Genomic DNA, 55,718 nt, shown 5'->3' with positions numbered 1-55,718 from the left:
CGGTCGATGGTGTCCAGCCCCGAGGCGCCGTTGATGTCGACCAGCGTCCCGGGACGCCCCAGGCGCATGGCCAGCACCGGCACCAGGGACTGGCCCCCGGCCAGCACCTTGCCGTCGCCGTCGGTGGCGGCGAGCTCTGCGACGGCGTCGTCCAGGGTGGCGGGGCGGACGTAGGCGAACGGGGCTGCCTTCATCGTGCTCAGCGCCCCGTGAAGGTCGGCTTGCGCTTCTCCCCGAAGGCCTTGACGCCCTCGGCGAAGTCCTGCGTCGCCCGCAGCATCGAGTACGCCTTCCGCTCCAGCTCGATGCCGGTGTACAGCGGCCCGTCGATGCCCCGGTCGAGGACCTCCTTGCCGGTGCGCAGGGCCGCCGGGCTGAAGCCGATCAGCTTGCCGACCAGCTTCTCGACGCCCTCGTCGAGCGCGGCCCGGTCCGGGTACAGCTCGGCGACCAGTCCCCAGTCCAGCGCCTGCTGCGCCTTGATCCGGGTGGCGGTGAGGATGTGGTACTTGGCCCGGGACAGGCCGATCAGCCGGGACAGCCGCTGGGTGCCGCCGCTGCCCGGGATCATGCCGAGGTTCATCTCCGGCAGCGCGAACTCGCTGCGCTCGGTGGCCAGCCGGATGTCGCAGGAGAGGGCCAGCTCCAGACCGACACCGAAGCAGTAGCCGTCCACGGCGACGACGACCGGCTTGGCGCTGCGGGCGGGCGCGGTGACGTCCTGCCCGAGGTCGGTCAGGTCGATCGGGTCGACCTCCATGAAGCCGGCGATGTCCCCGCCCGAGGTGAAGTGCTTGCCGTCCGAGCGGACGACCACGGCGCGCACGTTGCTGTCCCGGTCGATCTCGGCGAACCGCTCGGCCATCCTGGCCCGCATCTCCATCGTCACGATCGTGTACCCGCCGTGGGACAGGGTCAGGTAGGCCACCTGGCCGTCGTGTCCGTGGTCGAGCAGGACGTCTCCACCGGTGGTGGGCATACGGAGCTCCTTGGTCGGGTGTCGGGTCAGGCCGGACGGCGGACGCCGTCGAGCAGGTCGTGCAGGACGTTGCCGTGCACGGGCAGCGAGTCGATCCGGAGCCCGTGCGGGGCGAGCGCGTCGGAGACGGCGTTCGCCAGGGCGACCGGGAAGCTCATGGAGCTGCCCTCGCCGCAGCCCTTGGCGCCCAGCGCGGTCAGCGGGGAGGGCGAGACCACGTGGTCGGTGACCAGCGGGAAACCCGCCTCCGCCGTCGTCGGGCAGAGGTAGTCCAGGAAGGTGGCCGCGGTCGGCTGGCCGCCCGCGGAGTAGGTGAACTCCTCGTACATCGCCCCGCCGAGGGCCTGGGTGAGGGCGCCGTACACCTGCCCGTCGACGAAGGTCTGGTTCAGCACGGTGCCGGCGTCGTGGACGCTGGACACCTGCTCGATGCGGATCTCCAGGGTGTCCGGATCGATCCGGAGGGCCACCAGCTCCACCACGAAGCCGTAGCAGAGGCTGGAGTTGATCTTCTCGTCCTTGGTGGCGGTCCGCGCGCTCCGGGGCGTGAACGCCGCCTCCTCGTAGAGGCGGGCCGAGGTGCCCTCGGGCAGTGCCCCCGGGTCCCAGTGCACGACACCGGCCGCATGCCGGAACTGGGCCGACCGGCCGGGGTCGCTCTTCAGCCGCACCGTGCCCTCGGCCAGCTCCAGCTCGTCGGGGTCCACCCCGAGGAGCACGCTCCCGGCCGACCGGATGGTCCGGGCGATGCGGTCGCACCCCTCGATGACCGCACTGGTGACCAGGGGGGCGAACCGGGAGGAGTAGCTGCCGGTGGTGACCGTCCACGGTGTGGTCGCCGTGTCCATGTCGATGACGACCCGGACCTGCTCCTCGGGCACGCCGAGCCGCCGGGCCGCGAGCTGCCGGGCGGTGGAGGCGTGGCCCTGGCCCTGCGGGACGCTGCCCAGCATCACCGTCACGACGCCCTGGATGTCGACGCTGACCCGGACGTGCTCGGTGGAACCCGACTTGTCCCGCCCGGCCTTGCGCTGGTCCGGTGGGACGGCTAGACCGACGTAGCCGATGTTGGTGCCGGAGGGGTCCACCACCGCGGCGATGCCGATGCCGTACAGCTCGCCCCGGGCGCGGGCCTCGGCCTGCCGGCGGCGCAGCTCCGGCAGGTCGGCGTTCCGCACGGCCAGGTCCACCGCCTGCTGGTAGTCCCCCGAGTCGTACACCCCACCGGTCGGCGTCTCGTAGGGGAACGCGTCGGCCGGCACGAGGTTGCGGCACCGCAGGTCGACGACGTCCAGCCCGGTGCGGGCGGCGATGTCGTCCATCAGCCGCTCCAGGCCGAAGTAGAGCTGCTGGCCGCCGAAGCCGCGGATGAGCCCGGTGGGCATCGTGTTGGTGACGACGGCGCGGGCCCGGATCTGCACCGCCGGGATCCGGTACGCACCGGTGATGTTGCCGTAGCACCGGTAGAGGGTGCTGGGTTCCGGCGGGCGCATGTAGGCGCCCACGTTGTCGACCAGGTCGGTGCGCAGCGCCGTGACCGTGCCGTCGGCCCGGACCGCCGCCTCGAACCGCATCATCCGGTCGGCCCCGGACGAGCTGGCCAGCAGGTGCTCGACCCGGTCCTCCGACCAGCGCACCGGCGTCCGGGCGTGCTTGGAGGCCAGCGCCATGAGCACCACGTAGGGGTAGATGCCGGCCTTGATGCCGAAGCTGCCGCCGATGTCGGCCGGCACGTGCAGGCGCACCCGGGAGGTCGGGATGCCGAGCGCGCCGGACATGACGGGGACCATGGTGAAGGGGCCGTGGAAGTTGGCCCACGCCTCGATCGCCGGGCCCGCGGAGTCCTCCGTCCAGTTCGCGATGACCGAGTAGCACTCCATCGGCGCCCCGGAGTACCGCGGGAAGTCGTACTCGCCGACGACCACGTGGTCGGCCTCCGCGAAGGCCCGGTCGACCTCGCCGAAGGTGAACGTGCGGTCGGTGGCGACGTTCGACCCCTGGGCCTCGTGCAGCAGCGGGGCGTCCGCCGCCAGCGCCGGACGGATGCCGATCACCGGGTCGAGCAGCTCGTAGTCGACCTCGACCAGCTCGGCGGCGTCCTCGGCGACGTACCGGTCGGCGGCGACGACGACGGCCACCGGCTCACCCACGTACCGCACCTTGTCCGTGCCGGTGGGGTAGTACGGCATGTCGGTGCTGACCGACAGCGGGAACGGCCGCAACGCGGCCAGCACCTCCTCGGGGCCGATGACCGCGGTCACCCCGGGGTGCCGGCGGGCCCGGCCCAGGTCGACCCGCGTGATCCGGGCGTGCGGGTGCGGGCTGCGGACGACCGCGGCGGTGAGGGTGCCCGGCAGCGGGTCCAGGTCGTCCAGGAAGCCGCCCTGCCCGGTGAGGAGGGGCGCGTCCTCCACGCGGCTGGGCGTCCAGCGCGGCGCGGTGGGACCCCCGGTGTGCTCGCTCGGGGTGGCCGCGTCGCTCGGGGCGGCCTCCTCCGGGACGACGGTCGAGCCGGCGGTGGTCTGGTCAGGCACGGTTGCCTCCGAGTTCCAGCTCGGCCAGGGGTTCGTAGTCCCCGGCGGTCAGGGTGCGGCGCAGGGTCTTGCCGACCGCCGAGCGGGGGATGGCCGCGACGGCGATGGCCCGCTTGGGCCGTTTGAGGGACGGCAGCCCGCTGGCGCCGGGCAGGTGGCGCTCCAGCTCGCGGAGCGCCTCGGCCGGGGCGATGCCGTCGGCCGGCACGACGAAGGCGGTGACCGCGCTGCCCCAGCGCGGGTGCGGCAGGCCGACGACGCAGACGTCGGCGACGGCCGGGCAGCGCACCAGGGCGGCCTCGATCTCGTCCGGGTAGATGTTCTCCCCGCCGGAGTTGATCATGTCGTCGACGCGGCCGGCGACCCACAGGTCGCCCTCCTCGTCGGCGGTGGCGAGGTCGCCGGTGTAGTACCAGCCGTCCCGGATGGACTTGGCGTCGGCGTCCGGGCGCTTCCAGTAGCCGGTGAACGCCTCGGGGCTGTCCATCGACACGATGACCTGGCCCTGCTCGCCGGGCGCGACCACCGCGTCGGGGTGCGCGCCGACCTCCGGCTCGACCAGCCGGACCCGGGAGAAGATGCCGGCGCGCCCCGCGCAGCCGGGCTTGCGGGCGCCCTCCGGACCGATGGTGAAGGTGTAGATCTCGGTGCTGCCGTAGTGGTTGACCAGCGCCTGGGGCCGCAGCCGGTCGACCAGCTCCTCGGCCAGTGCCGGGGTCATCGCCGCGCCGGCGTAGGCCAGCCGGTCGAGGCCGGTTCCGGCGTCGAACCCGTCCTCGCGCAGCAGCGACCAGTAGATGGTCGGCACCAGGTACAGCGCGGTGACGCCCTCGTCGCGGATCAGCTGGACCGACTCGGCGGCGTCGAACCTCGCCTGGGGCACCCAGGTGCCACCGCAGACCACGCTGGCGAGCAGGCTGCGCAGGCCCATGGTGTGGAACATCGGCATCACCCCGAGCACCACCTCACCCTGGCGCAGCTGGGCCTGCACCAGGTGGGCGACGGCGGCGGTGTGCTCGGCGCGGTGCGACCGGGGCACCCCCTTCGGCCGGCCGGTGGTCCCCGAGGTGTAGAGCATCACGCTGGTGTCGCCCTCGGCGGGCCGGGAGCCCAGCGGGCCGTCGGGCAGGCCGTCGGTGCGCAGCTCGGCGACGTCCCGGTGCGGTACGCCGGCCCCGGCCCCGGCGCCCGCGGCGGTCGGCGCCGTCGACGGATCGGTGACCAGGAGCGCCGGCTCGGCGTCGCCGAGGCAGTAGGCGAACTCGTCGACCGACAGCCGGGTGGACAGCGGCACGGAGACCGCCCCGGCCTTCTGCACGGCCAGGTGGAGACTGGCCAGCGGCTCGCCGCCGGCCAGCGACAGGGCGACCCGGTCGCCCGGCCGCACCCCCAGGTCGGTGAGCGCGCGGGCCAGCTGGTTGGTGTGGGCGTCCCACTGGCGGTAGGTCATGGGCCGCGGTCCGCCGACGGCCCGTCGGTCGGGGTGTCGCTCCGCGGTCCATGCCATGGCGGTGGCCAGGTCCACTGGGTGCCTCCGGTCAGATCTACAATGATCTAAGTCAGACCATACATCTTGGATTGTTAGGATGACAACGTGAGCGAGCGGTTGTCCCCCACGTCCTACGTGGTGCTCGGCATGATCGGTCTGCGCGGCCCCTCGACGTCGTACGACCTCAAGCGGGCGATCAACCGCTCCATCGGCTACTTCTGGGTCTTCCCGCACGCCGGGTTGTACTCCGAGCCCCAGCGGCTGGAGGCGATGGGGCTGCTGTCGGCGTCCAGCGAGCGGGACGGACGGCGGCGGCGCACGTACTCGCTCACCGACGAGGGGCTGCGCGAGCTGCGCGCCTGGCTGGCCGCCCCCACCAACGAGCACTTCCAGCTCCGCGACGTCGCCGAGCTGAAGCTGTTCTTCAACGAGCTGGGCGACCCGGCCAACGTCGGCCAGCTGGCCCGCGAGCAGATCGCGCAGCACGAGCAGCGGATCCGTGTCTACGAGGACATGCAGAAGCGGTACGGCGCCGTCGACAGCGTGGCGCCGCGGATGATGACCCTCCGGCTGGGGCTGGAGATGGAGCACGCCGCCCTGCGGTTCTGGACGTCGCTGGCCCGGGACCTGGACGGCGTGGAGTCCCCGCCGTCCAGCTCAGCGGTGCACCCGCAGAGCTGACCGGCGCCCCGGGCGCGGGACCGGCTCACAGCGACAGGTGGATGTGCTTGAGCTCGGTGAACTGCTCCAGGCCCTCCAGCCCGCGGGTGCGACCCAGCCCCGACATCCGCATGCCACCGGAGGGCATCTCCGCGTAGGACCGGTTGTAGCCGTTGACCCACACCGTGCCCGCCTTGAGCTGCCGGGCGATCGCGAACGCCCGGCCGGTGTCCCCGGACCACACCGAGGCCGCCAGGCCGAACGGTGTCCCGTTGGACAGCGCCACCGCGTCGTCCTCCGAGGCGTAGGACTCCAGCATCAGCACCGGCCCGAAGATGTCCTCCTGGACCAGCGGCGAGGTCACCTCGACGTCGGTCACCAGCGCCGGGGTCAGGAAGTGCCCGGGCAGTCCGTCCGGGTGCACCTCCTCGCCACCGGTGACCAGCCGCGCGTCCCGGCGGGCCAGGTCGAGGTAGCCGGTCACCTTCTCGAGGGCGGCGGGGCCGATCAGCGGGCCCAGCGCCGCGGACCGGTCGCGCGGGTCCGCCGGGGCGAGCCGGGTCAGCCCGGCCGCGAGCAGCTCCTGCGCCCGGGACAGCTGGTCCTGGTGGACGAGCACCCGGGTGCAGGCCATGCACATCTGCCCGCTGGTGATCACCGACGCCCGGCCGGCCGCGGTGAGCGCGGCCTCCAGGTCGGCGTCGGGCAGCACCAGCATGGAGGCCTTGCCGCCCAGCTCCAGCAGCGGCCGGGTCATCGTCTCCGCCGCGTCGCGCAGCACGGCCTGGCCGGCCGCGGTGGAGCCGGTGATGGCCACCGCGGCCGTACCCGGGTGGCGGACCAGCGCCGAGCCGACGTCCGCACCGCCGGGGACGACCTGCAGCGCGTCGGCCGGGACACCCGCCCGGTGACCGAGTGCCACCACCCGGTTGGTCACGTGCACCGTCTGCGGGCTCGGCTTGACCACCGCGGTCACCCCCACCGCGAAGGCGGGCGCGAGGTCGCGCAGGAGCAGGAGCACCGGCCAGTTCCACGGGGTGATGAACACCGTCGGGCCGACCGGCTCCCGGACCAGGTGGGCCTCGGTCCCGTCGTGCAGGCTGCCCGCGCGCCCGAGCGGCAGGCGGGCCAGGCCCGAGTTGTACCGCAGCGCGTCGATGCTCCCGGCGATCTCGAGGGCGGCCTCGGCGGCCGGCTTGCCGGTCTCCCGGACCAGGTCGGCCGCCAGGGCGTCGGTCTCGGCGGCGATGAGGTCGGCCCAGGCGTGCAGCACGGCGGCCCGCCGCCGGTGGTCCCGGGGCCACGGGCCGGACATCCCCGCCGCCGCCGCGGCGACCGCCGTCTCGATCTGCGCGGCACCGGCGCTCTCGACGGCGGGCAGTTCCTCGAGGGTGGCCGGGGCGACCGGCCGGAGCCGCTCGGCCGTCGTCACACGAACACCCCGCCGCCGTCGACCACGACGGTCTGCCCGGTGACGAAGCCGGACGTCGGCCCGGCCAGCCACGTCACCGCGCCGACCAGGTCGTCGGGCACCATGGCGCGGGGGATGGCGCGGGCCTTCGCCGCGACCGCCAGGTACTCGCCCGTGTTGAGCTGGCGGCTGGCCTCGTCGTCGACCAGGCCGGGTGCGACGGCGTTGACCGTCGTCCCGTCGCCGCCGAGCTCCCGGGCGGCCGCGCGGGTGAGCCCCTCGACCGCCGCCTTGGACGCGACGTAGTGCGCGAACCCCGGGGCGCCGTTGCGGGACACCACCGAGGCGATGTTCACGATGCGTCCCTGCCCGCCGGCCGCCAGTGCCGGCGCCGCGGCCTTGATGACCTGCCAGGTGCCGACCACGTTGACCCGCAGCACGAGGTCCCAGTCGGCCTCGGTGAGCTCGACGAGCGGGCGCTTGCCGCCCAGCGTGCGGTAGACGGCGGCGTTGTTCACCACGCTGTGCAGGCCGCCGAACTCCTTGGTGGCGGTGTCCACCGCGCGCTGCACGGCGGCGCCGTCGGTGATGTCGCAGGGCACGAAGACCGCGCGGCCGGGGCCGGCGGCCGTGGCGTCGGCGGCCAGCCGGTGCCCGGCGTCCTCGACCGAGGGCAGGTCGGTGGCGACGACGTGCGCGCCGGCGCCGGTGAACGCGGTGAGGTAGGTCGCCCCGATGTCGCCGGTGACACCGGTGAGCAGGACGACGCGGTCGGTGAGTGGTGTGGTCATGGGCGGTGTCCTCTCGAAGGCGGCGTCAGCCGCGGGTCGGGGAGTCGGTGCCGGGGTGGGAGGACTCGACGTCGGTGTCGACCGGCGCCAGGCGGTCGAGGGCGCCGCGCGTCTCCGGGCTGGCGGCCACGGCCACCAGGAACACCACGACCGATCCGACGACGAAGATCGTCAGGCGGCTGGGGATGTCGGAGACGGCCGGGCTGAGCAGGGTCACGAAGGTGGGCAGCAGGCCGCCGAGCATGAACCCGGTGTTCCAGCTGATCGCCGTGCCCCGGGAGCGGATCGCGGTGGGGTACCGCTCGTTGAGGAAGATCATCACCGGGGCGTACGCCGCGTTGGCGAAGAACGCCAGCAGGCAGGACAGCAGCAGGATCTGCACGGTGCCCGACGGCTCCATGTTGGCCAGGACCAGCAGGACCGCCGGCAGGAGCACCACGTTCAGCGCGCCGATGAGCAGCATCGTCCTGCGCCGGCCGAGCCGTTCGCTCAGCTCCCCGGCCCCGGTGGCCGCGACCACGACGACGAGGCTCGCGACGAGCAGCACCCACCCCCGTGGTCCGGCCGGCATCTCCACCACCGAGCCGAGGTAGGTCGGCAGGAAGCCCGACGTCAGGTAGTACTGCGCTCCCGCGCCGGCCGCCACGGCGATGTTGAGGAAGGTGACGGCGCGGTACTTGCCGACGAACAGGTCCTTGAAGCGCATCTTCTCGGTGGGCGCCTTCACCCCGGACGCCTTGGCCTCCGCCTGGGCCTCCAGCCACATCGGCGACTCCTCGACCTTGCGGAGCACGAACAGGCTCAGCAGCGCGCCGATCAGGCCGGTGAAGAACATGACCCGCCAGCCCCAGCCGTTGAAGGAGTCGCCGGGGAAGATCCAGGTGATCACGATGAAGGCGATGCTGGCGAACGCGGCGCCGAGGCCCGCGCCACCGCCACCGATCAGGCCGCTCATCAGGCCGCGGTACCTCGCCGGGACGCTCTCGGTGCCCAGGGTGTGCGTCGTGGCGGTGACCCCGCCGACGAACAGACCCTGGACGATCCGGATGGCGATGAAGATGATCGGTGCGACCACCCCGATCGACGCGTAGCTGGGTACCAGGCCGAGCGCCGCGGTGGACAGCCCGACGCCGGCCAGAACGGTGACCATGATCTTCTTGCGGCCGATGCGGTCGGCCAGCTCACCGAAGAAGGCGGCACCGCCGGGGCGCATGATGATGCTCACCGCGAAGGACGCGAAGACGAGCGCCAGGCTCAGCGTCTCGCTCTCCGCGGGGAAGATCGCGGCGCCGACCGGCCCCGCGACGTAGAGCAGGATGAACAGGTCGAACAGGTCGAAGGCCCACCCCATCACCGACGCGAACGCGGCGGGGAGGGGCGACTTGGCGGGTGGCGGACTGGTCTGCTGCGACATGGGTGTCACCGGGTTCCGTGAGCGGCGGACGGTGGAGGGACGATCAGGGCTGGGCGAGGTCGGGTGGACGGCGGGGCGGGCGAGCCGGTCATCGGGGGACTCCTCGGCGCGGCTCCTGCCAGGTCCGGTCCCGCTCCCCCGTCCAGCGGCGCTCGTACTCGACGTCGAGCCCGAGCAGGTCCAGGGAGCGGTTGACGGTGTCGTCGACGATCTCGGCGACCGTCGTCGGCCGGGTGTAGAAGGCCGGCACCGGCGGCATGACCACGGCACCGGCCTCGGTGACCTGGGCCATCAGCCGCAGGTGGCCGGCGTGCAGCGGCGTCTCGCGGAGCAGCAGCACCAGCCGCCGGCGCTCCTTGAGCGTCACGTCGGCCGCGCGGACGACGAGGTCCTCGTCGTAGCTGTTCGCGATGCCGGACAGCGTCCGCACGCTGCACGGGGCGACGAGCATGCCGGCGACCCGGAACGACCCGCTGGAGATCGCCGCACCGAGGTCGTTGGGCGAGTGCACGACGCTCGCCCGGTCGCGGACGCTCTGCACCGAGAGGTCGGTCTCGTGGCTGAGCGTCGCGATGCCGGACCTGGTCATCACCAGGTGCGTCTCGATCCCGGCCTCGGCCAGCCGATCGAGCGCGCGGACGCCGTACACGGCCCCCGAGGCGCCGGTGATCGCGACGACCACACGGGTGGGCTCAGCCATGGAGCCCGGGCTCCAGCATGCCGAGCAGAGCGCCCAGCCGACCGGGGTCGCGGACGGCCGACCGCATCTCGGCGTACCGCTCACCGGCGGCCGCGGGCCCGACGGTGGCGTCGAGGGCCAGCTTGGCGGTGCTCCCGTCGGGGGCGGCGGAGGGGTCCAGCCCGCCCCCGCGCACCCGCGGCACGACCATGAGGTCCGTGTCGGCCTGGAACCGGGTGGCCACCGCCCAGCCGACCTGCTCGTCGTCGAAGACGTCGACGTCGTCGTCGACGACCACCACCAGCTTGACCGGGGCCAGCGCGGCGAACACCGCCATCGCCGCGTGGAACGCGGCCCCGGGGCCGGCCCGGCGCACCGAGACGACGGCGTGCATCCGGCAGGAGCCGGCCTCGGTCAACCGGACGGCGCGGGCGGGCACCCCCGCGCGCCCCAGGGCGGTCATCAGCCGGGCCTCCCGCGGCAGCCCGCCGACCCAGAAGTGCTCGCGCCCGCCGGACAGGATGGTCTGCACGATCGGCTGCGCGCGGCGGAACCGCCGGCTCAGCTCCAGCACCGGCGCCGGGCCACCCGGCCCGTAGGTGCGCGGGTACTCCCCGAAGGGGCCCTCCTCCGCCCGGCGGCCGGCCCGCAGGTGGCCGAGCAGGACGACCTCCGCGCGGGCGGGCACCGGCGTGGGGTGCCCGGGCAGGCGGACGACCTCCAGGGGGCGGGGGTGCAGTGCGCTCGCCACCCCGAGGTCGTCGATGCCGGCCTCCGCGGGGGCCTGCGATGCCAGCGTCAGCAGCGGGTCGACGCCGATGACCAGGGCCACCGGGAGGTCCTCCCCGCGGGACTCGTGCTCGTCGAAGACCTGGCGCAGCCGGCCGGGGAGCAGCAGGGCCCGCAGCTCGCGCGGGCCGGCGACCTGCAGCCGGTTGATCGACAGGTTGGTGAGGCCGCTGCGGGGGTCCTGGACGCAGAGCAGCGCCGAGGTGACGTACCGGCCGCCGTCGCGCTCGTGCTGGACCGGCAGCGGCAGGTCCGACAGCAGGTCCGGGCCGTCGTCCTCCACCTCGGCCACCGGGGCGTCGGCCGGCGCGACCTCGGTCAGCGGCGCGGGCGAGCCGATCGCCGCAGCCAGCCGGCGCACGACGTCCTGGTCGGCGCAGCGGATCGCCTGCGCGAAGTGCCGGCGCTGCGACACCGTGTTCCCCACCAGGGGGAAGGCCGCGCCGTCGACGTCCTCGAAGAGCACCGCCGAGACGCCGTCGCACCGGGTCAGGACGGCCGCGACCTCCTGGTCGCCGTCGATGGAGCCGCGGAGCCGGCGCAGGTCGCCCTGCTGGTCGAGCAGCGCCAGCCAGCCACGCAGGTCCGGGAGCTCCGGCCACGTCGTGATCGTCGTCACGCTCTCTCCTCAGGGAACCGTGGCGCACAATCGAACGTCCGTCCTGCACCGTCGGATTTGGACGATGTGAACGGTAGGGTGTGCCTCGGATCACGTCAAGAGGCGTCCCCTCGCGCAGCGGCCGAGAGCACGGGAGCTCAGCACGCCCCCTCGGGGCCGTCGTCCCGATAGCGTCCGGGAACCGGGGGCGGGACGGAGGCGAGCAGATGCAGCGCGTCATCGAGGGCACCCGGCCACGCGTGGTCGTCGTCGGCGGCGGGTTCGCCGGTTTCTCGGCGCTGCGCCACCTGCAGCGGCACCTGGCCCCCGACGTCGCCGACCTGGTGCTGGTCAACCCGACCGACTACCTGCTCTACAGCCCGCTGCTGCCGGAGGTCGCGACCGGGGTGGTCGAGGCGCGGCACATCGCCGTCTCGCTGCGCCGGGCACTGCCGCGGGTACGGCTGCTGCTCGGCCGCGTCACGGGTGTCGACCTGGCGGCCCGGACCGTCCAGGTGCAGCCGGTCGCCGGCGCCGGCGAGCCGGCGGGCCTGACCTGGGACCGGCTGGTCCTGGTCCCCGGATCGGTCACCCGGCAGGTGCCGGTGCCCGGCGTCCCCGAGCACGGCCGGGGGCTCAAGACGCTGGTGGAGGCAGTGTTCCTGCGCGACCACCTGCTCCAGCAGCTCGACCTCGCCGACGCCCAGCCGGACACGCCGGACGGGCGCGCCGAGCGCCGTGCCCTGCTCACCGTGGTCGCCGTCGGCGCCGGGTACACCGGCACCGAGGTGGTCGCGCAGACCCAGCGCTGGTTGCGCACCATCGAACGCCGCTGGGACCGCACCCGGGCCGGGGACGTCCGCTGGATCCTGGTCGACGCCGCCTCGGCGGTGCTGCCCGAGCTCGGGCCGGACCTGGGCAGGCGGGCGCTGGACCTGCTCCGCCGCCGCGGGGTGGACGTACGGCTGGGGACGGCGGTCGCCTCCGCCGACGAGACCGCCGTCCGGCTGACCGACGGGACCACGGTGGCCACCCGGACGCTCCTCTGGGGCGTCGGGGTGGTGGCCAGTCCGCTGATCGGTGAGCTCGGGCTACCGACCCGCCGGGGGCGGCTGGTCGTCGACGAGACCCTCGGCGTCCCCGGGCACCCGGACGTGTGGTCGGCCGGCGACGCGGCGGCCGTCCCGGACCTGGCCGCCCGCCGGGCCGGCGGCGAGCCGCCGGACACCCCGCCGACGGCACAGCACGCCCAGCGGCAGGGCACGGTGCTGGGCAGGAACGTCGCGGCCTCCCTGGGGGTCGGCTGCCCGCGGGCCTACCGGCACCGCGACCTCGGCCTGGTCGCCGACCTCGGCGGCTGGGACGCGGTCGCCAAGCCACTGGGGGTGCCGCTGACCGGGCCGCTGGCCAAGGTGGTCACCCGCGGGTACCACCTGTACGCGCTGCCGGCGATGGCCAACAGGGTCCGGGTGGCCACCGACTGGTTGTTCCAGACCGTCCTGCCGCCGGAGTCCACCCAGCTGTCCGTGGTGCGCCTGGAGGACGCCCGGCTGGCCGCCGCGCAGGGCGTCGCCCCGGCGCCCACGAGGTCCGGCGACGAGCCGGCGGTCAGTTCCGGGAGCTGACCCGGTTCCTCCTGCTGACACCGCCGTCCCGGGAGGAGCCCGTGCCACCGGGGTGGTGCCCGGTCACCCGCGGCTGCTCGGGGGGTGCAGCCACGGGTGACCGGAGCCTGCTACAGGCGCTGCGCCAGCCGGTGGTAGGCCGCGCTCCAGCGCAGCTCCTTGGCCAGGCTGCGCCGGGTGGTGTCGGCGTCGATCACCACGAGCTCGGTGTCGAACACCTCGGCGAGGTCGGTGAGCTCCTCGGTGCCGAGCTGGGTGGACAGCACCGTGTGGTGCGGGCCGCCCGCGGTCAGCCAGCCCTCGGTCGCCGTCTCGAAGTCCGGCCGCGGCTCCCAGACGGCCCGGGCGACGGGCAGGTTGGGCAGCGGCTCGGAGGGCTCGACGACGTCGATCTCGTTGGCGACCCAGCGGAACCGGTCACCGAGGTCCGACCAGCCGATGGTCACCCCGGCGCCGGGGGCGGCGTCGAACACCAGCCGGGCGGGGTCCTCACGGCCGCCGATGCCCAGCGGGTGGACCTCCAGGCGCGGCTTCTCCCCGGCGATCGTCGGGCACACCTCGAGCATGTGCGCCCCGAGGATCTTGGGGACGTCGGAGGCCAGGTCGTAGGTGTAGTCCTCCATGAAGGACGTCCCACCCGGCAGCCCGGCCGCGGCCGTCTTGAGCACCCGCAGCAGCGCCGAGGTCTTCCAGTCGCCCTCGCCGCCGAAGCCGTAGCCGTCGGCCATCAGCCGCTGGACGGCGAGACCCGGCAGCTGCCGCAGGCCCCCGAGGTCCTCGAAGTTCGTGGTGAACGCCCCGAAGCCGCCCTCGGTGAGGAACTGCCGCAGCGCCACCTCGATCCGCGCCTGGTAGCGGACGCTGGCGTGCCGGTCCCCGCCGGGGCGGAGGTCGTCGTCCATGTCGTACAGGTCGCCGTACTCGGCGACCACCGCGTCGACGTCGCCGTCGGGCACGGCGGTGACCACCTCGACCAGGTCGTTCACGCCCCAGGTGTTCACCGACATGCCGAAGCGGATCTCCGCCTCGACCTTGTCGCCCTCGGTCACCGCGACGTTGCGCATGTTGTCGCCGAAGCGGGCCAGCCGCAGGCCGCGGGCCTCCGCGGCGCCGGCCGCGGCGCGGGCCCACGAGCCCACCCGCCGGGCGACCCGCGGGTTGCTGACGTGGCCGGCGACGGTGGTGCGCGGGGTCCGCAACCGGGTCAGCATGAAGCCGTACTCGCGGTCGCCGTGGGCGGCCTGGTTCAGGTTCATGAAGTCCATGTCGATCGTCGCCCACGGCAGGGCGGCGTCGGCCTGGGTGTGCAGGTGCAGCAGCGGCTTGCGCAGCGCGTCCAGCCCGCTGATCCACATCTTCGCCGGGGAGAAGGTGTGCATCCAGGTGATGACGCCGAGGCATGCCGGGTCCTCGTTCGCCTCGCCCATGAGCCGGCGGATGGCGCCGGCGTCCTTGAGCACCGGCTTCCAGACGACCCGCACCGGGACGTCGGCCGAGTCGTCGAGCGCGGCGGCGACCCGCTGGGACTGCTCGGCGACCTGCTGGAGGGTCTCCTCGCCGTACAGCCCCTGGCTGCCGGTGAGGAACCAGATCTCGCTGCCTTCGAACGGCACCTGCACGTCCTTCCTCACTGTCCGTAGACGTTCTGGTAGCGCGCGTACAACGAGTCGATGTCCGCCTGCGCGATGGGGAGCGGTTCGCCGAGCTGGCGGGAGAAGTGCACGGTCCGGGCGACGTCCTCGGTCATCACCGCGGCCTTGACCGCGGCCTTCGCCGAGGGGCCGATGGTGAAGACGCCGTGGTTGCGCATCAGCACCGCCGGTGACCGGGAGCCGGTGAGCGTCTCCACGATCCCCCGGCCGATCGAGTCGTCGCCGATCAGCGCGAACGGGCCGACCGGGATCGACCCGCCGAACTCGTCGGCCATCGCGGTCAGGACGCAGGGGATCTCCTCCGCCCGCGCCGCCCAGGCGGTCGCGTACGGGCTGTGCGTGTGCACCTGGCCGTCGACCTGCGGCATGTGCCGGTAGACGTAGGCGTGCGCGTCGGTGTCGCTGGAGGGCCGCTTCACGCCGTCGACGGCGTTGCCGTCGAGGTCGCAGACGGTGACGCCCTCCCAGGTCAGCTCGTCGTACTCGACGCCGCTGCCCTTGATCACGAACAGGTCCTCGCCGGGGACCCGCTCGGAGACGTTGCCGGAGGTCCAGGTGACCAGCTGGTAGCGGGTCAGGTAGGAGTGCAGCGCGGCGACGTGCTCGCGCTGCTCGCGGTGGGTGCCGCCCTCGGTCAGGGTGCTGGTCATGCCGGCTGCTCCTCGGTGTCGGTGGTCTGCGGCCCGGCCGGACGGGAGCCGAGGCCCACGTGCTCCACGGCGGCCCGCTGGACCGGCAGTGCGGCGACGTACCGCTGCATGAACGCGTCGAAGCCCGCGACGTCGCCCGGGTCGGGCTCGACGGTCTGCAGGCTGGTGCCGGTGAAGACCGTGCTGTCCAGGTAGTCCGCCAGGGTCCCCTCCGGTGAGCGCCTGGTGGCGAAGGCGGCCAGGACGGCGATGCCCCACGCGCCCCCCTCCGCGGCGACGTCCCCGACGGAGACCGGGGTGTCGATCGCCGCGGCCAGGAAGCGCTGTGCCACGCCCTCGGTCTTGAACAGGCCGCCGTGCGCGAACATCCGGTCGAGCCGCACGCCCTCGGTCTTCTGCAGGACGTCCATGCCGATCCTGAGCGTGGCCAGGGACGAGAACAGGTGCGTCCGCATGAAGGTGCCGAGGTCCAGCCGGCTGTCCGGGGACCGCAGGAAGAGCGGCCGGCCCTCCTCGAGGTCGGTGATGGGCTCGCCGGAGAGGTAGTTGTAGGCGAGCATCCCGCCGCAGTCGCTCTTTCCACCCAGTGCGGCGGAGAAGAGGGTCTCGAAGACCTGCGCCGGGTCGACCTCGGCACCCAGCGCCCGGGCGAACTCGGTGAACAGCGCGGCCCACGCGTCGAGCTCACTGGCCCCGTTGTTGCAGTGCACCATGGCCACCGGGTCGCCGGCCGGTGTGGTGACCAGGTCCAGCTCGCGGTGCGCCTGGGAGAGCTCCTGCTCGAGCACGACCATGGCGAAGATGCTCGTCCCGGCGGAGACGTTGCCGGTGCGCGGGGCGACCGAGTTGGTGGCGACCATGCCCGTGCCCGCGTCACCCTCCGGGGGGCAGAGCGGGATCCCCGGGCGCAGCTGCCCGGTCGGGTCGAGCAGCCGCGCACCCGCCTCGGTGAGCGCGCCGGCCGGCCGCCCGGCGGGAGCGATGGCGGGCAGCAGGTCGACCAGGCTCAGCTCGACGCCGCCCTCGGCAGCCAGCTGGTCGAACCGGGTCAGCATCGCGGTGGAGTACCCGCCGGTGGCGGCGTCGATCGGGAACATGCCGCTGGCATCGCCGATGCCGAGGACCTTCTCGCCGGTGAGCTGCCAGTGCACGTAGCCGGCCAGGGTCGTCAGGTGGTCCAGCCGACCGACGTGCTCCTCGCGGTCCAGCACGGCCTGGTACAGGTGCGCGACGCTCCACCGGTGCGGGATGTTGACGCCGAACTCGGCGCTGAGCCGCTCGGCCGCTCGCCCCGTGTTCGTGTTGCGCCAGGTGCGGAACGGCGCGAGCAGCTCACCGTCGGCATCGAAGGCGAGGTAGCCGTGCATCATCGCCGACACGCCGAGCGCGCCGACTCCTGCCAGCTCGACCCCGTGACGCCGCCGGACGTCCTCCGCCAGGGCCGCGACGCTCTGCTGCGCCCCTGACCAGACGGCCTCCAGCGAGTACGTCCACAGCCGGTCGACGAGCTGGTTCTCCCAGTCGGAGCTGCCGACGGCGAGCGGCGCGTGGTCCGGGCCGATCAGCACTGCCTTGATCCGGGTGGACCCGAGCTCGATCCCGAGGGCCGTGCGGCCCGAGGCGATCACACTGCCGGCGTCCTTCGTCATGTCCGCAGCCCCTTCCGCGACCGCGGGACGCGGCACGAGGTGAGATGTTAGCGCTAACAGATCGCCCGTCAAGTGCCCGGGACCGGGCCGGTGGATTCCCGGACCACCAGCAGCGGCTGCACCGGCTCGGGTTCCCGGACCGCGCCCTTCAGCCGGCACAGCACGAGCTCGACCCCGCGGCGGCCGAGCTCGGCGAAGTCCTGGCGGACCGTGGTGAGCGGCGGCGTGTAGAAGGCGGCCTCGGGGACGTCGTCGAAGCCGACCACGCTGACCTGCCCGGGCACCGAGATGCCCTCGCCGTGCAGCGCGTTGAGCAGCCCGAGCGCCATCTGGTCGTTGGCCAGGAAGACCGCGGTGACGTCCTCGCCCCGCCGACGCGCCGCGGCGAACCGGCGGCCGACCGCGTGACCGGCCGCTGCCGTCCAGTCCCCCTCGATGGGCTCGGGAACCGACGCGCCGGCGCGGAGGAGCTCCCGGCGCCAGCCGCGGAGCCGACCGCGTGCCTCCAGCGAGTCGACCGGACCCGAGACGTGGTGCACCGTCCGGTGCCCGAGCTCGAGGAGGTGCCGGGTGGCCAGCTCGGCGCCGAGCTCCTGGTCGACCCACACGGTCGGGTGGTCCTCACCCCGGCCGACCTGGACGGCGATCAGCGGCACCGGCGCCACGAACCGCCGCAGCGCGTCGACGGCCTGCCCGTAGGTGGACAGCGCGACGACCGCGTCCACCGACTGCGCCACCAGCCGGTCGACCGCCTCCCGCATCGCGCTCGCGCTGTTCTCGTCGAGGATGGTGACCCCGAGGGAGTAGCCGGCCGAGCGCGCGGCCTGCTCCAGCCCCAGCAGGGTCTGCGCCGGGCCGTACTGGTTGATGTGCGTGGCGACCAGGCCGATCGTCCGCGACGACCCGGTGACCAGGGCGCGGGCGGCGGTGTTGGGCCGGTAGCCCAGCTCGGCGATCGCCCGCAGCACGCGCTCCCGGGTCGCCGCGGCGACGTTGGGGTGGGCGTTCACCACCCGCGAGACGGTCTGGAGCGACACCCCGGCGCGGGCCGCGACGTCCGACAGGCCCAGTGGCCGAGCCCCCTGGGTCAGCACGGTCTCCCCCTTCACAGGGGGCGGCCCCGATGCCGCCCCCTCCCCGCGGACGGCCCCGTTGCCGCCCCCCTCCGGTGGTCCCGCCCCAGCGGTCAGCGGGACGAGCCCGCGCGCCGCTTGTTGTAGACGTCGAAGGCGACGGCGAGCAGCAGCACGAGGCCCTTGACCACCGACTGGATGGACTGGTCGACGCCCATGAGCTGCATGCCGTTGCTCATGACGGCCATGATCAGGCCACCGACCATGGCGCCGACGACGGTGCCGACACCACCGGTGACGGCCGCGCCGCCGATGAAGGCGGCGGCGATGGCGTCCAGCTCGAACATGTTGCCGGCCGCGGGCTGGGCGCCGTTCGACCGGGAGGAGTAGATGATCCCGGCGAGGGCGGAGAGGAAGCCCATGTTGACGAAGATCCAGAAGTTGACGACCTTCACCTTGACGCCGGACAGCGTCGCCGCGGCCAGGTTGCCACCGATCGCGTACACCTGACGGCCGAAGACCGAGCGGGTGGTGATCACGCCGTAGGCGATGATCAGCACGGCCAGGATGATCAGCACGATCGGCAGGCCGCGGGCGTGCGCCAGCTGCCAGGCGAAGTACATGACCACCAGGCCGACCGCGACGATCCGGGCGACGAACAGCGGGAAGGACTCGACCGGCTGCTTGTAGGTGATCCTCGCGACCCGGGTCCGGAACTGGCTGAACGCGTACCCGGCCACCGCGATGCCGCCGATGAGCAGGGTGAACGCGTCGTAGCCCTGGCCGCCGATCAGGCCGTTGAGGAAGCCGCTGGCGACCTTCTGGTACTCGGCCGGGAAGGGCGAGAGCGAGATGTTGTCCAGCACCTGCAGGGTCAGCCCGCGGAACAGCAGCATGCCGGCCAGGGTCACGATGAACGCCGGGATGCCGACGTAGGCGACCCAGAACCCGTGCCATGCACCGACGGCCAGCCCGACGGCGATCGCGGCGAGCATGCCGACCCACCACGGTGCCCCGTTGCGGATGACCAGCACGGCGGAGACGGCGCCGGTCAGCGCCACCACCGAGCCGACCGACAGGTCGATGTGCCCGGCGATGATCACGATGACCATGCCGATGGCCAGGACCAGGATGTAGGAGTACTGCAGGACGATGTTCGTGATGTTGCCGGGGCTCAGCGAGGTGCCGCCGGTCAGGATCGCGAACAGCGCGATGATGGCGACGAACGCCACGTAGATGCCGCTGGTCCGCAGGTTGCGGCTGATCAGCGCCCGGATGTCGCTGGTGCCGCTGTGCAGCGCGGCGGAGGTCGCGGCCTCGCCCGTCGCGGCGGTGTCGGCGCCCGGGTCGGACTTGGGGGGCACGGTCCTGGTCATGCTGCGAGCTCCCTCTCCTTGGTCATGAGCGCCATGAGGCTCTCCTGCGTGGCCTCGCGCACCGGCTGCTGACCGGTGATCCGGCCCGCCGAGAGCGTGTAGATGCGGTCACAGATGCCGAGCAGCTCGGGCAGCTCGGACGAGATGACGACGACGGCCTTCCCGGCCGCCACCAGCCGGTTGATGATCGTGTAGATCTCGTACTTCGCGCCGACGTCGATACCGCGGGTGGGCTCGTCGAGGATCAGCACGTCGGGGTCGGTGAACAGCCACTTGGACAGCACGACCTTCTGCTGGTTGCCGCCCGACAGCTTGCCGACGATCGAGGACACGCTCGGCGCCTTGATGTTCATGCTGCGCCGGCTCTCCTCGGCGACCTTGGTCTCCTCGTTGGAGTTGACCCAGCCCCGCGTGGCCAGCTTGGACAGCGCGGCGGCCGACACGTTGCGCCGGATGTCCTCGATGAGGTTGAGGCCGTACTTCTTGCGGTCCTCGGTGGCGTAGGCGATGCCGTGGTCGATCGCCTCGGCGACGCTGCGGGCCTTGACCTCCCTGCCGTGGACGAAGATCCGGCCGCTGACGTCCCGGCCGTAGGACCGGCCGAAGATGCTCATCGCCAGCTCGGTCCGCCCGGCGCCCATGAGGCCGGCGATCCCGACGACCTCGCCCGCCCGTACGTCGAAGTTCGCGTGGTCGACGACCAGGCGGTCCTGGGTGGGGTGCTTGACCGTCCAGTCCTCGACCCGGAGGACCTCCTCGCCCGGGTGCGACTCGCGCTCGGGGTAGTAGGACTCCAGGTCACGGCCGACCATGCCGCGGATGATGCGGTCGGTGTCGACCGCGGGGTCCGCCATGTCCAGGGTCTCGACCGTCTGGCCGTCCCGGATGATCGTGGTGTGGTCGGCGATCGCGATGATCTCGTTCAGCTTGTGCGAGATGATGATCGAGGTGATGCCGCGCTCCCGCAGCTGCCGGATCAGGCCCAGCAGGTGCTCGGAGTCGGTGTCGTTGAGCGCCGCGGTCGGCTCGTCGAGGATGAGCAGCTTGACGTCCTTGGACAGCGCCTTGGCGATCTCCACCAGCTGCTGCTTGCCCACGCCGAGCTGACCGACCGGCGTCGTCGGGTTCTCGTGGAGACCGACCGACGCCAGCAGCTCGGCCGCGTCGGCGTTGGCCTTGTTCCAGTCGATCAGCCCGCCGCGGCCGCGGCGCTCGTTGCCCAGGAAGATGTTCTCCGCGATGGAGAGGTAGGGCACCAGGGCCAGCTCCTGGTGGATGATCACGATGCCGGCGTGCTCGCTGTCCCGGATGCCCGAGAACCTGCAGACCTGGCCGCCGTAGAGGATCTCGCCCTCGTAGCTGCCGGCCGGGTAGACGCCGGAGAGGACCTTCATCAGCGTCGACTTGCCGGCGCCGTTCTCGCCACAGATGGCGTGCACCTCGCCGCGGTGCACGGCCAGGCTGACCTCCGACAGCGCCTTGACGCCGGGGAAGGTCTTGGTGATGGAGCGCATCTCCAGGATGTGGTCGTCCATGGACACCGTCGTCCTCGTCATTCGCGGGATGGGTGGGAGAAGTGTGCTCCCCGCGGGACCGCGGGGCACGGGATCGCGGCGCTCCCATCGGACGGGACTGTCCGGGACCCACGAGGTGGTCCCGGTGGGGTCCGGCAGCGCACTGCCGGACCCCACCGGGACCGGGGAGAGCGAGGTCAGTCGGACTGGCCCTTGGCGACCTCGTCGGCCGTCCAGTAACCCGTGTCGATCAGCTCCGCCTGGATGTTGTCCTGGTAGACGGTGACGACGGGCAGCAGGTAGGACGGGACGACCTTGACACCGTTGTCGTAGGTCTCGGTGTCGTTGGCCTCAGGCTCGTTGCCCTCGAGGTACGCCGTGGCCGCGGTGACGGCCTGCTCGGCGAGCAGCCGGGTGTCCTTGAAGACGGTGCTGCTCTGGACACCGTCGGCGATCAGCTTGACCGAGGCGATCTCGGCGTCCTGACCGGTGACGATCGGCATGGGGTTCGGCTGGGCGTCGATCGTCGGGCCGTAGCCGGCGTTCTGCAGGGCGGTGATGATGCCGCGCGACAGACCGTCGTACGGCGAGAGGACGCCGTTGACCTTCGAGCCGTCGTTGTAGCTGGAGGTCAGCAGGTCCTCCATGCGCTTCTGCGCGGTCTCCTGCTGCCACCGCAGCGTGGCGGCCTGCTCGATGTCGGTCTGGCCCGACTTCACCACGAGGACGCCGCTGTCGATGTGGGGCTGGATGGTGTCCATCGCGCCCTGCCAGAAGAAGTGCGCGTTGTTGTCGTCCAGCGACCCGGCGAACAGCTCGACGTTGAACGGGCCGGTGGCGGTGCCCTGCGACCCGTCGGGGTTGAGGACCCCGAGGCCGGTCAGCAGCGCGGTGCCCTGCGCGACGCCGACCTTGTAGTTGTCGAAGCTGACGTAGAAGTCGACGTTCTCGGTGTCGCGGATGAGGCGGTCGTAGCTGATGACCGGGATGTTGGCGTCGGCCGCGGCCTGCAGCTGGCTGCTCAGCGCGGTGCCGTCGATGGCGGCGACGACGAGCAGGTCGGCGCCCTCGGTGATCATCTGGTCGATCTGCTGCGACTGGGTCGGGATGTCGTCGTTGGCGTACTGCAGGTCCACCTGGTAACCGGCGGCCTCCAGCTGCTCCTTGACGTTGTTGCCGTCGGCGATCCAGCGCTCCGACGTCTGGGTCGGCATGGCCACGCCGATGGTGAGGTCCTCGGGAGCGGCGTCCGCGGCGTCGGACCCACCGCTGCCCGCGCCGCCTCCGCCGCAGCCCACCAGCCCGACCGCCAGCGCCGCACCCAGGGCGGTCATCCTGAGCTTGCTGCTCACTGAACATCTCCTCCTCGAGACATCTGCCGCCCGATGGCGCAGGCCCGCGATCGATGCGGGCGGCACAGTGTGAACGTTAACAAGGTGATCGCGTCAACCCCCGCCGGGCAAGTTCACCGTCACGGTCCTGTAACGGCCCGTTCATCGCGGCGAACGGGGCCGGTCGCCGCCGCGCGGCGCTGCGGAGCGTGGCCGGCGGCTGCGCGGAGCGCAGTCCCGCGGACGCCGGCGCCTGCCGCGGGGGACCGGTGGATCGTGGCGCGGGTCACTGGCACGATGCCGCCATGCGCGGGCTGATGCAGGACGTCCCCCTGACGATCGACACCATCTTCCGGCACGCCGAGCACCACCACGGCGACGTCCCGATCGTCACCAACAGCCCCCGCGGGAAGACGCGCTCGACCTACGCCGAGTGGGCCGACCGCACCCGGCGGCTCGGCGGCGTCCTGGACGCCCTCGGGATCAGCGCGGACGGCCGGGTGGGCACGTTCGGCTGGAACAGCCAGCGCCACCTGGAGCTGTACTTCGCCGCGCCCTGCACGGGCCGCGTGCTGCACACGCTCAACGTGCGGCTCTTCCCGGAGCAGCTCACCTACATCGCAGACCACGCCGAGGACGAGGTCGTCTTCGTCGACCGCACGGTGCTGCCGCTGCTGTGGCCGCTGGTCGACACGATGAAGACCGTCCAGCACGTGGTGGTCATGGACGACGGCGGCGACGCGGAGGTGCCCGACGACCCCCGGGTCCTCGACTACGAGACGCTGCTGGCCGACGCCCAGCCGGTCGAGTTCGACGTCCGCGACGAGAACGCGGCCGCGTCGATGTGCTACACGAGCGGCACCACCGGCAACCCCAAGGGCGTCGTCTACTCGCACCGCTCGACGGTGCTGCACACCATGGCGGTGATCTCGCCCAACGGGTTCGGCATCGGGGTGGACGACGTCGCGATGCCCGTCGTCCCGATGTTCCACGCCAACGCCTGGGGGATCGCCCAGGCCGCCCCGGCCGCCGGCGCGGCCATGGTCTTCCCCGGCGCGATGATGCAGCCGCAGGCGCTGGCCGACCTCATCGTCGACGAGGAGGTCACCTTCACCGCCGGCGTGCCGACCATCTGGCAGGGCGTGCTGCCGCACCTGGCCGGCCGCGCCCACCGGCTGCGCAAGATCGGCTGCGGCGGCTCCGCCGTGCCGCCGGCGCTCTCGCAGGCCTACCAGGAACAGGTCGGGCTGCCCATCTACCAGGCATGGGGCATGACCGAGACGCACCCGGTCGCCTCCGGGGGCACGCTGGCCCGCCGGTACGCCGACGCGGACGAGGAGACCAAGACCGCGCAGCGCGCCCGGCAGGGGATCCCGCTGTTCGGCCTGGAGGCGCGGATCGTCGAGGCCGGCACGATCGACGAGCTGCCCTGGGACGACGTCGCCACCGGGGAGCTGCAGGTGCGCGGCCCCTGGTGCGCGAAGGACTACCACAACCCCGACGCCGGGGTGGAGCTCTCGACGTCCGACGGCTGGATGAAGACCGGCGACGTGGCCGCCCTCGACGCGTTCGGCAGCATCCGCATCGCCGACCGCACCAAGGACCTCATCAAGTCCGGCGGCGAGTGGATCTCCTCGGTCGACCTGGAGAACGCGATCATGAGCCACCCCGCGGTCGCCGAGGCCGCGGTGATCGCAGTCCCGCACCCGAAGTGGGCCGAGCGGCCGCTGGCCTGCGTCGTCCTCAAGGCCGGGGAGACCGCGACGGAGCAGGAGATCCTCGACCACATCGCCCCGCAGGTCGCCACGTGGTGGCTCCCGGACGCCGTGGAGTTCATCGACGAGGTCCCCAAGACCAGCGTCGGCAAGTTCTCGAAGAAGGACCTGCGCTCCCGCTTCGCGGAGTACCCCCCGAAGCAGTGAGTCGCGCGTCCGGGCTTCCTCGGGCTCAGGTACGCGTCCGGGCCTTCTCGGGCTCAAGTACGCGGACTTGAGCCCGAGAAAGCTCAGACGACGTAGGGCGGGTGGCCGTTCTCGCTCACGATGGCGCGCCCGGCCGCGTCCCACGCGCCCATGCCACCGCCCACGTTCACCGCGTCGTAGCCGTTCTGGTTCAGCCACGCCGCCACCCGGGCGGACCGGCCCCCGCCGCGGCACATGACGTACAGCGGGTCGGCCTCCGGGATCTCGTCGAGCCGGGACGGCACCTGGCCCATGGGGATGTGGGTGGCACCGTCGATGTGCCCCGCCGCCCACTCCTCGTCCTCGCGCACGTCCAGCACGACTGCGTCCTGCGGCACCTCGGCGGCGGGCACGCTGGGGACCTGTTGCGGCATCATCACGCGACCCATCGTGACACGCGCCGGAAAACCGGCACCGGCGCTGACAGGATGGGGCAGATGTCCGCCGCTCCGCTGCCGGTCCGGGAACCCGTCTGGCAGCTGTCCCGCTCGGCGATCGCCCTGTGGGTCACCCAGGGGGTGATCGGCACCGTCGTCTACGGGCTGCTCGCGGCGGCCTTCGTGCTGCTGGTGCCCACCGGGGACGGGTGGCTGCGGGCGGCGCACTGGGCGCTGCCGGCCGCGGTGGTCTGCTACGGCGTCGTGGCCGTCTTCGTGCGCCCGCGCCTGCGGTACCGGGTGCACCGCTGGGAGGTCACCGGGGAGGCGGTCTACACGCTGACCGGCTGGCTCACCCGCACCTGGACGCTCGTCCCGATCTCCCGGGTGCAGACCGTCGACGTCACCCGGGGCGTGGTGCAGCAGCTGTTCGGGCTGGCCACGGTGGCGGTGCTCACCGCGTCCTCCCAGGGCACCGTGCGCATCCCGCACCTGGAGGTCGACGTCGCCCGGCGGGTCGCCGACCACATCTCCCGGCGGGCCGAGCAGGTCCGCGACGAGGCGACGTGACCGAGCCCGGGGCGGCGGGTCGCCGCACCTCGCCGCGCGTGCTGCTGGTGCACACCGTCACCTTCCGGCAGGCACGGTCCCTGGTGCCCCTCGCGCTGGCCGTGTTCGCCGGGCGCGGGTTCGAGGGCGGGCCGGTCACCGTCGCCGTCCTCGTCGTCGCCGTGACCCTGCTGTCGCTGCTGTGGGCCGCCCTCACCTGGTGGCGGTTCAGCTACGACCCGGGGCCCACCGCGGTGGTCGTCACCCGCGGCCTGCTCTCCCGGTCGGTGCGCACGGTGCCGAACGACCGCATCCGCGGGGTGGAGATCGAGGCGCCGCTCCTGCACCGGCTCCTCGGCCTGGTCCGGGTCCGGATCGACGCGGCCGCCGGGTCGGTCACCGGCAAGGACGAGGAGCTGCTGGTCGACGGCGTGACCCGGGACGAGGGCGACCGGCTGCGGGCGCACCTGCTCGCCCGCCGGGCGGTGGTGCCCGCGGAGGCATCCGGCCGGCACGCCGCGGCGGAGCCCGAGGAGGAGGAGCTCCCCCGTTTCCGCAACCGCTGGCTGCTCTACTCGCCGCTGGTCGGCAGCTACCTGGTGGTGCCGCTCGCCGCGGTCGGCGCGCTGTTCCGGCTGGTCGACGAGCTGCCCGACCGGTACGTGCCGGAGCTCACCCCCGACCTCGCCCGCCAGGACGTGCTCGACGGCTGGCTGATCGCCGCGGTCGTCGCCGCCGGGTTGCTGCTGCTCGCGCTCGGGTCGATCGCGGGCAGCGCGGTGGTCAACTGGCGGTTCCGGCTGCTGCGCCGAGGCGGGTCCCTGGTCGCCGAGCGTGGACTGGTCACCCGGCGGCACACCGACCTGGAGGTCGACCGGATCCGCGGCTGCGCGGTCAGCGAGGGCCTGGGCATGCGGCTGGTCGGCGCGGCACGCTCGACGGCGCTGGTCACCGGCCTGGGGGACGCCGCCCGCCGCGGCCAGCTGCTGCCCCTGGGGCCACGGGACCGGGCCTGGCTGCTCAGTGACCTGCTCGTCCCCTCCCCCGGCCCGCTGCGCCCGCACCCGCCCGCCGCGCTGCGCCGCCGGCTGGCGCGGGCCCTCACCCCCGGCATCGTCGTCCTGCTCGCCGGGGCGGTGCTCAACGTGACGAGCGGCTGGTGGCCGCTGCTGCTCTCCGGGGCGGTGCTGACCCTACTCGGCTGGCCGGTCGGCCGGGCCCGGTACACCGCGCTCGGGCACGCCGCCGGCCCGCGGACCTTCGCGATGCGCTCCGGGTGGCTGGTGCGCGAGCACGTGGTGCTGCAGCGCCGCGCGGTCGTCGGGTGGCAGGTGCAGCAGAGCGCCGTGCAGCGGCGCGCCGGGCTGGCCACGGTGCTGGCCTGCGTCGGTGCCGGCCGCGGGGCCTACGCGGCGATCGACATGGCCGCCGACGAGGTCGCCGACTTCACCGAGGCGTCCTCCGGGCCCTGGGCGGCCACCCTCCGCGGCTGAGTGCCGCCAGGATGGCGCCGTGCCCATCGACGTCGAGGACCTCGCCCGCCTGCTGCCCGACCTGGACGACGCCCCCGGCCCGGAGCTCTCCGGCGGCAGCACGGCCGACGGGCTGCGCTTCACCGGGCTGGAGCTGACCGGGGACGCGACCGGCGCCCGCTTCCTGGAGTGCCGCCTGGAGGCCTGCTCGGTCGAGGACGTCGGCTTCGACCGCGCGCGGCTGGCCACCTGCCTGCTCACCGGCCTGCGGGCTCCCGTGTGGTCGCTGGTCGACGCCACGTTGCTGGACGTGGTGGTCACCGGTGGCCGGTTCGGCGCGCTCACCGCGCACGGCGCCGAGCTCACCCGCGTGCTGCTGCAGGACGTGGTGGTCGACTACCTGGACCTGCGCGGCGCCACGCTCGTCGACGTCGTCCTCGCCGGCTGCACCGTCCGGGAGCTGGACCTCGGCGGCGCCCACCTCCGGGACGTCCGGCTGGCCGGCTCCACGGTCGACGCGCTGGTGCTCGAGGGCAGCCGCTGCCGGTCGGTCGACCTGCGCGGCGCCGAGATCACCCGGCTCGACGGGGTCGCCGGCCTGCGGGGCTGCACGATCGACACCACCCAGCTGACCGGCTGGGCCGCCGGGATGGCCGCCGAGCTCGGCATCACCGTCGGCTGAGCCGGGTCAGCGGGGCAGCAGCGTCGCCAGCAGGCCGCCGGCGGCAGCGGGGTGGTCGGCGGCGAGCAGGCCGGCGGCGGCCAGCACGTACCGGACGTCGACGACGACCGGCGTCCCGCCCACCACGCCGCCGGCGCCGCCCCGGTCGGCGGCCACCCGGTCGACCACCGCGTCGACCGCGGCGGGGTCGCCGTGCCGGAACACCCCGCCGGAGAGGACGACGAGCCCCACCCCGCGCGCGCTCGCCCCGCCCGGGCCGTAGGCCGCCTCGGCACGCAGGTGCCGGCGCAGCGCCACGACGGCCGCCGCCTCGCCCAGCGCCAACGGGTCGTCCCCCGGCGCCGGCAGCCCCTCGGCCACCGCGGCGGCGCGCAGCGCGTCGGCGCTGGCGTGGACACCCAGGTCGCCCTCGACCGTCCGCCGCCGGGACGGGACGCCCACCGCGGCGAGCCGCAGGCCGGCCTGCTCGGCGTCGACCGCGGGCACGCAGTACACGTCGGTGGTCGCCCCGCCGACGTCCAGCACCACGACCCCGGGCACCTCCGCGGCGAGCCGCAGGTCCGCCAGGGCGGCCACCCCGTCGAGCACGGCGTCCGGGGTCACCGCCCGCACCCACTGCCGCAGCCGGGGGTCCGTGGAGAGCCGGTCGCCCCCGATGACATGGGTGAGGAAGACGTCGCGGATGGCCGCCCGGGCCGACTCCGGAGCGAGCCGGCCGATGTCGGGCAGCACGTTGTCGGCCGGGCTGACCGGGACCCCGCCCGCGCGGAGCACCGCTGCGACCTCGTCCCGGACGGCGACGTTGCCGGCGAGCACCACCGGGACGGAGCGTTCCCACTCAGCCAGGGCGGCGGCGTTGTGCCGGAGCACGCCGGCCTCGCCGCCGTCGGTGCCGCCGACGAGCAGGACGACGTCGGGCGCGGCCGCGCCGAGCGCCGCCAGTGCCGCGCCGTCCAGCCGGCCGGCGGCCACGTGCACCACCCGCGCGCCCGCCGACAGCGCCGCCCGGTGCCCGGCCTCGGCGCTGATCAGCTCCTCGTAGCCGACCACCGCCAGCCGCAGCCCGCCGCCGGCGCTGGAGCACGCCCGCACCTCGGCGTCCCAGCCGTCGGTGGCGGCCAGGACGCCGGCCACCACGTCGCCCGGCGTGGTCGGCGCCTGCCGGGTGGCGCGCAGCCGGCCGGTCGGCACCTCGACGAGGGCCGACTTGGTCCAGGTGGAGCCGATGTCGACGCAGGCCAGTTCCATGCTCACGTCCGCACGATCCCTGCGGTGCTCATGCCCGCACGATCCCGGCGCTGGCCGCGCCCTCGACCAGCTCGTCGAGGCCGAAGGCCTGCACCGGCCCGAGCGCGCCGGTGCCGCGGACCCCGCCGGCCGCGGCGCGCACGGCGGCCCAGGCCAGCAGGTCGGCGGTCATCGCGTACGGGTCCGGACCGGTCAGCTCGACCCGCGCGATCCGCTCCCCCGCCGGGTCGCGGACCTCGGCGACGACGGCGGTGCGCACCCGGCCCCGCTCCGACGGCGCCTCCGCCACCCGGCCGCCCACCCGGTCGGCCAGCCACGCCGCTCCTGCGCCGGCACCGGGCAGGCGGGCGAGCCAGGGGGTGGCCGGGGCCACCAGGGAGGCCAGCGGCGCGCCCGGGCCGAACCACGCCAGGTGCACCCCGACCTCGCGCAGCGACGGGGCCAGCCCGGGGAGGGTCAGGTGCTCCGAGCCGCCGACCGACAGGCCGCGCCGGCGCCGTCCGGCGGCCTCGAACGACCAGGTGTGCAGCCCGGCCGGCTCGGTCTCCAGCCGGCCGCCGGTGAAGGCGTGCCCGGGCTCGAGCAGCACCCCGAGCAGCGAGACCAGCGTGCCGCGCGAGAAGGCCTGCCCCCGGACGCCGTCCAGGGCGTACCCGACGTCGACCCGGTGCGCCCGCGGCCCGGCCTCGGTGAGCGCCAGCGCGGCCGCCAGCGTGCCGGGGACGTAGTCGTGCCCGAACGCGGTGAGCAGGGCCGCACCGGTGCGCTCCGCCCGCGGCCCGGCCTCGGCGAAGACCCGGCGCACGAACGGGGGCTCCCCGGTCGAGTCCAGGTACACCGCTCCCGCCTCGACCGCGGCCGTCAGCGCCGGGCCGCCGAGCCGCAGGAACGGGCCGACCGTGGTCACGAGCACGTCGCCCCGGCCCACCAGGGACCGGACGGACCCGCTGCCGGTGACGTCGGCCGCCGCCGTCTGCAGCGGCCCGCCGTCCCCGCCGAGCTCCGTGGCCAGTGCGGTCAGCCGGCCGGCGTCGCGCCCGGCCAGCACCGGGCGGGCGCCCCGGGCGGTGAGCGACCGGGCCACCCGGCCACCGGTGTGGCCGGTGGCGCCGAGCAGGACGATCCGCGGGGCCATGCGGGGAACCTAGGGGACGCTCCACCGGAGCAGGTGCAGGACCCGGTGGTCCGGGAGTCAGTCGTGCGCCACCGGGTAGGGCGGCGGTGATGTGTTCCACGCCGTGGCCGCCAGACCGGTCACGGCCCCGTGCCCTCACCCAGGCCGACCCGGCCGGCGAGCGCGGCGGCCTCCACGCGGGTCGACACCTTCAGCTGCCGCAGCAGGTTGGCGACCAGCCGCTTCACGGTGCGCTCCGAGACGTGCAGCGTCGTAGCGATGTCGACCGTGCTGGTGCCGGCCGCGACGAGGCGCCACAGCCGCCGGTCGTCCGCGCTGAGCCGGGCCGCGATCCCCTGGTCGGCGCTGGGGGCGGCGTCCTGCAGCAGCTGCCGGAGCAGCTGCTCCGGCAGCACCGACCAGCCGTCCAGGACGGCCAGCAGCGGGCGGACCAGGGTCTCCGGGGACGCCGTCTTGGGCAGGAACGCCGCGGCGCCGGCGCGCAGCGCCTCCAGGGCGGCGTCGGCCTCGGCGAGGCCGGACAGGGCCACGACCCGCGTCGTCGGCTCGGCCCGGCGGATGGCCGCGATCGCGCGGGTGCCGCCGGGCGGCGGCATGTGCAGGTCCACGACGGCGACGTCCGCGTGGTGCCGGCGCACGAGCGCGGCCCCCGCCGAGGCGTCCTCGGTGGTGCCCACCACGCGCACCCGCCCGCCGCTCTCCGGCGGCAGCAGGAGGGCCAGACCACGACTGAAGAGCGGGTGGTCGTCGATGACCACCACGTCCACCGGGGGACGGTGTCCAGAACCGGCGTCCGCTGCTCCCACGAAACCCCCACCGATCGGTCGCGGCCGGTGTCGCTGACCGGTCCTCCACCCCGGAGATGCCCGTGACGCTCGCCGCCGACACCCCCTCGTCCCCTCTCCCCGGCCTGCTCACCGATCTGGCGCGGGTGGTCCGCAGCCACCTGCCGCACCCCGCCCCCGAGGCGGTGCGCACCGAGGACGCGCTGGTCCGCGCGCTGTGCCACGACATGCGCAGCCCGCTGGTCGCCCTGGAGGCGCTGCTGGACCGGCTGGACGGCGAGGACGACCGGCGTCCGGAGGTGCTGCAGCTGGCCCGCGAGCAGGCCCAGCACCTCGCCTCGCTGCTGCGGACGGCGCACGCCACCGGCGGCGCCCCGGAGCGGCGGGGGCTGCGGCGGCTGGTCGACGTGGTCCAGGCGTCGATCGAGTCCTCCGGCCTGGCGCGGGAGCAGCTGACGGTGCGGCTGAGCGAGGAGGTGGCCGAGGTGACGGTGGCGGACGCGCGCGTGCAGCGGATCCTCACGAACCTGCTGGAGAACGCGCACCGGCACGGCCAGGGGGCGCCGGTCCGCCTGCGCGCCGACCGCCGCGCCGGCTGGGTGGAGCTCGCCCTGACGCAGGCCGGCGTGCCCGCCGAGCGGGTGCTCGGCCACCTCAGCTGCCCGACGCCGCCTGTGGACCTCACCGGGCTGGGGCTGTGGTCGGTCCAGCGCCAGACCCGCGAGCTCGGTGGGCGGCTGGCCTGGTCGGAGGGCCCCGACGGCGCCTTCACCCTCGTCGTCCGGCTCCCCGACCGCTGAAGGACCCCTCTGCCCCCATGCCTCCCGAGCTCGGCGGGGCCGCTCCCGCACCTCACGAGGTCGGCCCCAGCGGGCCAGGGAACGGCACGGGGGTGACAGCCCGGCGGGGGATCTCCCTGGTGTCGCCGCGGACCGCGGCGGCAGGCGACCGGCCGACAGAGGAGACGCCCGTGTTCACGCACACCCACGCCCTGCAGTACGAGGCCAAGCCCGACGGCCCCGACCCGGACTTCGCCCGGAAGATGCAGGAGGTCCTCGGCGGTCAGTGGGGGGAGATGACCGTCGCGACCCAGTACCTGCTGCAGGGCTGGAACTGCCGGCTGCCCGGCAAGTACAAGGACCTGCTCCTCTCGATCGGCACCGAGGAGCTCGCGCACGTCGAGATGATCGTGACGATGATCGACCGGCTGCTGGACCACATCCCGCTCAAGCCGGACGCCGCGGACCGCAGCAAGGAGGCCGCCGCCGGCTACGGCCAGCACAACCCGCAGCACGCGATCGCCAACGGTGCCGGCGCCAGCTACATGGACAGCATGGGCAACCCCTGGACCGGCGCGTACGTCACCGCCAGCGGCAACCTGATGGCCGACTTCTCCTACAACGCCACCGCCGAGATGCAGGGCCGGCTGCAGGTCGCCCGGCTGTGGAACATGACCGACGACCACGGCGTGAAGGACCTGCTGCGGTTCCTGCTCACCCGGGACCACTACCACCAGCAGCAGTGGCTGGCGGCCATGGAGCAGCTCAAGGAGGACGGGCTCGAGGGCCTGCCGGTCCCGGAGGCCTTCCCGCTGGAGGAGGAGCTGCCGGAGTTCGCCTACACCTTCATCGACGCCTCCGACGGCCCCGAGGCCGCCAACGGCCGCTGGGCCAACGGCCCCGCGCTGGACGGCACGGACAACGTGTTCCGGGCCGCGCCGATCGCGGCGACCGCCGACGCCCCGATCCTGCCCCCGGGCGACCCGCGGCTGTACGGATCGCCGCAGACCGAGGTCACCGGCCTCCTGCAGAAGGCCAAGGACGCCCTCAAGTAGGAGCCTCCCCCGCGCCGTCGCCGTGCCGGCGCCCTGGTCCGCCCCCGGGCGGACCTGGGACGCCGGCCCGGCGGGCGCACCGGCCCCTGGAGGACCGCCCCGTGCACCTGACCGTCCCCACCCCCCACCTGCCGGCCGTGCACCTGCCGGCCCTGCACCTGCCCGCCCGGCTGTCCGTGGCCGGGGCCCTGCTCGCGGTCGTCTACGCCGCCGCGATCGCCGTCGCGCTGTCCGCGCCCGGCCAGCACGCCGTCGCGGGCGGCGTCGTGCTGGCCGGACTGCTCAGCCGCTGGGCCGTCCGCCGTCGGCGCAGCGCCCCCGGTGCTCTGCCCGTGGCGGCGGCCGCCGCCGACGCGTGAAAGGACCTCGCTGCCCCCCACGGTTCGCACGAGTGGCGGGGGGCAGCCGGCCCGTCCAGAGGCTCACCCCGAGCGTGCGAGGGGTGCGGAGGACGGGGGCCCTTCTAGTGCTGGACCGCCTTCTCCGCGCCGATGCCGGTCAGCGACCGGACCTCGAGCTCGGCGTACTTGTCGACGTCCGGCTTCTCCTTGGACAGCTTGGTGCCCAGCCAGCCCAGGAAGAACGACAGCGGGATGGAGACCAGGCCCGGGTTGCGCAGCGGGAACAGTGCGAAGTCCACGTCCGGCAGCATCGACGTCTCCGTGCCGGAGACGACCGGCGAGAAGACGATCAGCGCCACGCAGACGATGAGCCCGCCGTAGATCGACCACAGCGCGCCCTGGGTGGTGAAGTTCTTCCAGAACAGCGTGTAGAGGATCGTCGGCAGGTTGGCCGAGGCCGCCACCGCGAAGGCCAGTGCGACGAGGAATGCGATGTTGATCCCCGCCCGCAGCGCCAGGATGCCGCCGACGATCGCCACCGCACCGATCACGATCGCGGTGGTCCGGGCGACCTTCACCTCCGCGTTGGGGTTGACCTGGCCCTTCTTGAGCACCGAGGCGTAGACGTCGTGCGCGAAGGAGGCCGACGCGGTGATGGTCAGGCCGGCGACCACGGCGAGGATCGTGGCGAACGCGACGCCGGCGATGATGCCCAGCAGCACGGTGCCACCGAGTTCGAAGGCGAGCAGCGGTGCCGCGGCGTTGACCCCGCCCGGGGCCCCGAGGATCGCCTCGGAACCCACCAGGGCGCCGGCGCCGTAGCCGATCACCAGGCTGAACAGGTAGAAGATGCCGATCAGCCAGATCGCCCAGACCACCGACTTACGGGCGTCCTTCGCCGTCGGCACGGTGTAGAAGCGCATCAGCACGTGCGGCAGGCCGGCGGTGCCCAGCACCAGCGCCAGCCCCAGGCTGATGAAGTCAAGCTTCGTCGTCCCGCTGAGGCCGTACTGGGCGCCCGGGTCGAGCACGGCCGGACCGACCCGGTCCACGGCCCCCCCGAGCAGGGCGGAGAGGCTGAAGCCGTACTTGCCCAGCACCCAGACGGTCATCACGAACGCGCCGGCGATCAGCAGCGTCGCCTTGATCATCTGCACGTAGGTGGTGCCGCGCATGCCGCCGACGAGCACGTAGAAGATCATCAGCGCGCCGACGACGGTGACGACCAGAGCCTCGGCGACCGGACCGCTCACACCCAGCAGCAGGGCGACCAGCCCACCGGCCCCGGCCATCTGGGCGAGCAGGTAGAAGAGCGAGACCGCCAGCGTCGAGATCGCCGCCGCGGTGCGGACCGGCCCCTGGCGCATCCGGAAGGCCAGGACGTCGGCCATGGTGAAGCGTGCGGTGTTCCGCATGAGCTCGGCGACGAGCAGCAGTGCCACGAGCCAGGCGACGAGGAAGCCGATGGAGTACAGGAACCCGTCGTAGCCGTAGAGGGCGATCGCGCCCGCGATGCCCAGGAACGAGGCGGCGGACAGGTAGTCGCCGGCGATGGCCAGACCGTTCTGCGTCCCGGTGATGTTCCGCCCGGCGGCGTAGTAGTCCGCGGCGCTCTTGTTCGTGCGGCTGGCCCGGAACGTGATGAACAGCGTGATGAGGACGAACACGCCGAAGATCGAGATGTTGATCGCCGGGTTGCCGATCGTCACGCTCTCGGCGGCGAGGACGTCAGCCACGGGGTGCCTCCTCGCCGGAGGAGGGCGCGGCGAACTCGTGGGCCTCGAGCCGGTTGCGCATCTCGTCCGCGATGGGGTCGGTGCTCTTGCCGGCGTGCCGGACGTAGAGCTGGGTGATCAGGAACGTGGTGACGAACTGCGCGAGGCCGAGCAGCAGCCCGACGTTGACGTTCCCGAACACCCGGGTGGACATGAAGTCCTGCGCGTAGGTCGACAGCAGCACGTAGAGCAGGTACCACACCAGGAAGGCCACGGTCATCGGGACGGCGAAGCTGCGGAACTTGCGGCGGAGCTCGGCGAACTCCGGGGAGTTCTGCGCCGCCCGGTACTCCTCCGGGGTGAGCAACCTGCGTTCGGTCGGTTCGGTCACGGGGCACCTCGCTGTGCGTCGCCTGAGGGTGATCGTCGTCACCATAGGGTCTGCACACCCACCAGGGGAGTTGGCGCGGTCGAACCCGTCCCGAACACCCTCCCGGGTGACGCGCGGAGTCCGCGCGGCCGGACGGCCGGTCACGGCGGGGCCCCGGGAGGCGCCGGGCACCGGTCCGGGTGGACGATTCCCCGGTGAGCTCGCGGGACCGGTTCGAGCGCGGCACCGACGGCCCCCGGGTCATCCTGGTCGGGGTCGACGGCTCGCCGACGTCGCTGCGCGCGGCGGCGTACGCGGCCGGGCTGGCCCGCCGGCAGGCGTCCCGGCTGGTGGCCGTGTACGTCGCCGAGCCGGCACCGCCGATGGCCGGGTGGGTGCCGGCCGCCCAGGCGGTCATCCGGGACGCCACTGCAGAGGTGGACGCCGAGCTACGCGCCGAGCTCGCCCACGCGGCGCAGCACCTGGGGGTGGACGCGGAGTACCGCACGGCCCGCGGCGACCCGGTCACCGAGATCGCCCGGGTCGCCGACGCGCTGCCGGCCGACGCCGTCCTCGTCGGGGCGTCGGAACAGGCCGGGCACCGGGTGGTCGGATCGGTCGCGGTGCGGCTGGTGCGGCTGGGCCGCTGGCCGGTGACGGTCGTCCCGTGACGCGTCCGTGGGCATCGCAGCGAGCGCCAGCGAGCGAGGAGCGGAGCGGACGCGGAACGGGTCCCGTGACGTCGTCCCGTGAGGAACGGCAGGTGCCCTTCGTGAGCCTCGACGCCCTGGCCGGCCGCACGTTCGACGCCGTGCGTCCGTCAGCGGCCTGGCCAGCGAGCGGGCCGCGCTGGACTCGGTGCTCGACGTGCGGCTGCTCGTGGTCACCGGCCTGCTCGGCATCGCGGTGGTGATCGCGCTGTTCGGTGTCGGCAACCGCCCGGCGGGCGGCGCGGACCCCGCCGGTGGCGGCGATCGCGGGCTGAGGAGTCCACCTCCGGATGCCCGGCGCCTGCCAGGGTGGGCGACATGATCGACCTGCTGCTGCGCAACGCCGTCCTGCCGCGGACCACCGCCTCTGGGGGCCCCGCGAGGGTGGACATAGCCGTCGACGGGGGCGTCCTCGTCGAGGCCACCGGCCAGGACGCCCGGGAGACGATCGACCTCGGCGGTCGGCTGGTGACGCCGCCACTCGTCGAGCCGCACATCCACCTCGACGCGGTGCTCACCGTCGGCCAGCCGCGGCCCAACGTCAGCGGCTCGCTGTTCGAGGGGATCGCCGTCTGGGCCGACCGGGTGCGCGAGCTCACGGTCGAGGACGTGCAGCAGCGGGTGCGGCAGGTGCTGCGCTGGCAGGTCGCCAACGGCGTGCAGGCCGTGCGCAGCCACGTCGACGTCTGCGATCCGCAGCTCACCGCGCTGCGGGCGCTGGTCGAGCTGCGCGAGGAGGTGCGCGACATGGTCGACCTGCAACTGGTCGCCTTCCCGCAGCAGGGCATCCTCGGCTTCCCCGACGGCCAGCAGCTGATGGAGCGGGCGGTCGACCTCGGAGCGGACGTGGTCGGCGGCATCCCGCACTACGAGCTCACCCGCGAGGACGGCGTGGAGTCGGTGCGCTGGCTGATGGCGCTGGCCGACGAGCGGGGGCTGATGGTCGACGTGCACTGCGACGAGACCGACGACGAGCACTCCCGGTTCGTCGAGGTCATGGCGGCCGAGACGATCCGCCGGGGAATGGCCGGCCGGGTCACCGCCTCGCACACGACCGCCATGCACTCCTACAACGCCGCCTACGCCCACCGCCTGATCGGCAACCTGGCCCGGTCCGGCATGCACTTCGTGACCAACCCGCTGGACAACGCGGTCCTGCAGGGCCGGTTCGACACCGGCCCGGTGCGCCGCGGCAACACCCGGGTGAAGCAGCTCCAGGAGGCCGGGATCACCGTGAGCATCGGCCACGACTCGGTGATGGACCCCTGGTACCCGCTCGGCTACGGCGACCCCCTCCAGTGCGCGTTCGTGCTGGCCCACCTGGCGCACCTGAGCGGCGACGAGGAGCTGCCCCGGCTGATCGACATGATCACCACCGACGCCGCCCGCACCCTGGGCCTCCCGGAGAACCGGCTCCGCCCGGGCGACCCCGCCGACCTGGTCGTCTTCGACGCGCCCACCGACGTCGACGCGCTGCGGCTGGTGGCACCGCGCACCCTGGTGCTGCGGGGCGGGCGGGTGGTCGCCCGCACCGAGCCGGCCCGGACGACCGTCACCTGGTCGGGTACTCCCGAGCCGGTCACCTTCCTCCGTTGAGTGCCCCCCGGCCGGCCACCCAGCCACCGTCCAGCCCGGCAGGGGATGCTGGAGGTGTGCCGATGATCCGCCGTACCGCCGTACTGACCGCTGCCGCCGCGCTCGCCGGAGGAGCCAGCTGGGTCGTCCGGGCCGCCTGGGGGCTGCCCACCGCGCTGGGCGCCAGCCAGCGGCGGCTGCGTCCCACCGTCACGGGCTCGCCGCAGTTCGCCGAGGGCCGCTTCCACAACGCGATGCCGACGCCCGCCCTCGAACCGGCGACCCCCCGCAGCGGGCTGCTGCGCCAGTGGCACGAGGACCGGCACAAGGGGCTGCCCGGCGCCCCGGTGCCGCTGGCCCGACCCGAGGTGCCCGAGCAGGCGGGCGCGCTGGCGGTCACCTGGTACGGGCACTCCAGCGCGCTGCTGGAGGTGGACGGGCGCCGGGTGCTGGTCGACCCGGTGTGGGCCGAACGGGTCTCGCCGTCCCCGCTGCTCGGCCCGACCCGGCTGCACCCGGTGCCGGTCAGCATCGCCGGCCTCCCCCCGGTCGACGCCGTGCTGATCAGCCACGACCACTACGACCACCTCGACCTGCCGACCGTCCGCGCGCTGGTGCGCACCCAGTCGGCGCCGTTCGTCGTCCCGCTGGGCATCGGCGTGCACCTGCGCGGCTGGGGCGTGCCGGAGGACCGGATCGTCGAGCTCGACTGGGACCAGTCGGCCACGGTCGCCGGGCTGACGCTGACCTGCACCGAGGCCCGGCACTTCTCCGGGCGGTTCTTCGCCCGGGACACCACGCTGTGGTCCTCCTGGGTGGTCGCCGGGCCCGAGCACCGGGTCTTCTTCGGCGGGGACACCGGCTACACCCCCGCCTTCGCCGGCATCGGCGCCCGGCTGGGCCCCTTCGACCTGACCCTGCAGCCGATCGGCGCCTACAACGACGCCTGGCACGCCATCCACATGGACCCCGAGGAGGCGGTGCGGGCGCACGGGGACCTCGGCGGGCAGGTCCTCGTCCCCATCCACTGGGCGACGTTCAACCTGGCCTTCCACCGCTGGGCCGAGCCGGTGGACCGGCTGGTCGCCGCGGCGCAGGCCCGGGACGTGACGGTCGTCGTCCCGCGGCCCGGGGAGCGCGTCGACGTCCTGGCCCCGCCGCCGCTCACCGACTGGTGGACCGCCGTCGGCTCGGCCGACGACGCACCGCGTGCCCCGCTGCCGGCGGAGGACGGGAACCGCCGGCCCGGCCCGGCCCGGCGGTTCAGCTCGCGGCGCTGACCAGCACGGCCGGGAGCTGGGTGAGGTCCTCGACCTCGTACCGCGGCTGGGGGCCGGCCGGGTCCACCCGGTGCCCGGGCCGGGCGACCCGGACCACCGCCAGCCCGGCCTCGAGCGCTCCCCGGGTGTCCCGGGCGGACGCCGGCACGTGCACGTCGACGCCCGCCTCCGCCGCCCGCCGGTAGATGTCCGGGTGCGGCTTGTAGGCGCGCAGCCGCTCGCTGGTGAGCACCGCGTCGTCGTCGACCAGGGCCGCGGCCCGGGTGCGGCGGAACAGCTCGTCGTCGACGTTGGACAGGATGCCCACCCGGTGGTCGCGGGCGACCTCGGTGAGCCCGGCCTCGACGTCGGGCCACAGCGGCCAGTCCGGCAGGGTTGCCAGCAGCGCGGCCGCGTCCCCGGCCGGGTCGGCCCGCAGCCCCCGCGCGGCGTAGGCCGCCGCCAGCGCCCGCCGGCTGTGCTCGGCGAAGGTCACCCACGGCTCCGCCGGGAGGTCCTTCTGCGAGCCCTTGTTGCGCGCGTCCCAGTCGTCGTAGAGGTCGCGGCCGGCGACGTCCCAGCCGTGTCCCGCCGCGATCCGGTCGAACGCCGCCGTCCCACCGGTGCGGGAGTCGATCAGGGCACTGAACAGGTCGAACGTCACCCACGCCATGCCGCCCATCCTGGCCTCCTCCGCGGCGGCCCGCGCCGCCGGAGGATTGATCACCTCGCGGAACGGGCATCCACGCGCCAACTGATCCAGCTCAGGGTCAACAGGAGGACGACCATGCCCAGCGACGGCCACCGGGTGACCGACACGATCCGCGCCAAGTTCAGCGGCAACCACGCCGCGGACGTCCCACCGGGCGGCGGTGGGTCCCATGCCGTTCCCGCCGGCTCCGCGGGGAGCACCCCGCCCAGCACCCGGGCCGACAGCGAGACGACCCAGGTGCTGCCCACCTCGGGCACCGGCGTCAACCGGCAGTCCACCCAGGAGCTGCGCCCGGACGCCGACCGGCCCCGGACCGTGGCACCCCCCGCCGCGGTGTCCCGGAAGGACGTGGTCGACGCGCAGCGGGCCCGCTACGGCGGCATCCACTGGGGCCCGGCGTTCTTCGGGTGGCTGTCGGCCAACGGGCTGGCGGTGCTGCTCGTCGCGCTGCTGTCCGCCGGGGGTGTCGCGGTCGGCCTGACCCAGGGGGTGAGCGTCGACGAGGCGGTCAGCTCGGCCGCCGGGATCGGGCTGGGCGGTGGCATCGCGCTGCTGGTGGTGCTGTTCCTCGCCTACCTGGCCGGCGGGTACGTCGCCGCGCGGATGTCCCGCTTCAGCGGGGCCAAGCAGGGCGTCGCCGTGTGGGTGATCGGCCTGCTGGTCGTGCTCCTGCTGGCGCTCGCCGGGCTGGTCTTCGGCTCGCAGTACAACGTGCTCGCCCAGCTGGACCTGCCGCGGATCCCGGTCAACGAGGGCACCGCGACGACCGCGGGCATCATCGCGCTGGTCGCCGTCCTGGCCGCCACGCTCGCGGGGGCCGTGCTCGGCGGCATCCTGGGCACCCGCTACCACAAGAAGGTCGACCGGGTCGGCTTCGACGCCGTCCACGCCGGGCGCTGACCTGCTCCGCTGGGCGGGGCGCGGACCGCGTCCCGCTCAGCGGAGCAGCTTGGACATCCGCCGGTCGGCCAGCGGCTTGCCGCCCGTCTGGCAGGTCGGGCAGTACTGCAGCGACGTGTCGGCGAAGGACACCTCGCGCACCGTGTCGCCGCAGACCGGGCAGGGCAGCCCGGTGCGGGCGTGCACCTGCAGGCCCGCGCGCTTCTCGCCCTTCATCGTCGCCGCCCGCTGACCGAGCTGGCGGTCCAGGGCGCCCAGCAGCGTCTCCCGCAGCGCCGCGTGCAGCCGGAGCAGCTCGTCGTCGGTGAGCTTGTCGGCCATCCGGAACGGCGACAGCCGGGCGGCGTGCAGGATCTCGTCGGAGTACGCGTTGCCGATCCCGGCGAGCACCGTCTGGTCGGTGAGCGTGCCCTTGAGCTGGCCGTGCCGGCCGGCCAGCAGCGCACCGAGCCGCTCGGCGTCCACGTCGAGCGCATCCGGCCCGAGCCGGGCGATGCCGGGCACCTCCGCCGGCGACCGGACGACGTACACCGCCAGGCCCTTGCGGGTCCCCTGCTCGGTGAGGTCGAAGCCGTTCCCGTCATCGAGGTGGGCGCGCAGCGCCAGCGGCCCCCGGCCCGGTTTGGGCGGCGCGGGCGGCAGGGCCTCCCGCCAGTGCAGCCAGCCGGCCCGGGCCAGGTGCACGACCAGGTGCAGCCCCGAGACGTCGAGGTCGAGGAACTTGCCGTGCCGGGCCGCCCCGGTGACCTCCAGCCCGGACAGCGCCGACAGCGGCGGGTCGAAGGTCTTGATCGCCTGGACGGCGGCCAGGTCCACGCGCGCGATCACACGGCCGACGGCGTTCTCCCGCAGGAACGCCGCCAGCGCCTCCACCTCGGGCAACTCGGGCACCCGCCCATGATCCACGCGGGCACAACCCCGCGCCGTCCCCCGGAAGTGGCCATGTTGGCCAACATGGCCGCCCGGGGTCAGGGGCGGACGGCGGCGGCCATCCGCTGCACGACGGTCTCCAGCACCGGGCGCGGGGTGGCCAGGGTGAGCCGCAGGTGCCCGGCGCCGGCCCGCCCGCACTCGAGCCCGTCCACCAGCGCCACGCCGGCCTCCCGCAGGAAGAACTCGCCCAGCGGCTCCTCGATCCCCAGCTCCCGGCAGTCCAGCCAGGCCAGGTAGGTGCCCTCCGGCGGCGTGTACCGGACCTGCGGCAGGTGCGCGGCCAGCAGGTCGGCGAGCAACCGGCGGTTGCCGTCGAGGTAGCCCAGGACGTCGTCCAGCCAGCCCGCGCCGTCGCGGAACGCCGCCGTGCTCGCGATCGCCCCGAGGGTCGAGCAGCCGAGCGCCGCGTGCTGGCCGACCTGCGCCCAGTGCGCGGCGTCGGCGTCGTTGGACAGCAGCAGCTGCGCGCACTTGAGCCCGGGCAGGTTCCAGGCCTTGGACGTCGAGGCGGCGGTGACCGTGTGCCCGGCCGTGACCGGGGAGAGGGAGGCGTAGGGCCGGTGGACCGAGCCCGGGTACACCAGCGGCGCGTGGATCTCGTCGGAGAACACCCGGACGCCGTGCCGCTCCACGACCTCGGCGAGGGCCAGCTGCTCGGCCTCGGTGAACACCCGGCCGACCGGGTTGTGCGGGTTGACGTGCACCAGCAGCCCACCGCCGGCCGCGGCGAAGGCCCGGTCCAGCGCCGGGAGGTCGTAGGTCAGCCGCCCGTCCGGGCCGGGGGCCAGCGGCACCTCGACGATCTCCCGGCCCAGCAGCCGCGGGACGACCAGGAAGGGCATGTACGCCGGGGTCGGCAGGACCACCGGCGTGCCGGCCGGGGTGAAGTGCTCGATCGCGGCCTGCAGGCCGGCGACGACGTCGGCCAGCGGCGCCACGCGCTCGGCGGGGACGGGCCAGCCGTACCGGTCGGCCTGCCACGCGGCGCAGGCCTCGGCGAGGGCCCGCGCCGTCGGGGCGGGCAGGTAACCGAAGGCGGCGGCGTCCACGGCCCGGTGCAGTGCCCGGGTGACCGCCGGCGCCGTCCCGAAGTCCATCTCGGCGACGAAGGCCCCGATGGCGTCGCCGTACCGCGTCCACTTCAGGCTGCCCGACGCGCGCAGCGCCTCCTCGGTGAGGTCGTCGAAGGAGCGGGCGAGGTCGCCGGTCACCGGGTGACCTCCGCTCCGGTCGACCGCAGCCGGGGTGGCGTCAGGTCGACCGGTGCCCCGGTCTGCGCGGCGGCAGCCCGCGGTTCGGCCCAGCGCAGCAGCCCGGCGACGTCCACCCCGTGCCGCCCGGCCGCGACCCCGGCGGTGCCGAGGGACCGCGCGGCCCGGCCGAGCAGCGTGCCGGCGCCGGCCGCGTTGCCCCGGGCGGCGTGGGTGAGCCCGACGGCGAGCTGCGCCAGCCCGCGCCAGAGGTCCCGCTCGTCGGCGGGCCCGGTCTTCCACGCGTCCTCGAGGACCTCGTGGGCGTGGAACGGGCGGCCGGCGTCCAGGAGCGCCTGCGCCTCGGCCAGCGTGGCCTCCGGCGTGCGGACGACGCCTTCCGGCGCGCGCGGCTCCCCCTCCGCGCCGCGGGGCAGCGGGCGGCCCAGCGCGTCCCGGGGCCGGGCGTTGCGGGCCCGCCCGGCGGTGTCCCGGTCGCGGTCGCCGGCGACCATGCTCATCCCAGGACGGTGGTCAGCCGCACGCGGACGCCGTCCTCGGTCGGGGTGATGTCGACGTGGTCGCACAGCTGCCGCGCCAGCCACAGGCCCATCCCGCCCAGCGACAGGTCGTCGCCGTGCGCCGGGCCGTAGCCGATGAACGGGTCCCGCAGCCCCGTGCCGCGGTCGGTGACGGTGCAGACCAGCCGCTTCTCGTCGGCCCACAGCCGCAGGTCGACCGGCGGCCGCCCGTGGCGCAGGGCGTTGGTCGTCATCTCGTCGACGGCCAGCAGGAAGTCCTCGAGCGCCGGCTCCGAGCCGGCCGGCAGGCTCGCGTCGGCCGCGCGGGCGGCCAGGGCGCGGCGCAGCCCGCGCAGGTCACGGACCGAGTCGGCGCGCACCAGCGGTTCGGTCTCCTCCAGCGGCTCCGGCGGCACCGGGAGCGTCGCGAGGTAGTGCTCGGGTTCGACGGCCGCCGGGTTCGGCGCGTCCTGGCCGTCGACGAGGAGCACCGGGTGGGTGGCGCGCGCGGCGTCCAGCAGCGGACCGGGCACCCGGCGGGCGTCGAACACGCACAGCACGACCAGGTCGCCCTCGCCGAGCTCGGCGGCCTCGGTGAGCGTGTGGTCGAGGACGGCGTCGTAGCGCTGCCACTCCCGCCAGGTGTCCTCACCGGACGCGGGCACCGGCTCGAGGACGACGCGCACCGCGGCCGCGCCCGACCCCCGGTGCCGCGCGCCCAGCCGGCGGACGGCGGTGATCGCGGCGGCCGGGCCGTTCCCGTAGACGTCGGACCAGTCGGGCCAGGAGATCTCGTCGTGGTCGGGGAACTCCTTCTGCAGCAGCGCCGCGGTCGGCTCCGTGCAGGCCACCACCACCGGCTGGCGCGCGTCCAGCCCGGCGCAGACGAAGGCGACCATCCCGTCGACCAGCTCGGCGTCCGAGGCGGCGAGGAGCCCGCGGTGCACCCCGGACCCGGCTGCCCCGTCCATGCCGCTGGTCTCCGTCCTGCCGTCGCGACGCCACCATCCAGGCAGCCGTGTCCCGTCGTTCCCCTACCCGCTCGAGCCCAGGTCAGTCCCCGGCCTCGAGTGCAGCCTGCGACCACCGGGCGCGCGCCGATCGCTGCGGAACGGCACCGCCCCATCCTGCCCGGTCACCCGGACGGCCACCTGTCGAGCGGACTCATCGGGATCGGGTCCCGGACACGGCTGCATCCACCGGCGGGGGTGCCGCGGAAGGAGGTGTGTCAGGCACGCCCCCACCGGAAGGACACCACCGTGACCAGGTCCCGTTCCCTCGCTCTCGCCGCCGGCGCCACCGGAGCGTTCGCCGTCGTCCTCGCTGCCGGCCCCGCGGCGGCGGCGGACACCGCCAGCGTCTCGGTGCTGCACGGTGTGCCGGGGGTGACCGTCGACGTCTACGCCAACGGCGAGGAGCTCCTGTCCGACTTCGCGCCGGGCACCCTCACCGACCCCGTGTCGCTGCCCGCGGGCAGCTACGACCTGGCCATCTACCCGGCCGGCTCCGACCCGGCGTCCACCCAGCCGGCCGCGTCGGCCACCGGCGTCCAGGTGCCCGCCGGGGCGAACGCCACGGTCGTCGCCCACCTCACCGAGGGCGGCACACCGACCCTCACCCCGTTCGTCAACGACGTCACCCCGGTGCCCGCCGGTCAGGCCCGGGTCACCGTCCGGCACGCCGCGGCCGCACCCGCGGTCGACGTCCGCGCCGGCGGGCAGGTGGTCGCGCCGGGGCTCACGAACCCGAACGAGGCGACGCTGACCGTCCCGGCCGGCACCATCTCGGCCGACGTGGTCCTGGCCGGCACCGAGACGGTGGCGATCGGCCCGGCCGACCTGCCGCTCGCCGAGGGCACGGCCACCGCCGTCTACGCCTGGGGCAGCTCCGAGGCCGGCTACCAGCTGGCGGTGCAGGAGCTCGGGAACGCGTCCTCCGCACCCGGTGGCGTCCCCGCCGGCTCGGCCGGCCTGGCCGACGACGCCGGCCTGCCGATGAGCGTGCTGGCGGTGTCCGCGCTCGGCCTGACCGGCGCCGCGGTGGCCGGCCGGCGGCTGGTCCTCGGCCGCCGCTGACGGCCGGCACCGGGGAGGAGGACGTCGTGCGGCGAGCCGTGGTGGGCCTGGTGGCCGGCCTCGCGGTGGCGGGCGGCGCGCCCGCGGCCTGGGCGGTGGCCCGTCCGCCGTCGTCGGCCGGGGTGCCCGTGACCCAGGCACTGGGGTCGCCGGTCGGCGACGTCCTCCTCCGCCCGGTCCTGGCTCCGCAGCCGCCCGCAGGCGTCCTCCCCCCGGTGACGGTCCGGGACGCCGCTCCGGCGGCCGTCCCGGACCCGGCGGCCGCACCGGTGGCGGTGAGCGTGCCGGGATCGGGCGTCACGGCAGCCGTCGACCCCGTCGGCGTCACCGGGGACGGGCTCATGGAGCTGCCCGCCGACGTCGATCGGGTCGGCTGGTACCGGTTCGGCCCGGTACCCGGTCAGCCGGGTTCCGCGGTGCTCGCCGGGCACGTGGACGGCGTCGAGCAGGGGCTGGGCCCGCTCGCCGCCCTGCGCTCGGTGGAACCCGGGCAGACCGTCGAGGTCACCGACGCCGCGGGGACCGTCACCCGGTGGCGGGTGGTGAGCCGCGAGCTGGTCGAGAAGCAGGCCCTGCCGCTGGCCGCGTTGTTCGCCCGGAACGGTGATCCGCGGCTGGTCCTGCTGACCTGTGGCGGACCGTTCCTCCCCGAGCTGGGCAGCTACCGGGACAACGTCGTCGTCGTGGCGGTCCCGGCGTGACGGCGACCCTCGGCCTGCCGAGCCGGACGGCGACCCCCTACGGTCAGGACGTGCGGTCGGCGCCGATTCCCGGGGAGTCCCTCGAGCCGGACGACGACTCCGTCGGCCGTCGGTTCCGCGCGGGCGACGAGCGGGCGCTCGCCGAGGCCTACGAGCGGTGGGCCGGGATCGTGCACGGCATGGCGGTGCGCGCGTTCGGCGCCGGCCCGGACGCCGAGGACGTCACGCAGCAGACCTTCATCTCCGCCTGGACCGGCCGGACCGGCTACCGCCCCGACGAGGGACCGCTGGCCGCCTGGCTGGTCGGCGTCTGCCGGCACAAGATCGCCGACGTGTGGGCCCGGCGGGAGCGGCAGCGCCGGTTGGCCGAGGCCGCCGTCGTCGACGCCCGGTCCCGGCCTGAGCGCGGGCCGGACGACGGCCTGGCCGCGCTCGTCGCCGACCGGCTGCTGCTGCTGCGCGAGCTGGACCGCCTCGGCCAGCCGCAGCGCGGCATCATCGAGCTGGCCTTCTTCGCCGACCTCACGCACAGCCAGATCGCCGAGCGCACCGGGCTGCCGCTGGGCACGGTGAAGAGCCACATCCGGCGCACCCTCGAGCGCCTGCGGACCCGGTTGGAGGTGGACGGTGCAGCACTGCAGTCCTGAGACGCTCGCGCTCGCCGCCCTCCGCGAGCCGCTGCCCGCCGAGGACGCCGAGCACCTGGCCGGGTGCGAGGAGTGCCGGCGGGAGGTCGCGTCCCTGCGGCGCAGCGTCGAGGTGCTCGCCGTGCCGGAGCTCGCTGCGCCGGGCGCCCCGGTGCCCCCGCCGCCGCACCTGTGGGCGGGGATCGCCGCCGCGACCGGGGTGTCCGCCGTCCCGCCGTCCCAGCCTCCCCCGCCGTCCGAGCCTCCCCTGGCGCCGGTGGTCCCGCTGCGCCGTCCGGCCCGCCGCTGGCTCGCGCTCGCCGCCGCGGTGGCGGCGGGCATCGCCGTCGGCGCCGGTGCGGTGGCGGTCACCCGGGACGACGGCCCGTCGGGCACGGTGGTCGCCACCGCCGGGCTCGACGCGCTGGCCGGGGAGGACGCCTCCGGCCGGGCCGAGGTCCGGGAGGCGGACGGGCACCGGCTGCTCCAGGTGGACCTCTCGGCGCCGTCCCTGGACGACGGCTACTACGAGGTGTGGCTGCTGCAGCCCGACGCGCAGCGGATGGTGCAGGTCGGTGCGGTGACCGCCGGGGACACCGTGCTGCCGTTGCCGCCCGGCGTCGACCTGACCGCCTATCCGGTCGTGGACGTCTCGGTGGAGCCGCTGGACGGCGACCCGACCCACTCCGGCGTCAGCGTCGCCCGCGGCTCCCTCTCCTGAGGGAGGACCCCGTCCCCCTCACCCCTCGCACGCTCGGGGCGGGCCTCTGGACGGGGCCGATCAGGTGAGCGGGGCCTGGAGGCGCGCGGAGACCCGCCGGTGGACGGCGAGCTGCTCCTCCAGCCCGGGGTGGGTCACGACGCCGTCCTCCACCACGAACCGCCCGCCGACGACGGTGTGCCGCGCGGCCACCGGGCCGCACCGCAGCCAGGCCTCGACCGGGTCGGACAGCGCCCCGGCGAACTGCACGCCCTCCAGCGACCAGACGGCGAGGTCGCCGCACGCGCCGACCGACAGCTGCCCGATCTCCCCGGTCCGGCCCAGGCAGGCCGCGCCGCCCCGGGTGGCGACCTCCAGCGCGTCGCGGGCCGACATCGCCGCCGCGCCCTGCCGCAGCTTGCCCTGCAGCATCGCGGTGCGCGCCTCCAGCCACAGCGACGCCGAGTCCGCCGACGACGACCCGTCGACCCCGAGCCCGACCGGCGCACCCGCGGCCCGCAGCTCGGCGACCGGGGCCAGGCCGCTGCCGAGGATCATGTTGGACGACGGGCAGTGCGCCGCCCCGACCCGTGCGGTCCCGAGCCGGGCGACCTCCTCGCGGGAGGGCCAGACCACGTGGGCCAGCCACACCCGGTCGGTCATCCAGCCGACGTCGGACAGGTAGTCGACCGGCCGCCGCCCGAAGGTCTCCAGGCAGAAGGCATCCTCGTCCTGGGTCTCGGCCAGGTGCGTGTGCAGCCGCACGTCGAGCGACTCGGCCAGCTCGGCGGTGCGGGCCATCAGCGCGGTGGACACGCTGAACGGCGAGCAGGGGGCCAGCGCGATCCGGGTCATCGCCGTGGGCGAGCGGTCGTGGTGCGCCTCCACCAGGCGCTGCGAGTCGGCCAGGATCGTGTCGTCGTCCTGCACGACGGAGTCCGGCGGCAGGCCGCCGTCCTTGACGGACAGGGACATCGACCCGCGGGAAGGGTGGAACCGCACTCCCAGCTCCCGGGCGGCCGCCACCTCCGCGGTGATCAGGTCGCCGCCGCCGGCCGGGTGCACGTACAGGTGGTCGGTGGACGTCGTGCACCCCGACAGCGCCAGCTCGGCCAGCCCGACGAACGCGCTGACGTGCGCGGCCTCCTCGTCCAGCCGCGCCCACAGCGGGTAGAGGGTGACCAGCCAGTCGAACAGCCCGCCGGTCAGCGCGGGCGCGTAGGCGCGGGTGAGGTTCTGGTACAGGTGGTGGTGGGTGTTGACCAGGCCCGGGGTGACCAGGCAGCCCCGGGCGTCCACCCGGCGGGCGGCCTCCGGCTCGGCGTCGGCGGGTCCGCCGAGTCCGCTGACCACGCCGTCGGTGACCGCCACCCACCCACCGGGGAGCTCGCGGCGGGCGTCGTCGACGGTGGCGATCAGCTCGGCGTCGTGGACGAGGAGGTCAGCGGTTCGCACGGAGGCATGATGCCCACCCCGCGGAACGGTCCGGCGGCAGGGCTCCGTCCACGGTCGGGCCCGCATCACCGCGCCACGGCCAGCGGCTCGTCGGCGGGGCCGTGACGGCGGCCAGCCGGGCGACCGCCTCGGGCAGCTCCGCGCCCCACGCGGTGGCCACCCATCCGCCGGGCAGCGGCAACCGCACGGCGTCGTCGGCGGTCCCGACCCCGGCCGGGGCGTCGCCGCCGAGCCGCAGCGTGGAGACGTACGCGCGCGGCGCGACCGGCGGCAGCCAGGCCGGCGCCCCGGGGCCGAGGCTGACCGCGGTGTGCAGCAGCGGGCGGCCGTCGCGCTCGACGCGGGCGGTGCCGGTCCAGCGGCCCGGCTGCTCCCCCGCCCGGCCGAGCAGCACCTGCTCGGTGGCGGTGAGCGCGCCGTCCGGCCCGAGCTGCACCAGCAGGTCGGCCTCGTGGGCGGCGCGCGCGGTGACCACGGTGGGCTCCGGAGCCACGTCCAACGTGCCGGCCACCTCCGCCCGCACCGCCTGGCGGGACGGCGGCGACGCGCCCCGCTGCGGCAGCACCACGGCCGCGGCCACCGTGTGGACGCTGAGCCGGGCACCCTCCTCGACCACGAGCCGGATCTCCGCGTCGTCCCCGCCCAGCGGGCCGAACGCGGTCGCGACGAGGTGCACGGAGGCGGCGCCGGTCCGGCGGACGGCGAGCTGCCCGCTGGCCCGCATCACCGGCAGCACCGTCCGACCGCCCGGACCGCGCCGGGCGACCACCTCGACGAGCGTCCTCACGGAGTGGTCTGCAGGGCCCTCGCGCGGACCTGCTCCCGCACCCACTCGGCCACCGGGGTGGCGGCCGGGTCCTCGCGCAGCGAGATCAGCAGCGTGGGCTTCCCCCCACGAACCGCGTCGGCGTCCCGCCGCATCACGCCGAGGTCGGCCCCGACGAGCGGCGCGAGGTCGGTCTTGTTGACCACGAGCAGGTCGGCGCCGGTGACGCCCGGTCCGCCCTTGCGCGGCACCTTGTCCCCGCCGGCGACGTCGACCACGAACACCTGCACGTCGACCAGCCCGTAGCTGAACGACGCGGTCAGGTTGTCGCCGCCGGACTCGACGAAGACCAGCTCCAGCTCGGGGTGGCGGGACTCCAGCAGCTCCACGGCGTCGAGGTTGGCGGTGATGTCGTCGCGGATCGCGGTGTGCGGGCAGCAGCCGGTCTGGACGGCCTCGATCCGGTCGTCGGGCAGGACGGCGTTGCGGCGGAGGAAGTCGGCGTCCTCGGTCGTGTAGATGTCGTTGGTGACGACGGCGAGGTCGAACTCGCCGCCCAGGGTGCGGCACAGCGCCGCGGCCAGCGCGGTCTTGCCGGAGCCGACCGGCCCGCCGAGCCCCACGCGCAGCGGCCCGCCGTGCCGGTGGCCCGGTGCGTACGGGTCGACGTAGTCGTCCAGGTCGTGGTCAGGCGGCATCTGGACTCCCGATGAGGGTCATGAGGCGAAGAACCGGTCCTTCCGTGCGGCGTGCACTTCGGCGAGCAGGTCGAGCAGGGGGTCGGCAGCCGCGGGCAGCGCCGCGGCCGACGTCGACGCGACCTCGTCCACCTCGGGCGCGAGGCGGGCGGTGACGGCGGCGACGGTGATCGGGTCCATCGCGAGCAGCCGCTGGGCTGCAGTCGCCGGCCCGCTGACCGCGAGGTAGGCGCCCGCGGCGGCGGCATCGGCGGGCCCGAGCCCGCCCGCCGCTGCCGCGACGCCCAGGGCGACGGGGTGGTGCGGGTGAGGAGGGAGCGCCGCCCAGGCGGGGTGCGGCCAGGCCCGGCCGCCCACCCGCACCAACCCGCGCCCCTGCTGCCGCGAGGCGGCTCGCAGCGCCGGGGAGGGGGTCCGGGCGTCCGCCTCCGCGTCCAGGCGGGACAGCGCTGCGGCCGGGTCTGCGTCCCCGGCAGCCCGGCAGGCGGCCGCGGCCAGGCCGGCCGCGACCGCCCCGGACGTCGCCAGCCGCCGGCGCAGGAACACCGCCAGGGACGCCGCGTCGGTGACCACCCCCGCGGCGATCGCCTGCTCCACGCCGCCGGAGTGGGTGTGCCCGCCGGCGGGCAGCCGGGAGTCGGCGAGGGTGAGCAGCGCGGCGAGTGCCATCAGAACAGGAAGTACCGCTGGGCCAACGGCAGCTCGCGCACCGGCTCGGGCTCCCAGACCTCGCCGTCCACGGAGACGGTGAAGGTGTCCGGGTCCACCCGGATCTCCGGCAGCGCGGCGTTCTCCGGCATGTCGGCCTTGCCCAGCCGGCTGGTGTCGGTGACCGCGGCCAGCCGGCGGTCCACCGCCAGCCGGTCGGCCAGCCCGGCCTCCAGCGCCGCCGGGGCGACGAAGTGCAGCGAGGTCCGGGCCGGCACCCGGCCGTACGCGCCGAACATCGGCCGGGGAAGCACCGGCTGCGGGGTGGGGATGGAGGCGTTGGCGTCACCCATCTGCGCCCACGCGATCATCCCGCCCTTGAGGACGACGTGCGGCCGGACGCCGAAGGTCTTCGGGTCCCAGAGCACGAGGTCGGCGAGCTTGCCCGGTTCCACCGAACCGACCTCGCCGTCGATGCCGTGGGCCACCGCCGGGCAGATCGTGTACTTGGCGACGTACCGGCGGGCGCGCAGGTTGTCGGCCCGACCGTCCCCCTCCAGCGACCCCCGCCGGCGCTTCATCACGTGCGCGGTCTGCCAGGTGCGCATCACCACCTCGCCGACCCGGCCCATCGCCTGCGCGTCGGAGCCGATCATCGAGATGGCGCCGAGGTCGTGCAGCAGGTCCTCCGCCGCGATCGTGGTCGGCCGGATGCGGCTCTCCGCGAACGCCAGGTCCTCCGGCACGCTGGAGTCCAGGTGGTGGCAGACCATGAGCATGTCGAGGTGCTCGTCGAGGGTGTTCACCGTGTGCGGCCGGGTCGGGTTCGTGCTGCTGGGGAGCACGTTGGGGTGCCCGGCGACGGTGATGATGTCCGGCGCGTGCCCGCCCCCGGCGCCCTCGGTGTGGTAGGCGTGGATGCTCCGCCCGGCGATCGCGGCGAGCGTGTCCTCCACGAACCCGGCCTCGTTGAGCGTGTCCGAGTGGAGCGCCACCGGGACGCCGTGGCGCCCGGCGACGGTGAGCGCCGCGTCGATCGCGGCGGGCGTCGACCCCCAGTCCTCGTGCAGCTTGAAGCCGCTGGCGCCGGCCCGCAACTGCTCCTCCAGGGAGTCCTGGCGGACCGTGTTGCCCTTGCCCAGCAGCGCGACGTTGACCGGCAACGGGTCCATCGCCTCGAGCATCCGGGCCAGGTACCAGTCGCCCGGGGTGATCGTGGTGGCCTTGGACCCCTCGGCCGGGCCGGTGCCGCCGCCGATGAGCGTGGTGACGCCGGAGCCCAGGGCGGTGGGGACGACCTGCGGGCAGATGAAGTGCACGTGGCAGTCGACGCCGCCGGCGGTGAGCACCTTGCCGTTGCCGGCCAGCACCTCGGTGCCCGGGCCGATGGCCAGGTCCGGGTGGACGCCGTCCATCGTGTCGGGGTTGCCGGCCTTGCCCAGGGCGACGATCCGCCCGTCGCGGATGCCGACGTCGGCCTTGACGACGCCCCAGTGGTCCAGGACCACCGCGCCGGTGATCACCAGGTCGGGGGCGCCCTCGGCCCGGGTGGCCCGCCCCTGCCCCATCGACTCGCGGATGACCTTCCCGCCGCCGAAGACCGCCTCCTCCCCGGCGAGCCCCGGACCCCCGCTGCGGTCCTCGGTCACCTCGATGAGCAGGTCGGTGTCGGCCAGCCGGACCCGGTCCCCGACGGTGGGGCCGTAGAGCTGGGCGTAGCGCTCGCGGGACAGCCTCACCACCGGCCCAGGCCCCCCTGCGCGCTGATCCCGGGCACGATCCGCGCGCCGGCCAGCGCCACGAGGGTCACGGTGCGGCGGATGCCCGGCTCGAACCGGACCGCGGTGCCGGCCGCGATGTCCAGCCGGTGGCCGTGCGCGGCCGCCCGGTCGAACACCAGGGCGCGGTTGGACTGCGCGAAGTGGAAGTGCGAGCCGACCTGGACCGGCCGGTCGCCGGTGTTGTGCACCGCGAGCTCGATCCGCGGCGCACCGGGGAGGGTCTCGATCTCGCCGTCGGCGGGGAGGACCTCACCGGGGATCACGGGATGGGGTGGTGGACGGTCACCAGCTTGGTCCCGTCCGGGAAGGTCGCCTCCACCTGCACCTCCTCGAGCAGCTCGGGGACGCCGTCCATGACGTCACCCCGGGTGAGGACCGTGCGACCGGACTGCATGAGGTCGGTGACCAGCCGGCCGTCGCGCGCGCCCTCGAGCACGTGGTCGGTGACGATCGCGGTTGCCTCGGGGAGGTTCAGCCGGAGGCCGCGGGCCTGACGACGGCGGGCGAGCTCGGCGGCGTAGCTGAGCATCAGCCGCTCCTGCTCGTGCGGGGACAGCAGCACCGGGACCCTCCTCGTCGACGACGGAGCCCGGACGCTAGCGGCCCGGTGTGACGGTCCTGTTGCGTCGATGACGACCTTGTTGCGAGACCGGTCACGACATATCGTGAGTGCATCGACGACTTCCGGAGGTGCGACATGGACCCCACCAGCCCGTGGTCGCGGCATCGCCGCCACCACCACGCCCCCCGCGCCGGCGGCGAGCCCGCAGCGCGCGGGCACCACCCGCACGAGCACGCCGGCGGTTTCGAGGGGCCGTTCGGCCGCGCCGGCGGCCCGTTCGGGCACCGCGGCGGGCCGTTCGGCCCCGGGCATCCCGGCGGCCGCGGCGGCGGGCACCGCGGACGGCCGGGCGGGCGGCCCGGCCGCGCCGGTCGCGGCGACGTCCGCACGGCACTGCTGCTCCTGCTCGCCGAGGAGCCGATGCACGGGTACCAGCTGATGCAGGCCGTGGCCGAGCGCACCGGGGGCGCGTGGAAGCTCAGCCCCGGGGCGGTCTACCCGACCATCGCCCAGCTGGAGGACGAGGGCCTGGTCCTGGTCACCGCCGAGGGCGGCCGGAAGCTCGTGGCGCTCACCGAGGCCGGCCGCGCGCACGTGGCCGGACTGGGGGACGTCGATCCGTTCACCGCGTTCGGCGGCGCCGGCGACCGGCCCGACCTGCGTGCGCTGATGGGCGAGCTGATGGGTGCGACCCACCAGCTCGGCCGCGTGGGCGACGCCGACCAGCTGGCCCAGGCTGCCCGGGTCCTCGGCGACGCCCGCCGGGCGCTCTACCTGATCCTGGCCGGACAGGCGCCGGACGGCGGCCCCGACGGCGCTCCGGAGACCCCGCAGGCCTGACCCGGTACCGGCCGGCCGGCTTCCCGCCGACCGGCCGGGTGAACACCCTTGCCGCACCGAGCCCGGTGGTTCTATGGTTCATTACATGAGTAATGAACCAGCGAGCCACCGGGCTCGTCCCGTTCGTGCCGGGGCGCCGTGAACGAGGACGCCGGCCCGATCTTCCGGCAGATCGCGACCCGTCTGGAGGACGCGATCGTCGACGGCTCCCTCGCCGAGGAGAGCCAGGCCCCCTCGTCCAACGAGCTGGCCGCCTTCCACCGCATCAACCCGGCCACCGCGGCCAAGGGCCTGAACCAGCTGGTCGCGGACGGGGTGCTCTACAAGAGACGAGGAGTGGGGATGTTCGTCGCCACCGGTGCTCGCGAGCAGCTGCTGAAGCGGCGCCGCAGCGAGTTCGCCGACCAGTACCTGACACCGCTGCTGGCGGAGGCCGACAAGGTCGGCATCACGGTCGCCGAGATCGGCCAGATGCTGCGCGAGCGGAGGGCAGGGGCATGAGCGCGGCAGCGACGCTGGACCGGGTGACGATGCGCTTCCGCGGGACCACCGCCCTCGCCGACGTCTCCGCCGTCCTGCAGGCCGACACGATCACCGGGCTGCTCGGCCGCAACGGCGCCGGGAAGACCACCCTGATGCAGCTGCTCACCGGGCACCGGGTGCCCACGTCCGGCCGGGTCGAGGTGCTCGGCGAGCGCCCGTACGAGAACGACCGCGTGCTCAGCCGGCTGTGCTTCATCAAGGAGGGGCAGCGCTACCCCGACCACTTCCGGGTCCGGGACGCCGTCGACGTGGCGGCCACGCTGTACCCGGACTGGGACCGGGACCTGGCCGAGCAGCTGCTCACCGATTTCGACCTGCCGGCCAAGCGGCCGATCAAGAAGCTGTCCCGGGGCATGACCTCTGCCGTCGGCGTCGTGATCGGCCTGGCCTCACGGGCTCCGGTGACCCTCTTCGACGAGCCGTACCTGGGGCTGGACGCCGTCGCGCGCCAGCTGTTCTACGACCGGCTGCTCGCCGACTACGCCGAGCACCCGCGCACCGTGGTGCTGTCGACCCACCTGATCGAGGAGATCAGCGACCTGCTCGAGCACGTGCTGCTCATCGACCGCGGTCGCGTGCTGCTCGACGCCGACGCCGAGTCGCTCCGGGCCACGGCACTCACCGTCTCCGGACCTGCCACGACCGTCGCGACGTTCGGTGCCGTGCACCGGGTGCTCCGCACCGAGTCGATGGCCGGGCAGGCCCGCGCCATCGTCCAGGTCGGGTCGGCGACCGACCGCCAGGTGGCCGGCGATCTGGGCCTGACCGTGGAGCCGACGTCCATCCAGCAGTTGGTGGTCGCGCTGAGCCGGGCCGCCGAGGCCGGTCCCACCCTGACCCCGAGCACCGACCTCGAGGAGGTCTCCCGATGAACCGTCTCCTCGCCGTCGCCCGCATGCACCTCGTGCACCCGCTGGTGATCCTCGGCGTCCCCTGGATGGTCGTGGGGATCAGCTTCGCCATCAACCTGCCCATCTGGGCGCTCGGCGACATCGCCGAGCAGGCGGGCGACAGCGGCTTCACCGGCGGGCTCGCGTCGCTCTACATCACCGTGCTGATCGTCTTCGTCCAGGCGGTCACCCAGATGTTCCCGTTCGCCATGGGGGTGAGCCTGAGCCGGCGGACGTTCTACGCCGGGACCGCCCTGGTCGCGCTGGTGCAGGCCCTCGGCTACGGCACCGCCCTGACCCTGCTGGACGCCGTGGAGAACGCGACCGGCGGATGGGGGGTCGGCCTGGCCTTCTGGGGTCCGGGGCCGATCGACGTGGGGAACCCCGCACTGCAGGTGGCCGTCTACGCGCTGCCGATGCTCGCCTGCGCGTTCCTCGGCATGTGCATCGGTTCGGTCTCCAAGCGCTGGGGGACGACGGGCCTCTGGACGCTCGGCATGTCGACGTTGCTGGTCGTGGGCGGCCTCGGCGTCCTGCTGACGTGGCAGCGGGCGTGGGGCAACCTGGGTCGGTGGCTGGTGGACCAGTCGGTCTACGAGTACACGATCCTGCTGCCCACCGTGGCCGCGGTCGTGCTCGCCGGGATGACGTGGACGGCCCTCCGGCGCAGCGTTCCCTGATCTCCGCCGCTCCACGATGGCCGGCTCCCCGCACGGGGGCCGGCCATCGGTCCGTTCCGGGCCCCGCGGTGCAGCCGGCACCGGTACGGCCTGTTGTGTCGCTGACGGAACGCCACCGGTGACGCCGCTCGCGACCGACCCCGGGCATGCCGAAACGGGGGCCAGAGCAGTGATGCTCTGACCCCCGTTCCGGGAATGGTTGTCCGGCGGTGTCCTACTCTCCCACCCCGTCCCCGGGGCAGTACCATCGGCGCTGAAAGGCTTAGCTTC

The 55,718-nt window shown here is 74.4% G+C and carries 56 protein-coding genes (1 of these 56 running past the window's edge); 22 read left to right on the top strand and 34 right to left on the bottom strand.

Annotation, left to right across the window (positions count from 1 at the left end; translation table 11 throughout):
- The 4 genes in view from HL189_RS03105 to HL189_RS03090 are tightly spaced (at most 26 nt apart) and all read right to left on the bottom strand, a layout consistent with a single transcriptional unit that may run on beyond the window.
- Positions 1 to 194: the 5' end (the start) of a xanthine dehydrogenase family protein subunit M gene (locus tag HL189_RS03105; protein WP_369132242.1), read on the bottom strand. Its footprint begins 688 nt before the window's first position; only the first 194 of its 882 coding nucleotides appear in the window; its start codon is at positions 192 to 194; the stop codon falls past the left edge of the window.
- Positions 195 to 199: 5 nt separating this feature from the next.
- Positions 200 to 979 carry an enoyl-CoA hydratase/isomerase family protein gene (locus tag HL189_RS03100; RefSeq protein ID WP_369132241.1) on the bottom strand — a complete coding sequence of 260 codons (780 nt, stop codon included), beginning with the start codon at positions 977 to 979 and terminating at the stop codon, positions 200 to 202.
- A gap of 26 nt (positions 980 to 1,005) precedes the next feature.
- Positions 1,006 to 3,513: a xanthine dehydrogenase family protein molybdopterin-binding subunit gene (locus tag HL189_RS03095; protein WP_369132240.1), complete on the bottom strand. Its 2,508-nt coding sequence runs from the start codon at positions 3,511 to 3,513 to the stop codon at positions 1,006 to 1,008.
- On the bottom strand, positions 3,506 to 5,020 hold the full coding sequence (locus tag HL189_RS03090) for a class I adenylate-forming enzyme family protein (RefSeq protein ID WP_369132624.1): 1,515 nt from the start codon (positions 5,018 to 5,020) through the stop codon (positions 3,506 to 3,508). Before HL189_RS03090 ends, HL189_RS03095 begins: the two co-directional genes overlap by 8 nt.
- 87 nt (positions 5,021 to 5,107) lie before the next feature.
- On the opposite strand from HL189_RS03090, the gene HL189_RS03085 reads away from it, so the two are divergent.
- The gene (locus HL189_RS03085) at positions 5,108 to 5,683 is read left to right on the top strand and encodes a PadR family transcriptional regulator (protein ID WP_369132239.1); all 576 of its coding nucleotides are present in this window, start codon (positions 5,108 to 5,110) and stop codon (positions 5,681 to 5,683) included.
- Positions 5,684 to 5,708: 25 nt separating this feature from the next.
- Here HL189_RS03085 and HL189_RS03080 read toward each other — a convergent pair whose 3' ends face one another.
- The 5 genes from HL189_RS03080 to HL189_RS03060 form a co-directional block, all read right to left on the bottom strand.
- Complete coding sequence (locus HL189_RS03080) at positions 5,709 to 7,094, bottom strand: aldehyde dehydrogenase (protein WP_369132238.1); 1,386 nt, start codon at positions 7,092 to 7,094, stop codon at positions 5,709 to 5,711.
- Positions 7,091 to 7,864: an SDR family NAD(P)-dependent oxidoreductase gene (locus HL189_RS03075; RefSeq protein WP_369132237.1), complete on the bottom strand. Its 774-nt coding sequence runs from the start codon at positions 7,862 to 7,864 to the stop codon at positions 7,091 to 7,093. The genes HL189_RS03080 and HL189_RS03075 overlap by 4 nt, the downstream gene beginning before the upstream one ends.
- Positions 7,865 to 7,889: 25 nt before the next feature.
- Complete coding sequence (locus tag HL189_RS03070; protein ID WP_369132236.1) at positions 7,890 to 9,278, bottom strand: MFS transporter; 1,389 nt, start codon at positions 9,276 to 9,278, stop codon at positions 7,890 to 7,892.
- Between the two features lie 88 nt (positions 9,279 to 9,366).
- Positions 9,367 to 9,978, bottom strand: a complete 612-nt coding sequence (locus tag HL189_RS03065; protein WP_369132235.1) for a UbiX family flavin prenyltransferase — start codon at positions 9,976 to 9,978, stop codon at positions 9,367 to 9,369.
- Positions 9,971 to 11,365 carry a UbiD family decarboxylase gene (locus tag HL189_RS03060; RefSeq protein ID WP_369132234.1) on the bottom strand — a complete coding sequence of 465 codons (1,395 nt, stop codon included), beginning with the start codon at positions 11,363 to 11,365 and terminating at the stop codon, positions 9,971 to 9,973. Before HL189_RS03060 ends, HL189_RS03065 begins: the two co-directional genes overlap by 8 nt.
- Positions 11,366 to 11,571: 206 nt before the next feature.
- Between HL189_RS03060 and HL189_RS03055 the strand changes: the two genes are divergently transcribed.
- The gene (locus HL189_RS03055) at positions 11,572 to 12,969 is read left to right on the top strand and encodes an NAD(P)/FAD-dependent oxidoreductase (protein ID WP_369132233.1); all 1,398 of its coding nucleotides are present in this window, start codon (positions 11,572 to 11,574) and stop codon (positions 12,967 to 12,969) included.
- 110 nt (positions 12,970 to 13,079) lie between these two features.
- Here HL189_RS03055 and araA read toward each other — a convergent pair whose 3' ends face one another.
- The 7 genes from araA to chvE form a co-directional block, all read right to left on the bottom strand.
- Positions 13,080 to 14,582, bottom strand: coding sequence for an L-arabinose isomerase (araA, locus tag HL189_RS03050; RefSeq protein WP_369132232.1), 1,503 nt, complete (start codon positions 14,580 to 14,582; stop codon positions 13,080 to 13,082).
- A 14-nt stretch (positions 14,583 to 14,596) separates the two neighbouring features.
- A complete protein-coding gene (locus HL189_RS03045; protein WP_369132231.1) occupies positions 14,597 to 15,271 on the bottom strand; it encodes an L-ribulose-5-phosphate 4-epimerase in 675 nt (224 codons plus the stop codon).
- Complete coding sequence (locus HL189_RS03040) at positions 15,268 to 16,920, bottom strand: xylulokinase (RefSeq protein WP_369132230.1); 1,653 nt, start codon at positions 16,918 to 16,920, stop codon at positions 15,268 to 15,270. The genes HL189_RS03045 and HL189_RS03040 overlap by 4 nt, the downstream gene beginning before the upstream one ends.
- A gap of 68 nt (positions 16,921 to 16,988) precedes the next feature.
- On the bottom strand, positions 16,989 to 18,014 hold the full coding sequence (locus HL189_RS03035; protein ID WP_369132229.1) for a LacI family DNA-binding transcriptional regulator: 1,026 nt from the start codon (positions 18,012 to 18,014) through the stop codon (positions 16,989 to 16,991).
- Between the two features lie 92 nt (positions 18,015 to 18,106).
- Positions 18,107 to 19,369, bottom strand: coding sequence for a multiple monosaccharide ABC transporter permease (gene mmsB / locus HL189_RS03030; RefSeq protein ID WP_369132228.1), 1,263 nt, complete (start codon positions 19,367 to 19,369; stop codon positions 18,107 to 18,109).
- Positions 19,366 to 20,904 (bottom strand): multiple monosaccharide ABC transporter ATP-binding protein, encoded by a 1,539-nt coding sequence (gene mmsA, locus HL189_RS03025; protein ID WP_369132227.1) that lies wholly within the window; start codon positions 20,902 to 20,904, stop codon positions 19,366 to 19,368. Before mmsA ends, mmsB begins: the two co-directional genes overlap by 4 nt.
- Before the next feature lie 176 nt (positions 20,905 to 21,080).
- On the bottom strand, positions 21,081 to 22,235 hold the full coding sequence (gene chvE / locus HL189_RS03020; protein ID WP_369132226.1) for a multiple monosaccharide ABC transporter substrate-binding protein: 1,155 nt from the start codon (positions 22,233 to 22,235) through the stop codon (positions 21,081 to 21,083).
- Between the two features lie 284 nt (positions 22,236 to 22,519).
- Here chvE and HL189_RS03015 point away from each other — a divergent pair, with 284 nt between their 5' ends.
- The gene (locus tag HL189_RS03015; protein ID WP_369132225.1) at positions 22,520 to 24,136 is read left to right on the top strand and encodes a long-chain fatty acid--CoA ligase; all 1,617 of its coding nucleotides are present in this window, start codon (positions 22,520 to 22,522) and stop codon (positions 24,134 to 24,136) included.
- Between the two features lie 83 nt (positions 24,137 to 24,219).
- Here the strand turns inward: HL189_RS03015 and HL189_RS03010 are convergent, their stop codons facing one another.
- A complete protein-coding gene (locus tag HL189_RS03010; protein ID WP_369132623.1) occupies positions 24,220 to 24,552 on the bottom strand; it encodes a rhodanese-like domain-containing protein in 333 nt (110 codons plus the stop codon).
- Between the two features lie 60 nt (positions 24,553 to 24,612).
- On the opposite strand from HL189_RS03010, the gene HL189_RS03005 reads away from it, so the two are divergent.
- Genes HL189_RS03005 through HL189_RS02995 form a run of 3 tightly spaced genes read left to right on the top strand, consistent with a single transcriptional unit; the run spans position 24,613 to position 27,255 of the window.
- Positions 24,613 to 25,122: a PH domain-containing protein gene (locus tag HL189_RS03005; protein ID WP_369132224.1), complete on the top strand. Its 510-nt coding sequence runs from the start codon at positions 24,613 to 24,615 to the stop codon at positions 25,120 to 25,122.
- The gene (locus HL189_RS03000) at positions 25,119 to 26,594 is read left to right on the top strand and encodes a PH domain-containing protein (RefSeq protein ID WP_369132223.1); all 1,476 of its coding nucleotides are present in this window, start codon (positions 25,119 to 25,121) and stop codon (positions 26,592 to 26,594) included. The genes HL189_RS03005 and HL189_RS03000 overlap by 4 nt, the downstream gene beginning before the upstream one ends.
- Positions 26,595 to 26,613: 19 nt before the next feature.
- Positions 26,614 to 27,255 (top strand): pentapeptide repeat-containing protein, encoded by a 642-nt coding sequence (locus HL189_RS02995; protein ID WP_369132222.1) that lies wholly within the window; start codon positions 26,614 to 26,616, stop codon positions 27,253 to 27,255.
- A 6-nt stretch (positions 27,256 to 27,261) separates the two neighbouring features.
- On the opposite strand, the gene HL189_RS02990 is transcribed toward HL189_RS02995, so the two are convergent.
- The 3 genes from HL189_RS02990 to HL189_RS02980 form a co-directional block, all read right to left on the bottom strand.
- Positions 27,262 to 28,503, bottom strand: coding sequence for a glutamate mutase L (locus tag HL189_RS02990; protein WP_369132622.1), 1,242 nt, complete (start codon positions 28,501 to 28,503; stop codon positions 27,262 to 27,264).
- A gap of 28 nt (positions 28,504 to 28,531) precedes the next feature.
- On the bottom strand, positions 28,532 to 29,638 hold the full coding sequence (locus tag HL189_RS02985; protein ID WP_369132221.1) for a trans-acting enoyl reductase family protein: 1,107 nt from the start codon (positions 29,636 to 29,638) through the stop codon (positions 28,532 to 28,534).
- Positions 29,639 to 29,757: 119 nt separating this feature from the next.
- Positions 29,758 to 30,405 carry a response regulator gene (locus HL189_RS02980; RefSeq protein ID WP_369132220.1) on the bottom strand — a complete coding sequence of 216 codons (648 nt, stop codon included), beginning with the start codon at positions 30,403 to 30,405 and terminating at the stop codon, positions 29,758 to 29,760.
- A 101-nt stretch (positions 30,406 to 30,506) separates the two neighbouring features.
- Between HL189_RS02980 and HL189_RS02975 the strand changes: the two genes are divergently transcribed.
- From HL189_RS02975 to HL189_RS02965, 3 genes are all read left to right on the top strand, one after another.
- Complete coding sequence (locus tag HL189_RS02975) at positions 30,507 to 31,223, top strand: sensor histidine kinase (protein ID WP_369132219.1); 717 nt, start codon at positions 30,507 to 30,509, stop codon at positions 31,221 to 31,223.
- A gap of 170 nt (positions 31,224 to 31,393) precedes the next feature.
- A complete protein-coding gene (locus HL189_RS02970; RefSeq protein ID WP_369132218.1) occupies positions 31,394 to 32,257 on the top strand; it encodes a manganese catalase family protein in 864 nt (287 codons plus the stop codon).
- A 101-nt stretch (positions 32,258 to 32,358) separates the two neighbouring features.
- Positions 32,359 to 32,616, top strand: a complete 258-nt coding sequence (locus tag HL189_RS02965) for a hypothetical protein (RefSeq protein WP_369132217.1) — start codon at positions 32,359 to 32,361, stop codon at positions 32,614 to 32,616.
- A gap of 104 nt (positions 32,617 to 32,720) precedes the next feature.
- On the opposite strand, the gene HL189_RS02960 is transcribed toward HL189_RS02965, so the two are convergent.
- Complete coding sequence (locus HL189_RS02960; protein WP_369132216.1) at positions 32,721 to 34,334, bottom strand: cation acetate symporter; 1,614 nt, start codon at positions 34,332 to 34,334, stop codon at positions 32,721 to 32,723.
- A complete protein-coding gene (locus HL189_RS02955; protein ID WP_369132215.1) occupies positions 34,327 to 34,704 on the bottom strand; it encodes a DUF485 domain-containing protein in 378 nt (125 codons plus the stop codon). The genes HL189_RS02960 and HL189_RS02955 overlap by 8 nt, the downstream gene beginning before the upstream one ends.
- 194 nt (positions 34,705 to 34,898) lie before the next feature.
- Here HL189_RS02955 and HL189_RS02950 point away from each other — a divergent pair, with 194 nt between their 5' ends.
- The 4 genes from HL189_RS02950 (at position 34,899) to HL189_RS02935 (ending at position 38,248) form a co-directional block, all read left to right on the top strand.
- Positions 34,899 to 35,354 (top strand): universal stress protein, encoded by a 456-nt coding sequence (locus tag HL189_RS02950; RefSeq protein WP_369132214.1) that lies wholly within the window; start codon positions 34,899 to 34,901, stop codon positions 35,352 to 35,354.
- 187 nt (positions 35,355 to 35,541) lie between these two features.
- Positions 35,542 to 35,715, top strand: a complete 174-nt coding sequence (locus HL189_RS02945) for a hypothetical protein (protein ID WP_369132213.1) — start codon at positions 35,542 to 35,544, stop codon at positions 35,713 to 35,715.
- Positions 35,712 to 36,989, top strand: a complete 1,278-nt coding sequence (gene codA / locus HL189_RS02940; protein ID WP_369132212.1) for a cytosine deaminase — start codon at positions 35,712 to 35,714, stop codon at positions 36,987 to 36,989. The genes HL189_RS02945 and codA overlap by 4 nt, the downstream gene beginning before the upstream one ends.
- A 62-nt stretch (positions 36,990 to 37,051) precedes the next feature.
- Positions 37,052 to 38,248 carry an MBL fold metallo-hydrolase gene (locus HL189_RS02935; protein WP_369132211.1) on the top strand — a complete coding sequence of 399 codons (1,197 nt, stop codon included), beginning with the start codon at positions 37,052 to 37,054 and terminating at the stop codon, positions 38,246 to 38,248.
- On the opposite strand, the gene HL189_RS02930 is transcribed toward HL189_RS02935, so the two are convergent.
- On the bottom strand, positions 38,232 to 38,900 hold the full coding sequence (locus HL189_RS02930; protein WP_369132210.1) for an HAD family hydrolase: 669 nt from the start codon (positions 38,898 to 38,900) through the stop codon (positions 38,232 to 38,234). The genes HL189_RS02935 and HL189_RS02930 overlap by 17 nt on opposite strands.
- 114 nt (positions 38,901 to 39,014) lie before the next feature.
- Between HL189_RS02930 and HL189_RS02925 the strand changes: the two genes are divergently transcribed.
- Positions 39,015 to 39,839, top strand: a complete 825-nt coding sequence (locus HL189_RS02925) for a hypothetical protein (protein WP_369132209.1) — start codon at positions 39,015 to 39,017, stop codon at positions 39,837 to 39,839.
- A 36-nt stretch (positions 39,840 to 39,875) separates the two neighbouring features.
- On the opposite strand, the gene HL189_RS02920 is transcribed toward HL189_RS02925, so the two are convergent.
- The 4 genes from HL189_RS02920 to HL189_RS02905 all read right to left on the bottom strand — a co-directional run bounded on the left by HL189_RS02920 (position 39,876) and on the right by HL189_RS02905 (position 43,454).
- Complete coding sequence (locus tag HL189_RS02920) at positions 39,876 to 40,730, bottom strand: Fpg/Nei family DNA glycosylase (protein WP_369132208.1); 855 nt, start codon at positions 40,728 to 40,730, stop codon at positions 39,876 to 39,878.
- A 77-nt stretch (positions 40,731 to 40,807) separates the two neighbouring features.
- The gene (locus tag HL189_RS02915; protein WP_369132207.1) at positions 40,808 to 41,983 is read right to left on the bottom strand and encodes a MalY/PatB family protein; all 1,176 of its coding nucleotides are present in this window, start codon (positions 41,981 to 41,983) and stop codon (positions 40,808 to 40,810) included.
- Positions 41,980 to 42,483, bottom strand: coding sequence for a DUF309 domain-containing protein (locus tag HL189_RS02910; RefSeq protein WP_369132206.1), 504 nt, complete (start codon positions 42,481 to 42,483; stop codon positions 41,980 to 41,982). Before HL189_RS02910 ends, HL189_RS02915 begins: the two co-directional genes overlap by 4 nt.
- On the bottom strand, positions 42,480 to 43,454 hold the full coding sequence (locus tag HL189_RS02905) for an anti-sigma factor RsbA family regulatory protein (protein ID WP_369132205.1): 975 nt from the start codon (positions 43,452 to 43,454) through the stop codon (positions 42,480 to 42,482). Before HL189_RS02905 ends, HL189_RS02910 begins: the two co-directional genes overlap by 4 nt.
- 288 nt (positions 43,455 to 43,742) lie before the next feature.
- On the opposite strand from HL189_RS02905, the gene HL189_RS02900 reads away from it, so the two are divergent.
- Genes HL189_RS02900 through HL189_RS02885 form a run of 4 tightly spaced genes read left to right on the top strand, consistent with a single transcriptional unit; the run spans position 43,743 to position 46,606 of the window.
- Positions 43,743 to 44,558, top strand: coding sequence for a DUF4397 domain-containing protein (locus HL189_RS02900; protein ID WP_369132204.1), 816 nt, complete (start codon positions 43,743 to 43,745; stop codon positions 44,556 to 44,558).
- A 26-nt stretch (positions 44,559 to 44,584) separates the two neighbouring features.
- On the top strand, positions 44,585 to 45,259 hold the full coding sequence (locus HL189_RS02895; RefSeq protein WP_369132203.1) for a class F sortase: 675 nt from the start codon (positions 44,585 to 44,587) through the stop codon (positions 45,257 to 45,259).
- A 50-nt stretch (positions 45,260 to 45,309) separates the two neighbouring features.
- A complete protein-coding gene (locus tag HL189_RS02890) occupies positions 45,310 to 45,906 on the top strand; it encodes an RNA polymerase sigma factor (RefSeq protein ID WP_369132202.1) in 597 nt (198 codons plus the stop codon).
- Entirely contained in the window at positions 45,887 to 46,606 is a 720-nt protein-coding gene (locus HL189_RS02885) for an anti-sigma factor (protein ID WP_369132201.1), read from the top strand. Before HL189_RS02890 ends, HL189_RS02885 begins: the two co-directional genes overlap by 20 nt.
- 60 nt (positions 46,607 to 46,666) lie before the next feature.
- On the opposite strand, the gene HL189_RS02880 is transcribed toward HL189_RS02885, so the two are convergent.
- From HL189_RS02880 to HL189_RS02850, 7 genes are read right to left on the bottom strand one after another with little or no spacing between them, the layout of a single operon-like run.
- The gene (locus HL189_RS02880; protein WP_369132200.1) at positions 46,667 to 48,040 is read right to left on the bottom strand and encodes an 8-oxoguanine deaminase; all 1,374 of its coding nucleotides are present in this window, start codon (positions 48,038 to 48,040) and stop codon (positions 46,667 to 46,669) included.
- A complete protein-coding gene (locus tag HL189_RS02875; protein ID WP_369132199.1) occupies positions 48,027 to 48,827 on the bottom strand; it encodes an urease accessory protein UreD in 801 nt (266 codons plus the stop codon). The genes HL189_RS02880 and HL189_RS02875 overlap by 14 nt, the downstream gene beginning before the upstream one ends.
- Positions 48,824 to 49,504, bottom strand: a complete 681-nt coding sequence (gene ureG, locus HL189_RS02870) for an urease accessory protein UreG (RefSeq protein ID WP_369132198.1) — start codon at positions 49,502 to 49,504, stop codon at positions 48,824 to 48,826. Before ureG ends, HL189_RS02875 begins: the two co-directional genes overlap by 4 nt.
- Positions 49,505 to 49,522: 18 nt before the next feature.
- The gene (locus HL189_RS02865; protein ID WP_369132197.1) at positions 49,523 to 50,173 is read right to left on the bottom strand and encodes an urease accessory protein UreF; all 651 of its coding nucleotides are present in this window, start codon (positions 50,171 to 50,173) and stop codon (positions 49,523 to 49,525) included.
- Positions 50,173 to 51,894 (bottom strand): urease subunit alpha, encoded by a 1,722-nt coding sequence (locus HL189_RS02860; RefSeq protein WP_369132196.1) that lies wholly within the window; start codon positions 51,892 to 51,894, stop codon positions 50,173 to 50,175. Before HL189_RS02860 ends, HL189_RS02865 begins: the two co-directional genes overlap by 1 nt.
- Positions 51,888 to 52,193: an urease subunit beta gene (locus HL189_RS02855; RefSeq protein ID WP_369132621.1), complete on the bottom strand. Its 306-nt coding sequence runs from the start codon at positions 52,191 to 52,193 to the stop codon at positions 51,888 to 51,890. Before HL189_RS02855 ends, HL189_RS02860 begins: the two co-directional genes overlap by 7 nt.
- Positions 52,193 to 52,495 carry an urease subunit gamma gene (locus HL189_RS02850; protein ID WP_369132195.1) on the bottom strand — a complete coding sequence of 101 codons (303 nt, stop codon included), beginning with the start codon at positions 52,493 to 52,495 and terminating at the stop codon, positions 52,193 to 52,195. Before HL189_RS02850 ends, HL189_RS02855 begins: the two co-directional genes overlap by 1 nt.
- A 135-nt stretch (positions 52,496 to 52,630) precedes the next feature.
- On the opposite strand from HL189_RS02850, the gene HL189_RS02845 reads away from it, so the two are divergent.
- The 4 genes from HL189_RS02845 (at position 52,631) to HL189_RS02830 (ending at position 55,448) form a co-directional block, all read left to right on the top strand.
- A complete protein-coding gene (locus HL189_RS02845) occupies positions 52,631 to 53,335 on the top strand; it encodes a helix-turn-helix transcriptional regulator (protein ID WP_369132194.1) in 705 nt (234 codons plus the stop codon).
- Between the two features lie 138 nt (positions 53,336 to 53,473).
- Positions 53,474 to 53,836, top strand: a complete 363-nt coding sequence (locus HL189_RS02840; protein WP_369132193.1) for a GntR family transcriptional regulator — start codon at positions 53,474 to 53,476, stop codon at positions 53,834 to 53,836.
- The gene (locus HL189_RS02835) at positions 53,833 to 54,750 is read left to right on the top strand and encodes an ABC transporter ATP-binding protein (RefSeq protein ID WP_369132192.1); all 918 of its coding nucleotides are present in this window, start codon (positions 53,833 to 53,835) and stop codon (positions 54,748 to 54,750) included. The genes HL189_RS02840 and HL189_RS02835 overlap by 4 nt, the downstream gene beginning before the upstream one ends.
- A complete protein-coding gene (locus HL189_RS02830) occupies positions 54,747 to 55,448 on the top strand; it encodes a hypothetical protein (protein ID WP_369132191.1) in 702 nt (233 codons plus the stop codon). The genes HL189_RS02835 and HL189_RS02830 overlap by 4 nt, the downstream gene beginning before the upstream one ends.
- Positions 55,449 to 55,718: the final 270 nt, after the last annotated feature.

Origin of the sequence: Modestobacter sp. I12A-02662, from assembly GCF_041028325.1 — a bacterium.
In the GTDB taxonomy this organism is placed as follows: Bacteria; Actinomycetota; Actinomycetes; order Mycobacteriales; family Geodermatophilaceae; genus Modestobacter.
The sequence above is the reverse complement of the archived record's forward strand: the minus strand, read 5'-3'. Positions and strand labels throughout refer to the sequence as shown.

Excerpts from the sequence above, each read along its gene's own strand:
- HL189_RS03100 (WP_369132241.1), bottom strand. The coding sequence starts at position 979 with ATGCCCACCACCGGTGGAGACGTCCTGCTCGACCACGGACACGACGGC.
- HL189_RS03090 (WP_369132624.1), bottom strand. The coding sequence starts at position 5,020 with ATGGCATGGACCGCGGAGCGACACCCCGACCGACGGGCCGTCGGCGGA.
- HL189_RS03075 (WP_369132237.1), bottom strand. The coding sequence starts at position 7,864 with ATGACCACACCACTCACCGACCGCGTCGTCCTGCTCACCGGTGTCACC.
- HL189_RS03070 (WP_369132236.1), bottom strand. The coding sequence starts at position 9,278 with ATGTCGCAGCAGACCAGTCCGCCACCCGCCAAGTCGCCCCTCCCCGCC.
- HL189_RS03065 (WP_369132235.1), bottom strand. The coding sequence starts at position 9,978 with ATGGCTGAGCCCACCCGTGTGGTCGTCGCGATCACCGGCGCCTCGGGG.
- HL189_RS03055 (WP_369132233.1), top strand. The coding sequence starts at position 11,572 with ATGCAGCGCGTCATCGAGGGCACCCGGCCACGCGTGGTCGTCGTCGGC.
- HL189_RS03045 (WP_369132231.1), bottom strand. The coding sequence starts at position 15,271 with ATGACCAGCACCCTGACCGAGGGCGGCACCCACCGCGAGCAGCGCGAG.
- HL189_RS03040 (WP_369132230.1), bottom strand. The coding sequence starts at position 16,920 with ATGACGAAGGACGCCGGCAGTGTGATCGCCTCGGGCCGCACGGCCCTC.
- mmsB (WP_369132228.1), bottom strand. The coding sequence starts at position 19,369 with ATGACCAGGACCGTGCCCCCCAAGTCCGACCCGGGCGCCGACACCGCC.
- mmsA (WP_369132227.1), bottom strand. The coding sequence starts at position 20,904 with ATGGACGACCACATCCTGGAGATGCGCTCCATCACCAAGACCTTCCCC.
- HL189_RS03015 (WP_369132225.1), top strand. The coding sequence starts at position 22,520 with ATGCGCGGGCTGATGCAGGACGTCCCCCTGACGATCGACACCATCTTC.
- HL189_RS03010 (WP_369132623.1), bottom strand. The coding sequence starts at position 24,552 with ATGATGCCGCAACAGGTCCCCAGCGTGCCCGCCGCCGAGGTGCCGCAG.
- HL189_RS03005 (WP_369132224.1), top strand. The coding sequence starts at position 24,613 with ATGTCCGCCGCTCCGCTGCCGGTCCGGGAACCCGTCTGGCAGCTGTCC.
- HL189_RS02990 (WP_369132622.1), bottom strand. The coding sequence starts at position 28,503 with ATGGAACTGGCCTGCGTCGACATCGGCTCCACCTGGACCAAGTCGGCC.
- HL189_RS02985 (WP_369132221.1), bottom strand. The coding sequence starts at position 29,638 with ATGGCCCCGCGGATCGTCCTGCTCGGCGCCACCGGCCACACCGGTGGC.
- codA (WP_369132212.1), top strand. The coding sequence starts at position 35,712 with ATGATCGACCTGCTGCTGCGCAACGCCGTCCTGCCGCGGACCACCGCC.
- HL189_RS02935 (WP_369132211.1), top strand. The coding sequence starts at position 37,052 with ATGATCCGCCGTACCGCCGTACTGACCGCTGCCGCCGCGCTCGCCGGA.
- HL189_RS02930 (WP_369132210.1), bottom strand. The coding sequence starts at position 38,900 with ATGGCGTGGGTGACGTTCGACCTGTTCAGTGCCCTGATCGACTCCCGC.
- HL189_RS02925 (WP_369132209.1), top strand. The coding sequence starts at position 39,015 with ATGCCCAGCGACGGCCACCGGGTGACCGACACGATCCGCGCCAAGTTC.
- HL189_RS02910 (WP_369132206.1), bottom strand. The coding sequence starts at position 42,483 with ATGAGCATGGTCGCCGGCGACCGCGACCGGGACACCGCCGGGCGGGCC.
- HL189_RS02905 (WP_369132205.1), bottom strand. The coding sequence starts at position 43,454 with ATGGACGGGGCAGCCGGGTCCGGGGTGCACCGCGGGCTCCTCGCCGCC.
- ureG (WP_369132198.1), bottom strand. The coding sequence starts at position 49,504 with ATGCCGCCTGACCACGACCTGGACGACTACGTCGACCCGTACGCACCG.
- HL189_RS02865 (WP_369132197.1), bottom strand. The coding sequence starts at position 50,173 with ATGGCACTCGCCGCGCTGCTCACCCTCGCCGACTCCCGGCTGCCCGCC.
- HL189_RS02845 (WP_369132194.1), top strand. The coding sequence starts at position 52,631 with ATGGACCCCACCAGCCCGTGGTCGCGGCATCGCCGCCACCACCACGCC.
- HL189_RS02835 (WP_369132192.1), top strand. The coding sequence starts at position 53,833 with ATGAGCGCGGCAGCGACGCTGGACCGGGTGACGATGCGCTTCCGCGGG.
- HL189_RS02830 (WP_369132191.1), top strand. The coding sequence starts at position 54,747 with ATGAACCGTCTCCTCGCCGTCGCCCGCATGCACCTCGTGCACCCGCTG.